The organism is Rhodococcus sp. BP-349 (assembly GCF_019835845.1).
Lineage (GTDB): Bacteria > Actinomycetota > Actinomycetes > Mycobacteriales > Mycobacteriaceae > Rhodococcoides.
Window position 1 is genome coordinate 2,107,623 of record NZ_JABUDR010000001.1, and the last position, 56,527, is coordinate 2,164,149.

56 protein-coding genes, 1 tRNA gene, 1 other RNA gene and 2 pseudogenes (1 of these 60 running past the window's edge) are annotated in these 56,527 nt (G+C 68.9%); 42 read left to right on the top strand and 18 right to left on the bottom strand.

Translation table 11 applies throughout. From position 1 onward, the window contains the following. From smpB to HQ325_RS09995, 10 genes and pseudogenes are all read left to right on the top strand, one after another. Positions 1-388: the 3' portion of an SsrA-binding protein SmpB gene (smpB, locus tag HQ325_RS09950; protein WP_027506811.1), read on the top strand. The gene continues 86 nt to the left of window position 1, outside the view; only the last 388 of its 474 coding nucleotides appear in the window; the start codon falls outside the window, past its left edge; its stop codon occupies positions 386-388. Positions 389-410: 22 nt separating this feature from the next. Beyond that, positions 411-1,280, top strand: a complete 870-nt coding sequence (locus HQ325_RS09955) for a DMT family transporter (RefSeq protein WP_222629181.1) — start codon at positions 411-413, stop codon at positions 1,278-1,280. A gap of 69 nt (positions 1,281-1,349) precedes the next feature. Then, on the top strand, positions 1,350-2,867 hold the full coding sequence (locus HQ325_RS09960; RefSeq protein WP_222628545.1) for an SDR family oxidoreductase: 1,518 nt from the start codon (positions 1,350-1,352) through the stop codon (positions 2,865-2,867). A 62-nt stretch (positions 2,868-2,929) separates the two neighbouring features. Then, positions 2,930-3,300, top strand: a transfer-messenger RNA (tmRNA) gene (gene ssrA, locus HQ325_RS09965). Between the two features lie 121 nt (positions 3,301-3,421). Next, on the top strand, positions 3,422-4,078 hold the full coding sequence (locus tag HQ325_RS09970; protein WP_222628547.1) for an alpha/beta fold hydrolase: 657 nt from the start codon (positions 3,422-3,424) through the stop codon (positions 4,076-4,078). A 59-nt stretch (positions 4,079-4,137) separates the two neighbouring features. After that, a complete protein-coding gene (locus HQ325_RS09975; protein WP_222628549.1) occupies positions 4,138-5,436 on the top strand; it encodes an NAD(P)/FAD-dependent oxidoreductase in 1,299 nt (432 codons plus the stop codon). 41 nt (positions 5,437-5,477) lie between these two features. Continuing rightward, positions 5,478-6,152, top strand: a pseudogene (locus HQ325_RS09980) (DUF1365 domain-containing protein); the annotation flags it as partial. 108 nt (positions 6,153-6,260) lie between these two features. After that, positions 6,261-7,535, top strand: a complete 1,275-nt coding sequence (locus tag HQ325_RS09985) for a cyclopropane-fatty-acyl-phospholipid synthase family protein (protein WP_222629183.1) — start codon at positions 6,261-6,263, stop codon at positions 7,533-7,535. Next, positions 7,532-8,827, top strand: coding sequence for a cyclopropane-fatty-acyl-phospholipid synthase family protein (locus tag HQ325_RS09990; protein WP_222628551.1), 1,296 nt, complete (start codon positions 7,532-7,534; stop codon positions 8,825-8,827). Before HQ325_RS09985 ends, HQ325_RS09990 begins: the two co-directional genes overlap by 4 nt. Then, on the top strand, positions 8,824-9,618 hold the full coding sequence (locus HQ325_RS09995) for a DUF1295 domain-containing protein (RefSeq protein WP_222628553.1): 795 nt from the start codon (positions 8,824-8,826) through the stop codon (positions 9,616-9,618). Before HQ325_RS09990 ends, HQ325_RS09995 begins: the two co-directional genes overlap by 4 nt. A 79-nt stretch (positions 9,619-9,697) precedes the next feature. Here HQ325_RS09995 and treY read toward each other — a convergent pair whose 3' ends face one another. From treY to HQ325_RS10015, 4 genes are all read right to left on the bottom strand, one after another. Then, positions 9,698-12,046 carry a malto-oligosyltrehalose synthase gene (gene treY / locus HQ325_RS10000; RefSeq protein WP_222628555.1) on the bottom strand — a complete coding sequence of 783 codons (2,349 nt, stop codon included), beginning with the start codon at positions 12,044-12,046 and terminating at the stop codon, positions 9,698-9,700. A 9-nt stretch (positions 12,047-12,055) separates the two neighbouring features. Next, positions 12,056-14,368, bottom strand: coding sequence for a glycogen debranching protein GlgX (gene glgX, locus HQ325_RS10005; RefSeq protein WP_222627061.1), 2,313 nt, complete (start codon positions 14,366-14,368; stop codon positions 12,056-12,058). Between the two features lie 80 nt (positions 14,369-14,448). After that, positions 14,449-15,378, bottom strand: coding sequence for an NAD(P)/FAD-dependent oxidoreductase (locus tag HQ325_RS10010; RefSeq protein ID WP_056447895.1), 930 nt, complete (start codon positions 15,376-15,378; stop codon positions 14,449-14,451). Then, on the bottom strand, positions 15,375-15,971 hold the full coding sequence (locus HQ325_RS10015; protein WP_222628558.1) for a TetR/AcrR family transcriptional regulator C-terminal domain-containing protein: 597 nt from the start codon (positions 15,969-15,971) through the stop codon (positions 15,375-15,377). Before HQ325_RS10015 ends, HQ325_RS10010 begins: the two co-directional genes overlap by 4 nt. A 66-nt stretch (positions 15,972-16,037) precedes the next feature. Between HQ325_RS10015 and HQ325_RS10020 the strand changes: the two genes are divergently transcribed. Further along, the gene (locus tag HQ325_RS10020; RefSeq protein ID WP_222628560.1) at positions 16,038-16,613 is read left to right on the top strand and encodes a DUF2567 domain-containing protein; all 576 of its coding nucleotides are present in this window, start codon (positions 16,038-16,040) and stop codon (positions 16,611-16,613) included. Positions 16,614-16,726: 113 nt separating this feature from the next. Next, positions 16,727-17,803, top strand: a complete 1,077-nt coding sequence (locus HQ325_RS22780) for a GGDEF domain-containing protein (RefSeq protein ID WP_222628562.1) — start codon at positions 16,727-16,729, stop codon at positions 17,801-17,803. On the opposite strand, the gene HQ325_RS10030 is transcribed toward HQ325_RS22780, so the two are convergent. After that, a complete protein-coding gene (locus HQ325_RS10030; protein ID WP_374107201.1) occupies positions 17,796-18,551 on the bottom strand; it encodes an NUDIX domain-containing protein in 756 nt (251 codons plus the stop codon). The two genes, HQ325_RS22780 and HQ325_RS10030, sit on opposite strands and share 8 nt — an antisense overlap. 80 nt (positions 18,552-18,631) lie before the next feature. On the opposite strand from HQ325_RS10030, the gene nadA reads away from it, so the two are divergent. From nadA to hisI, 13 genes are all read left to right on the top strand, one after another. Further along, complete coding sequence (gene nadA / locus HQ325_RS10035) at positions 18,632-19,669, top strand: quinolinate synthase NadA (protein ID WP_222628565.1); 1,038 nt, start codon at positions 18,632-18,634, stop codon at positions 19,667-19,669. Then, complete coding sequence (locus HQ325_RS10040; RefSeq protein ID WP_222628568.1) at positions 19,666-21,336, top strand: L-aspartate oxidase; 1,671 nt, start codon at positions 19,666-19,668, stop codon at positions 21,334-21,336. The genes nadA and HQ325_RS10040 overlap by 4 nt, the downstream gene beginning before the upstream one ends. Then, complete coding sequence (gene nadC / locus HQ325_RS10045; protein ID WP_222628571.1) at positions 21,333-22,202, top strand: carboxylating nicotinate-nucleotide diphosphorylase; 870 nt, start codon at positions 21,333-21,335, stop codon at positions 22,200-22,202. Before HQ325_RS10040 ends, nadC begins: the two co-directional genes overlap by 4 nt. Before the next feature lie 37 nt (positions 22,203-22,239). After that, a complete protein-coding gene (locus HQ325_RS10050) occupies positions 22,240-22,707 on the top strand; it encodes an SRPBCC family protein (protein WP_222628575.1) in 468 nt (155 codons plus the stop codon). Between the two features lie 163 nt (positions 22,708-22,870). Continuing rightward, positions 22,871-24,208, top strand: coding sequence for a histidinol dehydrogenase (hisD, locus tag HQ325_RS10055; RefSeq protein ID WP_222628578.1), 1,338 nt, complete (start codon positions 22,871-22,873; stop codon positions 24,206-24,208). Next, the gene (locus HQ325_RS10060) at positions 24,205-25,341 is read left to right on the top strand and encodes a histidinol-phosphate transaminase (protein ID WP_222628581.1); all 1,137 of its coding nucleotides are present in this window, start codon (positions 24,205-24,207) and stop codon (positions 25,339-25,341) included. Before hisD ends, HQ325_RS10060 begins: the two co-directional genes overlap by 4 nt. A gap of 33 nt (positions 25,342-25,374) precedes the next feature. Further along, positions 25,375-25,992 carry an imidazoleglycerol-phosphate dehydratase HisB gene (hisB, locus tag HQ325_RS10065; protein ID WP_222629187.1) on the top strand — a complete coding sequence of 206 codons (618 nt, stop codon included), beginning with the start codon at positions 25,375-25,377 and terminating at the stop codon, positions 25,990-25,992. A 29-nt stretch (positions 25,993-26,021) separates the two neighbouring features. Beyond that, entirely contained in the window at positions 26,022-26,690 is a 669-nt protein-coding gene (gene hisH, locus HQ325_RS10070) for an imidazole glycerol phosphate synthase subunit HisH (protein ID WP_222629189.1), read from the top strand. Next, entirely contained in the window at positions 26,687-26,926 is a 240-nt protein-coding gene (locus tag HQ325_RS10075) for a hypothetical protein (protein ID WP_222628583.1), read from the top strand. The genes hisH and HQ325_RS10075 overlap by 4 nt, the downstream gene beginning before the upstream one ends. A 52-nt stretch (positions 26,927-26,978) precedes the next feature. After that, the gene (priA, locus tag HQ325_RS10080; protein WP_204867182.1) at positions 26,979-27,731 is read left to right on the top strand and encodes a bifunctional 1-(5-phosphoribosyl)-5-((5-phosphoribosylamino)methylideneamino)imidazole-4-carboxamide isomerase/phosphoribosylanthranilate isomerase PriA; all 753 of its coding nucleotides are present in this window, start codon (positions 26,979-26,981) and stop codon (positions 27,729-27,731) included. Beyond that, on the top strand, positions 27,728-28,573 hold the full coding sequence (locus HQ325_RS10085) for an inositol monophosphatase family protein (protein WP_222628585.1): 846 nt from the start codon (positions 27,728-27,730) through the stop codon (positions 28,571-28,573). Before priA ends, HQ325_RS10085 begins: the two co-directional genes overlap by 4 nt. Next, positions 28,570-29,343 (top strand): imidazole glycerol phosphate synthase subunit HisF, encoded by a 774-nt coding sequence (hisF, locus tag HQ325_RS10090; protein ID WP_222628587.1) that lies wholly within the window; start codon positions 28,570-28,572, stop codon positions 29,341-29,343. Before HQ325_RS10085 ends, hisF begins: the two co-directional genes overlap by 4 nt. Then, positions 29,340-29,702 carry a phosphoribosyl-AMP cyclohydrolase gene (hisI, locus tag HQ325_RS10095; protein WP_222628589.1) on the top strand — a complete coding sequence of 121 codons (363 nt, stop codon included), beginning with the start codon at positions 29,340-29,342 and terminating at the stop codon, positions 29,700-29,702. Before hisF ends, hisI begins: the two co-directional genes overlap by 4 nt. On the opposite strand, the gene HQ325_RS10100 is transcribed toward hisI, so the two are convergent. Then, positions 29,651-30,220, bottom strand: coding sequence for a MarR family winged helix-turn-helix transcriptional regulator (locus HQ325_RS10100; protein WP_261777785.1), 570 nt, complete (start codon positions 30,218-30,220; stop codon positions 29,651-29,653). The genes hisI and HQ325_RS10100 overlap by 52 nt on opposite strands. Before the next feature lie 140 nt (positions 30,221-30,360). Between HQ325_RS10100 and HQ325_RS10105 the strand changes: the two genes are divergently transcribed. From HQ325_RS10105 to HQ325_RS10145, 9 genes are all read left to right on the top strand, one after another. Then, positions 30,361-31,902: an anthranilate synthase component I gene (locus tag HQ325_RS10105; protein ID WP_261777786.1), complete on the top strand. Its 1,542-nt coding sequence runs from the start codon at positions 30,361-30,363 to the stop codon at positions 31,900-31,902. Then, a complete protein-coding gene (locus HQ325_RS10110) occupies positions 31,899-32,558 on the top strand; it encodes a TIGR02234 family membrane protein (RefSeq protein ID WP_222628593.1) in 660 nt (219 codons plus the stop codon). The genes HQ325_RS10105 and HQ325_RS10110 overlap by 4 nt, the downstream gene beginning before the upstream one ends. A gap of 114 nt (positions 32,559-32,672) precedes the next feature. After that, complete coding sequence (trpC, locus tag HQ325_RS10115) at positions 32,673-33,482, top strand: indole-3-glycerol phosphate synthase TrpC (protein ID WP_222628595.1); 810 nt, start codon at positions 32,673-32,675, stop codon at positions 33,480-33,482. Positions 33,483-33,537: 55 nt separating this feature from the next. Beyond that, positions 33,538-34,797 carry a tryptophan synthase subunit beta gene (gene trpB / locus HQ325_RS10120; RefSeq protein WP_027506783.1) on the top strand — a complete coding sequence of 420 codons (1,260 nt, stop codon included), beginning with the start codon at positions 33,538-33,540 and terminating at the stop codon, positions 34,795-34,797. A 20-nt stretch (positions 34,798-34,817) separates the two neighbouring features. After that, the gene (gene trpA / locus HQ325_RS10125) at positions 34,818-35,621 is read left to right on the top strand and encodes a tryptophan synthase subunit alpha (RefSeq protein ID WP_056448083.1); all 804 of its coding nucleotides are present in this window, start codon (positions 34,818-34,820) and stop codon (positions 35,619-35,621) included. Further along, positions 35,621-36,625: a prolipoprotein diacylglyceryl transferase gene (gene lgt / locus HQ325_RS10130; protein ID WP_222629192.1), complete on the top strand. Its 1,005-nt coding sequence runs from the start codon at positions 35,621-35,623 to the stop codon at positions 36,623-36,625. The genes trpA and lgt overlap by 1 nt, the downstream gene beginning before the upstream one ends. Continuing rightward, positions 36,603-37,337 carry a TM2 domain-containing protein gene (locus HQ325_RS10135; RefSeq protein WP_222628597.1) on the top strand — a complete coding sequence of 245 codons (735 nt, stop codon included), beginning with the start codon at positions 36,603-36,605 and terminating at the stop codon, positions 37,335-37,337. Before lgt ends, HQ325_RS10135 begins: the two co-directional genes overlap by 23 nt. 99 nt (positions 37,338-37,436) lie before the next feature. Beyond that, positions 37,437-38,855: a pyruvate kinase gene (gene pyk, locus HQ325_RS10140; protein WP_222628600.1), complete on the top strand. Its 1,419-nt coding sequence runs from the start codon at positions 37,437-37,439 to the stop codon at positions 38,853-38,855. A 60-nt stretch (positions 38,856-38,915) separates the two neighbouring features. Continuing rightward, positions 38,916-39,791 carry an acyl-CoA thioesterase II gene (locus HQ325_RS10145; RefSeq protein WP_222629194.1) on the top strand — a complete coding sequence of 292 codons (876 nt, stop codon included), beginning with the start codon at positions 38,916-38,918 and terminating at the stop codon, positions 39,789-39,791. Here the strand turns inward: HQ325_RS10145 and HQ325_RS10150 are convergent. Continuing rightward, entirely contained in the window at positions 39,766-40,014 is a 249-nt protein-coding gene (locus tag HQ325_RS10150; RefSeq protein ID WP_222628603.1) for a helix-turn-helix transcriptional regulator, read from the bottom strand. The two genes, HQ325_RS10145 and HQ325_RS10150, sit on opposite strands and share 26 nt — an antisense overlap. Before the next feature lie 128 nt (positions 40,015-40,142). Between HQ325_RS10150 and HQ325_RS10155 the strand changes: the two genes are divergently transcribed. Beyond that, entirely contained in the window at positions 40,143-40,508 is a 366-nt protein-coding gene (locus tag HQ325_RS10155) for a transcriptional regulator (RefSeq protein ID WP_222628606.1), read from the top strand. 9 nt (positions 40,509-40,517) lie between these two features. Here HQ325_RS10155 and HQ325_RS10160 read toward each other — a convergent pair. From HQ325_RS10160 to HQ325_RS10170, 3 genes and pseudogenes are all read right to left on the bottom strand, one after another. Beyond that, positions 40,518-41,084: pseudogene (locus HQ325_RS10160) on the bottom strand (YoaK family protein); the annotation flags it as partial. Between the two features lie 89 nt (positions 41,085-41,173). Continuing rightward, positions 41,174-41,671, bottom strand: a complete 498-nt coding sequence (locus tag HQ325_RS10165) for a DNA-deoxyinosine glycosylase (RefSeq protein WP_222628609.1) — start codon at positions 41,669-41,671, stop codon at positions 41,174-41,176. Then, positions 41,668-42,126, bottom strand: a complete 459-nt coding sequence (locus tag HQ325_RS10170; RefSeq protein WP_308014331.1) for an anthrone oxygenase family protein — start codon at positions 42,124-42,126, stop codon at positions 41,668-41,670. Before HQ325_RS10170 ends, HQ325_RS10165 begins: the two co-directional genes overlap by 4 nt. Before the next feature lie 72 nt (positions 42,127-42,198). Here HQ325_RS10170 and HQ325_RS10175 point away from each other — a divergent pair, with 72 nt between their 5' ends. Then, on the top strand, positions 42,199-42,576 hold the full coding sequence (locus HQ325_RS10175) for a hypothetical protein (protein ID WP_222628612.1): 378 nt from the start codon (positions 42,199-42,201) through the stop codon (positions 42,574-42,576). 21 nt (positions 42,577-42,597) lie between these two features. On the opposite strand, the gene HQ325_RS10180 is transcribed toward HQ325_RS10175, so the two are convergent. Next, positions 42,598-42,674 (bottom strand) — tRNA-Leu (locus HQ325_RS10180). Positions 42,675-42,823: 149 nt separating this feature from the next. Between HQ325_RS10180 and HQ325_RS10185 the strand changes: the two genes are divergently transcribed. Beyond that, positions 42,824-43,429: a response regulator gene (locus HQ325_RS10185; protein WP_308014332.1), complete on the top strand. Its 606-nt coding sequence runs from the start codon at positions 42,824-42,826 to the stop codon at positions 43,427-43,429. A 189-nt stretch (positions 43,430-43,618) separates the two neighbouring features. After that, positions 43,619-44,956: an ABC transporter substrate-binding protein gene (locus HQ325_RS10190; RefSeq protein WP_222628614.1), complete on the top strand. Its 1,338-nt coding sequence runs from the start codon at positions 43,619-43,621 to the stop codon at positions 44,954-44,956. A gap of 135 nt (positions 44,957-45,091) precedes the next feature. Here the strand turns inward: HQ325_RS10190 and HQ325_RS10195 are convergent, their stop codons facing one another. From HQ325_RS10195 to HQ325_RS10210, 4 genes are read right to left on the bottom strand one after another with little or no spacing between them, the layout of a single operon-like run. Then, positions 45,092-45,916, bottom strand: a complete 825-nt coding sequence (locus HQ325_RS10195) for an ABC transporter ATP-binding protein (RefSeq protein WP_027506771.1) — start codon at positions 45,914-45,916, stop codon at positions 45,092-45,094. After that, positions 45,913-46,926 carry an ABC transporter ATP-binding protein gene (locus tag HQ325_RS10200; protein ID WP_222628616.1) on the bottom strand — a complete coding sequence of 338 codons (1,014 nt, stop codon included), beginning with the start codon at positions 46,924-46,926 and terminating at the stop codon, positions 45,913-45,915. Before HQ325_RS10200 ends, HQ325_RS10195 begins: the two co-directional genes overlap by 4 nt. Next, on the bottom strand, positions 46,916-47,908 hold the full coding sequence (locus HQ325_RS10205; protein ID WP_027506769.1) for a branched-chain amino acid ABC transporter permease: 993 nt from the start codon (positions 47,906-47,908) through the stop codon (positions 46,916-46,918). The genes HQ325_RS10200 and HQ325_RS10205 overlap by 11 nt, the downstream gene beginning before the upstream one ends. A gap of 2 nt (positions 47,909-47,910) precedes the next feature. Continuing rightward, positions 47,911-49,257 (bottom strand): branched-chain amino acid ABC transporter permease, encoded by a 1,347-nt coding sequence (locus HQ325_RS10210; protein WP_222628618.1) that lies wholly within the window; start codon positions 49,255-49,257, stop codon positions 47,911-47,913. Between the two features lie 251 nt (positions 49,258-49,508). On the opposite strand from HQ325_RS10210, the gene polA reads away from it, so the two are divergent. After that, complete coding sequence (polA, locus tag HQ325_RS10215) at positions 49,509-52,172, top strand: DNA polymerase I (RefSeq protein ID WP_222629200.1); 2,664 nt, start codon at positions 49,509-49,511, stop codon at positions 52,170-52,172. A 75-nt stretch (positions 52,173-52,247) separates the two neighbouring features. On the opposite strand, the gene trxA is transcribed toward polA, so the two are convergent. Both trxA and HQ325_RS10225 read right to left on the bottom strand, forming a co-directional pair. Continuing rightward, on the bottom strand, positions 52,248-52,619 hold the full coding sequence (trxA, locus tag HQ325_RS10220; RefSeq protein ID WP_222628620.1) for a thioredoxin: 372 nt from the start codon (positions 52,617-52,619) through the stop codon (positions 52,248-52,250). A gap of 116 nt (positions 52,620-52,735) precedes the next feature. After that, a complete protein-coding gene (locus tag HQ325_RS10225) occupies positions 52,736-53,734 on the bottom strand; it encodes a GlxA family transcriptional regulator (RefSeq protein ID WP_222628622.1) in 999 nt (332 codons plus the stop codon). Positions 53,735-53,816: 82 nt separating this feature from the next. Between HQ325_RS10225 and HQ325_RS22415 the strand changes: the two genes are divergently transcribed. Both HQ325_RS22415 and HQ325_RS10230 read left to right on the top strand, forming a co-directional pair. Next, positions 53,817-53,942 (top strand): hypothetical protein, encoded by a 126-nt coding sequence (locus tag HQ325_RS22415; RefSeq protein ID WP_261777789.1) that lies wholly within the window; start codon positions 53,817-53,819, stop codon positions 53,940-53,942. A 2-nt stretch (positions 53,943-53,944) separates the two neighbouring features. Continuing rightward, positions 53,945-54,838 carry a DMT family transporter gene (locus tag HQ325_RS10230; protein ID WP_308014333.1) on the top strand — a complete coding sequence of 298 codons (894 nt, stop codon included), beginning with the start codon at positions 53,945-53,947 and terminating at the stop codon, positions 54,836-54,838. Here HQ325_RS10230 and HQ325_RS10235 read toward each other — a convergent pair. Continuing rightward, positions 54,828-55,370, bottom strand: a complete 543-nt coding sequence (locus HQ325_RS10235; RefSeq protein WP_222628624.1) for a 2'-5' RNA ligase family protein — start codon at positions 55,368-55,370, stop codon at positions 54,828-54,830. The two genes, HQ325_RS10230 and HQ325_RS10235, sit on opposite strands and share 11 nt — an antisense overlap. Positions 55,371-55,390: 20 nt before the next feature. Here HQ325_RS10235 and HQ325_RS10240 point away from each other — a divergent pair, with 20 nt between their 5' ends. After that, on the top strand, positions 55,391-56,527 hold the full coding sequence (locus tag HQ325_RS10240; protein ID WP_222628626.1) for an isocitrate/isopropylmalate dehydrogenase family protein: 1,137 nt from the start codon (positions 55,391-55,393) through the stop codon (positions 56,525-56,527).

A 56,527-nucleotide genomic window follows, 5' to 3' on the forward strand; every position in this document is an offset into this window, starting at 1 on the left:
CGCCCTCGTGGGCACCGAGGTCAAGAGCCTGCGTGACGGGAAGGCGTCGCTGGCCGATGCCTTCGCCACCGTCGACGACGGCGAGGTGTGGCTGCGCGGCCTGCACATTCCCGAGTACATGGCGGGAAGCTGGACCAACCACGCGCCGCGGCGCAACCGCAAGCTCCTGCTGCACAAGCGGGAGATCGAGGTCCTCATCGGCAAGACGCGTGAGGGCAACATGACGCTGGTACCGCTCTCCATGTACTTCAACGAGGGCAAGGTGAAGGTCGAGCTGGCCCTGGCGAAGGGCAAGCAGGACTACGACAAGCGTCAGGACCTGGCGCGTCGGACGGCAGAACGCGAGGTCACCCGTGAGCTCGGTCGTCGCATAAAGGGAATGCGATGACCGTCGTCATCGGGGGAATGCGCTGACCGCGATCGTCCTCGCGCTGATCGCGGCGCTCGGGTACGGCGTCAGCGACTTCGTCGGAGGAGTCGCGTCCCGACGCGTCGCCGCACTGCGCGTGGTCATCGTCTCGTACCCGGTCTCGGTGATCATCGTGGCGGCGGTGATGCCGTTCGTCGGGGGCACGTTCACCGTGTCGTCCGTGCTGTGGGGCTCGTTGTCCGGGCTGGCGGGCGGCGTCGCCGTGTGGTGGTTCTATCTCGCACTCGCCGCCGGGCCGATGGCCGTCGTGTCGCCGATCACGGCCGTTCTGGTGGCCGGTGTACCGGTCGGCGTCGGGCTCGTCCTGGGCGAGCGACCCGGCGTCCTGGCGTACATCGGCATCGCGCTGGCGCTGGTCGCCGTGCTCCTGGTCAGCAAGGAATCACCCGACGACGCCGCGGGTGACGTGGCCGGCGGACGGACTCTGCGATTCACGCCACGGGTGGCGTGGCTGACCGTCGGTTCCGGTCTGGCGTTCGCGTTGACGTTCATCTTTCTCGATCTGGCCGGGGAGGACGACGCGGGTCTGTGGCCGTTGCTCGCCAACCGGGTCACGGCCACGGCCCTCGTGTGGGCGGTCGCCGTCGGCACCGGCATGTTCTCGTTCCCGCGCGGTGGAGTGCTGAAGCTGGCCGCCTGGATCGCCGTTCTGGACGTGGCCGCCAACGCCGCGTTGCTCTACGCGTTCCAGGGTGGGCTCCTGTCCCTCGTCAGTGTGATCGCCTCGCTCTATCCGGCCGCGACCGTGTTGCTGGCCATGGTGATGCTGGGGGAGAGGGTGGCCAAGGTGCAGATCGTGGGCATGGTCATCGCGCTGGGCGCGGTGGGGCTGATCACGGCGGGTGCCTGACCACCTGGCGGCGGTCGCGCTCCGGGTGGGCACCACACTCGGGGTGCTCCTCTGCTACGAATGGAGGGCATGAACACCCAAGCAGGCGCCCGTGTCGTGGTCACCGGAGCGACGGGCTACATCGGCGGTCGACTCGCCCCGCGACTGCAGGAGGCCGGTTACCGAGTTCGGGTCCTCGCCCGGTCGCCCCAGAAGCTCCGCGACGTCCCGTGGGCTGCGGACGTCGAGGTGGTGCAGGGCGATCTGAGTGATCGCGAGTCGCTGGACGACGCGTTCCGGGACGTCGACGTCGTCTATTACCTCGTCCACTCGATGGGGGGATCGGACCACTTCGCCGAGGCGGAACGGCAGAGCGCGGAGAACGTGGCCGACGCCGCGAAGGCCGCCGGCGTGCAGCGCATCGTGTATCTCGGCGGGCTCCACCCGGTGGACGGCGCGCTGTCCCCACACCTCGAATCGCGCGCCGAGGTGGGCCGGATCCTCATCGAGTCCGGCGTCTTCACCGTGGTGCTGCAGGCGGGTGTCGTCATCGGCTCCGGATCCGCGTCGTTCGAGATGATCCGGCACCTCACCAATCGACTGCCCGTCATGACGACCCCCAAGTGGGTGCACAACCAGATCCAGCCGATCGCCGTCCGCGACGTGCTGCACTACCTGATCGAGTCGGCGACCGCGCCGTTCGAGACGTCCCGTACCTGGGACATCGGTGGGCCGGACGTCCTGCAGTACGGCGAGATGATGAACGAGTACGCGAGTGTGGCGGGTCTGCGCAAGCGTCGCATGCTGGTGTTGCCGGTGCTGACGCCCCGACTCGCCGGTCACTGGATCGGGTTGGTCACGCCCATCCCACGCGGACTGGCCATGCCGCTCATCGAGTCACTGCAGTACGACGCCATCGCCCACGAACGGGACATCGACACGGTCGTCCCGCCGCCGGAGGGTGGTTTGACCACCTTCGCGGACTCCGTGCACCTCGCGCTGCGGCGCATCGAGGACGGTGAGGTGGAGACCACGTGGTCCAACGCGACCGATGCGGGCGCACCCTCCGATCCGCTGCCGTCGGACCCCGACTGGGCCGGTGAGGTGGTGTACGTCGACGAACGCGCACAGGACTGCAACGCACCACCGGAACTGCTCTGGGACGTCGTAGAGGGCATCGGTGGTGAGAACGGGTGGTACTCGTTCCCCGCTGCCTGGGTCATCCGCGGCTGGATGGACAAGATCGTCGGGGGCGTAGGACTCAAGCGCGGTCGTCGGGATCCGCGTCGGTTGGTCAACGGCGAGGCACTCGACTGGTGGCGCGTCGAGGAGATCGAGCGCGGGTCGCTGCTGCGTCTGCGCGCCGAGATGAAGGCGCCCGGAGGTGCCTGGCTGGAACTGCGCGTCCTTCCGCGCGACGGCGGGACCCGCTCCCGCTACGAGCAGCGCGCGATCTTCTTCCCGCGGGGGCTGGGCGGACGGCTGTACTGGTTCGCCATCATGCCGTTCCACGGTGTGATCTTCCGCGGCATGCTCGAGAACATCACGGGCAAGGCCGAACGCGCGGCCGACACCGGTGACAAACGGGATGAAACCCGCGTCGGATGACGTTAGACTGACGTGTCCACCGGGAAGACCGGTGGGACGAGACTTCGCCACAGCGGAGGAAAGGGGCTGAACGGTTTCGACTGTGTGCGTCTAGTCAGGGGAAGCGTGCCGGTGCAGGCGAGAGACCACCGCAAGCGTCATCGCAAAAATATAAGCGCCGATTCCAATCAGCGCGACTACGCACTCGCTGCCTAAGTAGCGACTGCGTGTCTGTCAGTCCGATCTTGCCCTCGGGTCGGGTACTGGCATCAGCTAGAGGGCTCACCTCGTCACTCGGTCACGGAGTGATGTGGGACATCAAACAGTGGCTGGGATCGTCATCCAGGCTTGTCTGCGAGATCTGGAGATCCGAGTAGAGGCTTAGCAGACTGCGCACGGAGAAGCCCTGGCAAACCGACACAGGACCCGGGTTCGATTCCCGGCAGCTCCACCGAACGGCCGGACACCATCAGGTGTCCGGCCGTCGTCGTGTCACCCCCTGACGTCCGGCAGTGAGGGCGCGACGTTCGCCACTGCCAGGCATCCAGCGGCCGGAGCGCCCCGAATCAAGAACCATGAGTGTTGACGACGTCGCGGCCCCGACTCTGCACGGGCTCCGGTCCGGCCCTGCCGACTCCGCGGTGCTGGTTCTGCACGGCGGCAAGGTGACCAGCCACGACCGTGCCCGCCCGTGGCAACTGTCGGCCGTGCGCATGGTTCCCTTCACTCGCATGCTCCGGCGCGCGACGGGGCCATCGGTCGCGGTGACGCAGCTGCAGTACCGGTACCGGGGCTGGAACGGCGCCGACCGCAGTCCAGTAGCGGACGCGTGGTGGGCGTGCGAGCAGATCCGCGACACGTACGGACGCGGGACGCCCATCACCGTGCTCGGTCACTCCATGGGCGGCCGTACGGCCGCGGCGATCGCGGGTCACCCCGACGTGGTGGCTCTCGTCGCGCTGGCTCCGTGGTGGCCCGACGGCAGGGAGACCGATACTCTGCGCGCCGGCCAGCGCCTGGTGGTCCTGCACGGCACGATGGACCGGTGGACCGACCCCGTCGCGTCCCGCGCCGCGACCGAACGCGCCGCCGCGCGGGGTGTCGACGCCTCGTTCGTTCCGATGGCGGGAGCGGGTCACTTCATGCTTCGATCACCGCGGACATGGTCGCGACGGGTACGGGAGTTCGTCGTCGACCAATCGCGCGAGGTGTCGTCTACGAAACCCGAGTGACACTGCGAGCGGTCCGACGCACAGCGGCCGGCCGATCGCATCACGTAGGGAGAAGACACATGGCTCACGATGCTCACACCGACCGGCGCATCGCCGTGGTCGGCGCCGGCGTCGCCGGCCTCACGGCAGCGTACGTGCTGTCGAAGACTGCTCGCGTCACGCTGTACGAGGCCGACGGCCGACTCGGCGGTCACGCGGACACCCACACCGTGTCCACCCCGCAGGGTGATCTGCCCGTGGACACCGGCTTCATCGTCCACAACGACCGGACATACCCGACACTGCAGCGCCTGTTCCGCGAATTGGACATTCCGACACAGGAATCGGACATGAGCATGTCGATCCGCTGCGACGGATGCGGACTCGAGTACTCGGGCGGACAGGGCTTCTCCGGGCTGATTCCCGGCCCCGGCAGCCTGCTCCGTGGTCGCTACCTGCGGATGCTGCTCGAGGTCACTCGCTTCCATCGCGTCGCTCGCGCGCTGCTCGCGTCCGGTGACGACGATGCGACGGTCGCCGATGTGCTTGCCCGCCATGAATTCTCGCGGTACTTCGAATCGCACTTCATGACGCCGCTCGTGTCCGCCGTGTGGTCGTGCGAGCCGTCACGGGCCTTGGACTACCCGGCCCGGTACCTCTTCTCCTTCCTCGAGCATCACGGAATGCTCGGCGTCGGCGGCTCGCCGACCTGGCGCACGGTGACCGGTGGATCCGCCCGCTACGTCGAGCGCGTCGCCGAGACGATCGCCGACATCCGTTCGGGCACACCGGTCGCCGCCATCCGACGGGGCGAGGGGTCGGTCGAGATCGAGGACGCCTCCGGGCGCACCGACACGGTCGATGCCGTCGTCGTCGCGACGCATCCCCAGCAGGCGCTGAAGATGCTCGCCGAGCCCACCTCGACGGAGCACCTGGTTCTCGGTGCCATGCCGTACTCGCCCAACGTGGCGCGGCTCCACACCGACGAGAGTGTGCTCCCTCGACTCCGACGCGCACGCGCCTCGTGGAACTACCGCATGCCGGCGTGCGATGCGGCGCCGGGCGGCGTGGTGGTCACCTATGACATGTCACGGCTGCAGCGGCTGCCCGACACCGGCTCCCGATACCTCGTGACGCTCGGCGACGAGGACGATCCCACGGCCGAGGGCACTGCCCTCGACCCGTCGGCCGTGCTCGAGACGATGCGGTACGAGCATCCCCTGTACACGTCCGAGTCGGTCGCCGCGCAGGCGCGACTCGGCGAGCTCGACACCGACCTGGTCGCCTTCGCGGGCGCGTACCACGGGTGGGGTTTCCACGAGGACGGTGCGGCGTCGGGACTACGCGCCGCCGAACGTCTCGGTGGGGTCTGGGCATGACCGCCGTCGACACCCGCGCCGCCACCGGTACTCACACCGCCATGATCTACGAGACATCGATCAGGCACGTGCGGCGGGAGCCGATCGAGAACGAGTTCACCTATCGCAGCTACTCGTGGTTCGTCGACATCGACGCGCTCCCGTCGCTGCCCGGTCCGCTCGCGCCGTTCGCACGGATCGACGCCGCCGACCACGTGGGCGATCCGTCGGCGACCCTGCGGGCCAATCTCGACGATTTCCTCCGGGCACACGCCCGGGTGCCCGTCGCAGGGCGGATCACGATGCTGACCAACGCTCGTGTTCTCGGGTACGTCTTCAACCCCCTGACGGTCTACTGGCTGCACGACGCCGCCGGTCGCGTCGAGCACGTGGTCGCCGAGGTGCACAACACCTACGGCGAACGTCACCGCTACCTGCTGGACACGGACGCTCGCGGGGCGGCGCGCACGCCCAAGGAGTTCTACGTCTCGCCGTTCAACGACGTCAGCGGGGAGTACGCCATGCGGCTCCCGGAGCCCGACGGTTCGCTCGCCCTGTCGATCACGCTGCTCCGGGACGGGCACCCCCCGTTCGTCGCGGTCATGTCCGGCACCGGACGCCCCGCGACGCCGGGCCGCGTCCTGGGCGTTCTCGCGCGAGCCCCCCTCGCCCCGCACGTGGTCACCGCGCGCATCCGGCGTCAGGGGATCGCGTTGTGGGCGCGCGGGCTCCGCACGGTTCCGCGTCCGCCGGTGCGCGGCGACGTACCCGCCGTGGTGGACCGGCACGGTCCGCTCTCCACTCCGCTCGGCTCGGCAGAACCCCCTCGATCAGAAGGCACCAGGATGACTCAGTACGCCGTGGCATCGACCGTCGACGCCGAACGTTGGCCCTCCATCGCTACGGCGCCGGTCACCGTCAAGGCTCGCCTCGCGTCGCCCGTCGCCGACGCTCTCTTCCGCAGGGCGGCAGAACATCTCGCGATCAGGGTCGAGATGCCGAACGGTGTCGTCATCGGAGGCGGCGCGAACGATCCCGCCGCTCCGGTGATGACGATCCATCGCCCGCGCGACTTCGCGGCGCGCGTGGGGGAGAGCGGGCTCATCGGATTCGGTGAGGCGTACATGGCCGGCGACTGGGACGCGCCCGATCTCACGGCGGCACTCGGCGTCTTCGCCGAACGCATGGCGACCCTCATCCCGAAGTGGCTGCAGCGCCTGCGCGGCCTCTACATCCCCAAGCAGCCGGTCTCCGAGACCAACACCACGAGCAACACGCGCTCGAACATCTCGCGCCACTACGACCTGTCGAACGAGATGTTCGAACTGTTCCTGGACGAGACGATGACCTATTCGAGCGCACTGTTCCCGTCGCTGAACCCGGCGCCCGGATGGGACGACGTCGCCGACGCGCAGCGGTCCAAGATCGATCGACTGCTCGATCGCGCCGGGGTGACCGCGGGAACACGCGTCCTGGAGATCGGCACCGGCTGGGGCGAACTCGCCATCCGCGCCGCCGAACGCGGTGCCACGGTGCGGTCGGTGACCCTGTCCACCGAGCAACTGGAACTCGCGTGCAAGCGCATCGACGCCGCCGGCCACGCCGACCGGGTCCAGGTCGACCTGCTGGACTACCGACTGGTCGACGGCGAGTACGACGCCATCGTGTCCGTCGAGATGATCGAGGCGGTGGGACACCAGTACTGGGGCGAGTACTTCCGCACCATCGACTCGTTGCTCGCTCCGGGAGGCAAGGTGGCGATCCAGGCCATCACCATGCCGCACGAGCGCATGCTGGCCACGCGCAACACGTACACCTGGGTGCACAAGTACATCTTCCCCGGCGGGTTCCTCCCGTCGATCCGGGCGATCGAGAGCATCACCGAGAAGGAGACGACGCTGCGCGTGCGCGAGCGTCTGTCCATCGGCGATCACTACGCCCGCACCCTGCGACTGTGGGACGAGCGCTTCCACGCGCACGCCGAGGAGGCCCGGATGCTGGGCTTCGACGACGTGTTCGCCCGCATGTGGCACTTCTACCTCTGCTATTCCGAGGCCGGCTTCGGCTCCGGATACATCGATGTCCAGCAGATCCTGCTCGAACGAAGGAGCGACCGATGACCGGCACCCCCACCGTGGCCGCACGGCTCGAAGACCTGATCTCCCCGTTCGTCGGCGGCGCGCTGCCGGTGCACCTGACGGCGTGGGACGGCTCGACCGCCGGCCCCACCGACGCACCGAAGGTGACGCTGTACAGCCCGAACGTGCTGCGACGGTTGCTGTGGAGCCCCGGTGAACTGGGTGCTGCTCAGGCGTATGTCACCGGTGAACTCGACGTGGAAGGCGACCTCGACGAGGCGCTGACGCACGTGTGGGACGTGGTGCGCACTCGTCGGCTGACGGCCGTCCGGCCGAGCCCGAAGGCGATCGTCGAGTTGGTCCGCACCGCGGCCTCGCTGGGTGTCGTCGGGGTGAAGCAGGCCCGTCCTCTCCCCGCCCCCGCCTCGCAGGCTGTCATCAAGGGTCGACTGCACTCGTTGGTGCGCGATCGCGCGGCGATCAGCCACCACTACGACCTCTCGAACGAGTTCTACGAGATGGTGCTCGACCCGCAGATGGCGTACTCGAGCGGCTACTGGACGTCGGACTCGCCCGACTACGGCCTCGAGGATGCGCAGCGCGACAAGCTCGACCTCGTGTGCCGGAAGATCGGCCTCGGCCGCCCCGGAATGCGGTTCCTCGACGTCGGATGCGGCTGGGGATCGTTGAGTCTGCACGCAGCGGAGCACTTCGACGCGCAGGTCGTGGGCGTCACGATCTCCCGCGAGCAGAAGGCCTTCATCGACAAGCGCATCGCGGACCGCGGCCTGCAGGACCGGGTGGAGATCCGCATCCAGGACTACCGCGAGGTGCCCGACGGCCCCTTCGAGGCCGTCGCCTCCATCGAGATGGGCGAGCACGTCGGCGAGAAGAACTATCCGATCTACGCGAAGGCGCTGTACGACAACGTGGTGCCCGGTGGTCGGGTGCTGGTGCAGCAGATGTCGCGCAAGGCGGGGGACAACCCGGGCGGCGGTGCCTTCATCGAGTCGTTCATCGCCCCCGACATGTACATGCGGCCCGTGGGTGCGACGGTCGCCATGATCGAGGAGTCGGGTCTCGAGGTCCGCGACGTGCACGCCCTGCGCGAGCACTACGTCCGCACCGTCGACGCTTGGTACGCGACCTTCGAGAGCCGCTGGGACGATCTGGTCGCACTCGTCGGGGACGAGGTGGCGCGGGTGTGGCGCCTGTACCTCGTGGGCGGCGGAATGGCGTTCCGCGACGGCCGGATGGGTGTCGACCAGATCCTGTCCGTCCGCCCCGACGACCGCGGCGTGTCCTCGATGCCGCTGGTCCGGACACACGGATGACGGACTTCTCCTGGTCCGATCTGGCCGTCGTGTCGGCGTTCTCCCTGCTGGCGGTGGTCGTTGTCCTCACCGTCACCGCGGTCGTCGGCTTCCGCATCGGTCGGCACAACGTGGTCGACGTGAGCTGGGGAGCAGGCTTCGTCGCGGTGGCGATCGCCGCGGTACTGGCCGGGTCCGGCGACGGGTGGCGGCGAGTGTTGATGCTGGTGCTCGTCGGCGCCTGGGGCACCCGTCTCGGGGTCTCGATGTTCCGCCGCTCACGGGGCAAGGGCGAGGACCCGCGGTACGAGAAGATGCTGTCGAACGCGCCGGGCAGCCCCGCTGTGTACGCGATTCGCAAGATCTATCTCACGCAGGGCGTCGCGCTGTGGTTCGTGTCGCTGCCGGTGCAGGTCGCCGCCGTGTCCGACGGATCGTTCGGCGTCGTCACTGCGGTGGGCGTCGCTCTGTGGGTCCTGGGCATCGTCTTCGAGACGGTGGGGGATCGTCAGATGGACGCCTTCAAGGCGGACGCGTCCCGCAAGGGCACCATCATGGACCGGGGCTTGTGGCGGTACACGCGCCACCCCAACTACTTTGGTGATGCCTGTGTCTGGTGGGGCATCTTCCTGGTCTCCGCGGCGCACTGGCCCGGTGTGCTGACCGTGCTCTCGCCGGTCGCCATGACGTACTTCCTCGTGTTCGCGACGGGTGCGCGGCTGCTCGAGCAGCACATGGCGGAGCGGCCCGGTTATCGCGAGTACCAGCAGCGCACCAGCTACTTCGTTCCGCTCCCGCCCCGCAAGGCCTGAGCGGGCCCGACTTCCGGTCACGCACGCAGCCCCGAGGAGGGGTGGTCTGCGCGCGTGACCGGTTCACCTCGAGATCAGGTCACCGTCGGACGAGGAGCGCGACCGGGAGCGCGGAGAGCAGTGAGGACACGGCGACCGTTCCGCTGAACGACCCACCATTCACGAGGTCGGTCCACTCACCGTCCGGCAACGCCAGCGAGGTGTCACCCCAGCCGGCCTCGCCGAGGCGCATCGACCACCGCGTGGCGACGACGACGACGTCGGCATCACCGTCGGCGGGTCCACGACCGAACGCCACGACGTGGTCGGCGGCGGCTCCGGTCGCGAACACCGGAACGTAGGACCCGCCCACGAAGCTGTCCGGACGGTCGCGGCGAAGCCGTGCGGCACACCGGGTCACGTGGAACTTGGCGGCGCCGCTCGCGTCGAGCGCCGGCGTCCCGTCGATGTCCAGCAGAGCCTTGCGGGCGTCGTAGTCCACGTTCCGGCGGTTGTCGGGGTCGACGAGAGAGTCCTCCCACAGCTCCGTGCCCTGGTAGATGTCCGGGATGCCGGGACCCGCCAGGTGGAGGAGCTTCTGTCCGAGTGAATCGCTCCACGCGTGCGGTGCGATCTGCTGGACGAAGGTCGTGAGCGAGGGCGCCACCGGTCCGTCCACGATGCCGTCGATCCACGTGTGGACGGCCGACTCGAAGTCCTCGTCCACGTCGTTCCAGCCGGTGTAGGAACCCGCCTCGCGGATGGCCTTCTCGGCGTAGGCGTGCAGTCGCTCGCGGTACTCGTCCCTGACCACGCCGTCGGTCGGCCAGGTGCCGAGGATGTTCTGCCACAGGAAGAGTCCGGTGGACCCGTTGGGCGACGGAGCCTGCTCCTCCCAGTCGCTCAGGCACGCGCGCCACAGGTCGGGCACCTGGGACAGCACGCCGATGCGCGCCCGGACGTCCTCGCCGCGCTTGGTGTCGTGTGTCGAGAGGGTCGTCATCGCGGCAGGCCACAGCTGGGCCCGCTCGGACAGGCGGAGATGGAACTCGGGCACCGACCGGCCGAAGCGGGACGGGTCACCGCCGACCTCCTGGAGCGAGACCAGCCGCGAGGTGCGATAGAACATGCAGTCCTCGACGCTCTTCGCCATCACGGCGCCCGCGACCTGCTGCAGACGTCCCGACGCCTCGCCGCGTGCTGCCACGGCGGCCGCGACGACATCGAGGGCGGGAACCAGTTCGGGACGATCCGCGGCGACGTCGCCGAGCAGGCGGGGCAGCATGCCGGCCAGCGGCGCGTAGTCGGAGCGGTACACCGGCATGCGGGCGACGATCTCGGTCACGGCCTCGCGAGCGAGATCGGCGTCGAACGTCGTGCCGGTGTCGCGGGCGATCGCCGCGACCAGGCGCCGCACCTCGGGAGCGAGTTGCGTGCTCGCCGTGTCGGCCTTGATGGTCTGCTCGGCCTCGTGCACCCAGTGTGCGTCGCCCGCGTGGCCGGTGACGTCCGACGACAGTCGCGTCAGCGGCTCCTCACCCGACGGGTCGAGGAACACCCCACCGAGGTCGGCGAGAGCGTCGTACCCGGTGGTTCCGTCGACGGGAAGGGTGACGTCGAGCGGCTCCTCGGCGGTGAGGATCTTCTCGACGACGAGCCACGAGTCGGGTCCGACGACGCCCCGCAAGCGAGCGAGATACTCGGCCGGTGCGGTGAGCCCGTCCGGATGGTCGACGCGCACACCGTCGACGAGACCGTCGCGGAACCAGCTGCCGACCTCGGCGTGCGTCGCGTCGAAGACCGCGGGGTCCTCCTGACGAAGACCGGCCAGGTCGCTGACGGAGAAGAACCGGCGGTACCCGATGCGCCCGGAGCGCCACCCGACCAGTTCGTAGGACTGCTTGTCGTGCAGTGCTTTCGCGTCGTCCGAGCCGTCGTCGGTCGCAGGGTCCACCGGGAAGCGGTTCTCGTAGTAGGCCAGCGTGGTCTCGTCTCCCGACCGGTCGACCGAGAGTTCGTTCACGTCGGCATCGTCGCCCAGCACGGGGAGCGCGATGCGCTCCGCACCGGCCCAGTCGATGTCGAACCACGACGCGTACTGCGATGCGCGTCCGTGTCTCAGCACGTCCCACCAGAACGGGTTCTCCCGCGCCGTGGCCACACCGAGGTGGTTCGGCACGATGTCGACCACGACGCCCAGGCCGTGGGACCGGCACTCGGCGACGAGGTCCTCGAGAGCGGCTCGACCGCCGAGTGCCTCGGAGACGGTGCGCGGATCGGTGACGTCGTACCCGTGGGTGGAGCCCTCGGCCGCCGTCAGGATCGGCGACAGATAGACGTGGGAGACACCGAGTTCGGCGAGATAGGGAACCAGCGACGCGGCATCGCGGAGAGTGAAGCGATCACCCCGTAGCTGGAATCGATAGGTCGAGGTGATCGAGTGGCTCATGTCGCTTCCTTACCCCGTTTTCCGTAGCACCAACAGTGACCGTGCTTGCACCTCGACAGCGGTGCCGGCGACGATGACTCGATCGTCGGCTCCGGTGGCCGAGGCAGTGTCGAGCGCGACGGTCCACTCGTCGGCGTACTTGCCGTCCAGTGTGGTGAAGTCGATCGGCTCGTGATGGGCGTTGAAGCACAGGTAGAACGTGTCGTCGACGACCCGGTTGCCCCGGTTGTCGGGCTCGGGGATGTTCTCGCCGTTGAGGAACACCGCCAGCGACTTGCCGAAGCCGCTGTCCCAGTCCTCCTCGGTCATCTCCTCGCCGGTCGGGGTGAGCCACGCGATGTCGCGCGTCTGCTCCGCCTTGCGGATCGGCCGACCCTCGAAGAAGCGTCGTCGACGGAACACCGGATGGTCGTTGCGGAGTGCGATCACGCGGGACGTGAACTCGACCAGATCGGCGTTCGTCTCCGCCAGCGACCAGTCCATCCAGGCCAGTTCGGAGTCCTGGCAGTAGACGTTGTTGTTGCCCTGCTGGGTCCGGCCCATCTCGTCGCCGTGCGCGAGCATCGGCGTGCCCTGGCTGAGCATGAGCGTGGCCAGCATGTTGCGGATCTGGCGGGCGCGCAGCGACAGCACCTCGGGGTCGTCCGTCGGCCCCTCGACACCGCAGTTCCAGGATCGGTTGTGGCTCTCGCCGTCGTTGTTGTCCTCGCCGTTGGCCTCGTTGTGCTTGTCGTTGTAGGACACCAGATCGTGCATGGTGAAGCCGTCGTGCGCGATGACGAAGTTGATGCTCGCACCGGGGCGGCGACCCGTCGCCTCGTAGAGGTCGGAGGATCCGGTGAGCCGCGACGCGAACTCGCCGAGCGTCGCCGGCTCACCGCGCCAGTAGTCGCGGACGGTGTCGCGGTACATGCCGTTCCACTCGGTCCAGAGACCGGGGAAGTTGCCGACCTGGTAGCCGCCCTCACCGACGTCCCACGGCTCGGCGATCAGCTTGACCTGGCTCACCACCGGGTCCTGCTGGACCAGGTCGAAGAACGCGCTCAGCTTGTCCACGTCGTGCAGTTCACGAGCCAGGGTCGATGCGAGGTCGAAGCGGAAGCCGTCGACGTGCATCTCGGTAACCCAGTAGCGCAGGGAGTCCATGATCAGCTGCAGGGTGTGCGGGTGACGGACGTTCAGGCTGTTACCCGTGCCCGTGTAGTCCATGTAGAAATACGGGTCGTCGTCGACCAACCGGTAGTACGCGGCGTTGTCGATGCCGCGGAACGCGATGGTCGGACCCATGTGGTTGCCCTCGGCGGTGTGGTTGTAGACCACGTCGAGGATCACCTCGATGCCGGCTTCGTGGAACGAGCGCACCATCGTCTTGAACTCCGACACGGCCGAACCGGCCATGGGGGAGGACGCGTACTCGTTGTGCGGGGCCATGAAACCGAACGAGTTGTAGCCCCAGTAGTTGCGAAGTCCCTTGTCCACCAGTGTCTGATCCTGCATGAACTGATGCACCGGCATCAGTTCGATGGCGGTGACGCCGAGCTTCTCCAGGTGGCTGATCACGGCCGGATGGCCGAGACCGGCGTACGTACCGCGCAGATCCTCCGGGATGTCCGGGTGGGTCATCGTCATGCCCTTGACGTGGGCCTCGTAGATGACGGTCTCGTTGTAGGGGCGACGCGGCGAGCGGTCGTTCTGCCAGTCGAAGAACGGATTGACGACGACCGTCGTCATCGTGTGCCCCAGCGAGTCGTGCTGGGGGAAGTGGTTCTCGGGCTCGGGCTCCGGATCAGGCTCGGGTGCAACGGTTCTGGCAGTCGCGACGTTGGCGCGGGTCGCGTCGACGGTGCGCGATGCGGTGGCCGATCCCGCGGGGCCGGCGACGTGCGCCTCGCCGGGATGCACGGCGTCGTCGCTCTCCTGCGCTGCGGGCACGGGACGTTCGGGAATGTCGATGTCGTAACTGAAGAGCGAGCGATCACCGTCGAACGATCCGACGAACGCCTTGCCGTACGGGTCGAGCAGCAGCTTGCTCGCGTCGCACCGCTGTCCCGCTCCGGGATTCCACGGGCCGTGCACGCGGTAGCCGTACCGCTGGCCGGGCTGGACCTGGGGGATGTAGGCGTGCCAGACGTACCCGTCGACCTCTTCGAGGCGGACGCGGGTCTCGTGACCGTCGGCGTCGATGAGGCAGAGATCGACGGCCTCGGCGACCTCGGAGAAGAGCGCGAAATTGGTTCCGGCGCCGTCGTAGGTGGCGCCCAGGGGATACGCGCTGCCGGGCCATACCTGGATCGATGGTTCGTGTGCATGGTCGACGGACATGCTCGGAACCCTATCCCGGCAGCGGCGAAGGACACCTGTCGGCGAGGTCCGTCGCAGGCCGGAGCGTCGGCCGCCCGGGCTCAGCCCAGTCGTGCGATCAGCGCGTGCCCGAGGTCGGTGCCCGATCGCCAGGCGCTCTCGACGCGGGGCGAGCCCTCCGGGCACCACTGATCCCCTGCGAAGCCGACCAGACGGTCTCCGTGCGAGACGATGTCGTGGCTCGCGTCGTGCTGGGAGGCGGGCTTGGCGAAGGTCCAGCGGTGGGCGTGCGTCCAGATCGGAGTGCCGATGCCCGTGAGCGCGGCGACGGCGTCGACGACGGCGGGGATCGCACCGGCGGGATCGTCGAGGTGTCGCCGGGCGCGCTGCGCGGACGTGTGGGCGACCAGGACCGCGGCTCCGTCGCCCCGGCGTGCGCCGTCGCGCGCGAGGAACTCGACGTCCGCGTCGTCGGACACGAAGGCGGCGTCGGGGAAGGGGAGTCCGGCGGCGTCGTCGTCGGTGAGCCCGAGGACCACCGCGACGACGGGGTCGTAGTCGACGGCGTCGGGCACGGTCACCAGGCGGGAGGCCTGCGGGTCGGGCATGGCCAGGACCACGTGTCCGTCGGGCAACGCCCGGGCCTCGGTGGCGTCGACAGGGATGCCGGACAGCAGGTCCTTCACCAGAGATCGCAGGCCCGCCGGCGTTCCCCACCGCGTGGGTCCCGATTTCTGTTCCGGCTCCGCCCCGGCCCGCACCACCGTGAAGGTGTCGGTCCACTCGTGCACGAGACCGCGAGAGGCCCAGTCGGACACGACGTCCCGGAACCCGTCGTCGCGGACGGTGAAGTAGCCGGCGCCCACATCGACTCGGCGTCCGTGCAACTCGGGGGACGACATCCGACCGCCGACGGCGCGGCCCCGGTCACGCAGCACGAACGGGACACCGGCGTCGCGGAGCACGCGAACGCACGCGGCACCGGCGATACCGGCTCCGAGGACGGTGACGGGAGAGGTCGAGGAGGTCACTCGTTCAGCGTACGGACGCGGCTCCGAATGCCGTCGACGAAGAGTTCGAGGCCGAAATCGAACCGAGCGGTGGCATCTCGATCGAGGTCACCGTCGTCGAGGTGTCGATCCGCGGCCAGCGCACCCGCAGACTCCATCTGCAGCCGGGACTGTTCGTCGCTCGTCGCCCCCAGCACGTAGTAGAGCAGGGCGTCCGCGGCGTGTCCGGCGTCCTCCGGGGTCAGCCCGGTGGCGCGGAGATCGTCGACGACCGTGGTCCGCACGGGGTGCGTCACCGTGCGGGCGGACAGGCTGGAGGCGACCACCTCGGCGCCGTCCCGGTGAGCCAGGAGAGCGTCTCGAAGTCCGTGAGCGCGGCCGCGCACGGCGTCCAGCACATCGGAGGTGACGGCAGCGGGCACGGTGTTCAGGCGGCTCAGGATGCGATCGGACACCGCGCCGAGCAGCGCCTGCTTGTTCGCGACGTGCCAGTACAGCGCGCCCGGCGCGACACCGAGCGAGCCTGCCAGTCGGCGCATCGTGAGGTCGGCGAGACCGTAGTCGTCGAGAATGGTCAGTGCGCCGTCGACGACGTCGTCTCTGCGCAACTGCATTCCGCACCTCTCCCGACTCGTGTCGCGGGCCCGTCGGCCACGCAGCCACAGCCTAGGCTGGCCGACGTGAGTGATGTCGACACGACGGGGTTCGCCTCGACCGCACCCGGGATCGGCGATGCGGGTCGGCCGTCGCGCGGCGCGTTCACCCGGCGGTCGATCCGGATCGTGCTCGCGACCGCGGTGGTCGGTGCCGTCCTCGGGATCCTGTGGGCTCTGCTCGCGCCCGTGGAGCACGTCGCCGCCGTCGGTGACGGCCGCGCGATCGTGTTGACCGGCGAGAGCGATCATCGATTCGACGCGCTCGCTCTGTTCCTCTGCGTCACCGCCGCGGCCGGGGTGCTGACCACGGTCGCCGTCTGGGCACGTGTGGCCGAGCGAGGACCGCGTCTGGTCGTCGACATCGTGGTGGCGTCGGCGCTGGCGTCCGCCGCGGCTGTCGGCGCCGGGCTCGCCGTGGGCGCAGTGCGGTATCCGAGTGCCGACGGCGCCCTTCGCGGCGATGTCGTCGCACTCGCCCCCGGTGTCTCGACGTGGCTGGCTCTGCTCGCGCAACCTCTGGCTGCGGCGGTCACGCTCGTTCTCGTCACGGCGCTGTCGCCGTCGGACGATCTGGGTCGGGACGAGTCCCCCGAGGAGTGATCCGTTCGGGTCTCGGACGCCGGGTTCGTCTGCTTGAATGAGCGCTCTCAGGGCGGCCCACGACGGGCCGCGGGCGGGGGCCGACCTCTTCGAACGGCGAGGGTCTCCAGGACGTGGCGAACACCATTCGGCGGTGGTTGACCAGACCCGTCGATTACGCGTGGACCGTCCACTACTTCGAGACGAACACCGCGCTCGGCTCGACCCGCGTCCTCATCGGTCTGTCCTGCCTCCTGTTCTCCGTCCTGTACGTCGTCGCCGGACTCGCCCCGCCGACCGCGCCGACGGGAGCGGCACTGACGATCGTGCTCGTGAACGCGGTGGGGACCGCCGGCGTCGGGCTCGCGTGGATCCGCGGACCGTGGCCCTCACGCCGGATGTCGACGGCCTTCGTCGTGTACGCGGACGTCGGACTCTCCGTGGTGCTTCTCTCGCTGTCCGACCCGCTCGCCGTGCTGCCCTGCACGATCCTGTTCGGCGTCGCGAGCAGTTACGTGGCGACGTTCCACACGCCGCGGGTGTTCGCCGTCCACCATTCCCTCACCGTGGTGGTCTGCGTCGGGTTGTTCGTCCGAGCGATCGGCTCGGAGTCCGTGCTCGGAGCGGCGCGCACCTCGCTCGCCGTCACCTACGGATTGCTCATCGTGATGGTTCTCTTCCTCGCACCGATCTCCATCTACCGCCTGCAGTTCCTGCAACGCGGCGACGTCACCGCCGCGTACGTCGATCCGCTGACCGGCCTGCGCAACCGGCGGGGACTCACCGTCGCGGCGGGCGAACTGCTCGGCACCCGGCACGGCCTCGTCGCGGTGGTCATCGACATCGACCGCTTCAAGTCGATCAACGACCGCTTCGGACACCACCACGGCGACCTCGTCATCCGTCGGACGGCGGACACCATCGACGAGATGTTCCCGTTTCCGTCGATCACGGCCCGCACCGGCGGCGAGGAGTTCGCCGTCGTGACCGCGCTGCCGATGAACGAGGTGCTCGATCGGGCAGGGAAGCTGCGCAGCGCCTACGCGACTCGGTCGGACCACGACTCGAGTCTGAGCATCGGGGTCGCTCGCGAGGAGCGGGTCGTCACCTCGCACGACGTGGAGGTGCTCCTCATCTGTGCCGATCGAGCGATGTATTCCGCCAAGGCGGACGGCGGCGATGCCGTGGTCGGCTACGGCACTCTCACGTAGGTGGTCGGAGCGCGGCGAACTCGTCGGTCACACGTAGCGCGCTGTCCCGGAAGCGGTACAGCGCGGCGGGACGTCCTCCGGACGGGCCAGGGGGAGCGGTGTGGCCGGTGGACTCGATGACGCCCCGCCGGGTGAGCACCCGTTGGAGATTGGTGGTGTCGACCTGGTAACCCAGTGCGGCGCAATAGATGTCGCGCAAGGTCGACAGGCTGAACTCGACGGGCGCGAGCGCGAAGGCGATGTTGGTGTACGACAGTTTGGCCGCGAGTCTCGCGCGGGCGTGCGCCACCATCGTGCCGTGATCGAACGCTGTCTCGGGGAGCGTCGCGACCGGGTGCCACGCGGTGTCGACGGGAAGTCGCGGGTCGCCGACGATGGGGACCAGGCCGAGGAACGTCGAGGCGATGCGGCGATCGCCGGGGACCCGCCCGGGATCGGAGAAGACGGACAGCTGCTCGAGGTGGCGTACCTCGCGCACGTCGACCTTCTCCGCCAGCTGACGTCGCGCGGAGTCGGTCAGGTTCTCGTCGTCCCGGAGGAGCCCGCCGGGGAGTGACCAGGTTCCGCGTGCCGGGGCGAGTGCGCGCTGCCACAGCAGCACGCACAGTTCGGCAGGCTCGCGGGGCTGCAGCTCGCGCACCTGGAAGACGACGGACAGCACTTCGTGCACCGGTCGGGTGGCCCGATCGGGGGCACTTCCGGTCGGTCCGTCGGCGGCGGTGCTACGATGAATCACGTTTTCGATCATAAGTCGAAAACCCCGTCGGGTCCATTCCGGCGGATCGGCACCGGCGCACGCGAGCGCTGGACGCACGCGAGGAGCACGACATGGCGATCACCACCACGCGATTCGGCGGACACTCCGCGGTCTTCGACGGACCGACGGGCTACACCGGCGTCGATGCCGGCCCGGAGTGGGCCGAGGAGATCCTGCGCCTGGCAGAGGCGAAGAACGCGACGATCCTGGCGCACAACTATCAGCTGCCCGCCATCCAGGACATCGCCCACCACGTCGGCGACTCGCTCGCGCTCTCGCGCATCGCCGCCGAGGCGCAGGAGGAGACCATCGTCTTCTGCGGCGTGCACTTCATGGCCGAGACGGCCAAGATCCTCGCGCCGTCCAAGACGGTCCTCATTCCCGACGAGCGGGCGGGCTGCTCTCTCGCCGACTCCATCGACGCGGCGCAGCTGCGCGAGTGGAAGGCCGAGCACCCGGACGCCGTCGTCGTGTCGTACGTGAACACCACCGCCGAGGTGAAGGGCCTGACGGACATCTGCTGCACCTCGTCCAACGCGGTCGAGGTCGTGGAGTCCATCGACCCGGACCGCGAGGTGCTCTTCCTGCCCGACCAGTTCCTCGGGGCCCACGTCCGTCGGCAGACCGGTCGGACGAACATGCACATCTGGGCGGGTGAGTGCCACGTGCACGCCGGCATCAACGGCGACGAGCTGACCGCACGGTCGCAGGCGTACCCCGATGCCGAGCTCTACGTCCACCCCGAGTGCGGCTGCGCGACGTCCGCGCTCTACCTCGCCGGCGAGGGATTCGTGCCCGAGGATCGCGTGAAGATCCTGTCCACCGGCGGCATGCTCGACGCCGCGCGCACCACGGGTGCGAAGCAGGTGCTCGTCGCCACCGAGATCGGCATGCTGCACCAGCTCCGCAAGGCGGCGCCCGGTGTCGACTTCCAGGCCGTGAACGACCGCGCGTCCTGCCCGTACATGAAGATGATCACCCCCGCGGCGCTGCTCCGGTGCCTCACGGAGGGCAAGGACGAGGTGCACGTCGACGTCGCGACCGCCGAACGCGCACGCGCGTCCGTCGAGCGGATGATCGCCATCGGCTCGCCCGGCGGCGGCGAGTGACCACTGCGGCCACTCCGGGCGCAAGTGTCGCTGCCGCTCCGGGCCGGAGTGTCGCTGCCGCTCCGGGCCGGAGTGTCGCTGCCGCTCCGGGCTGGGAGGCTTCGGCCGATCTCGTCGTGGTCGGCGGGGGAGTCGCCGGTCTCGCCGCGGCGATCGAGGCGACCCGGTCCGGGCTGAGCGTGCTGGTGTTGAGCAAGGACGCGACCGGCACGGCGACGCAGTACGCCCAGGGCGGCATGGCCGTCGCGATCGGCGACGACGTCGAGGCCCACGTGCGCGACACGATCGTCGCGGGCGCCGGTCTGTGCGACGAGGCCGCGGTGCGCTCGATCGTCGGGGCCGGCGCCGACGCGCTGAGTCTGCTCACCGGCAACGGTGCTCAGTTCGACACCGGTGCGGACGGCTCCATGGCCCGCACCCGTGAGGGCGGCCACTCGGTCGACCGCATCGTGCACGCGGGCGGCGACGCCACGGGGCGGGAGATCCAGCGCGCGCTGTCGTCCGCGGCGCCCGCGACGGTGAACGGCGCGACCGTGCTCGACGTCCTGGTCGGCGACCGCGGTGTGGCGGGCGTGCTCGTCTCGCTCTCGCCGGACGATCTCCACGCGAACCTCGGCGTGGTGCACGCACCCGCCGTGCTGATCGCCACCGGTGGCACCGGAATGCTGTACTCGGCCAGCACGAACCCGGCCGGCGCCACGGCCGACGGCCTCGCTCTCGCACTGCGGGCGGGCGCGGACGTCGCGGACGTCGAGTTCGTGCAGTTCCACCCGACCGTGCTGTTCCGCCCCGGTGGCCGCGGGCGGCTCCCGTTGGTCAGCGAGGCGGTCCGCGGTGAGGGCGCGCGCCTCGTCGACGCCGACGGCCGCTCGATCATGGCGGGCGTGCACCCGCTGGGTGATCTCGCTCCCCGGGACGTCGTGTCCCGGGCGATCGCCGCTCGGCTGGCCGAGAGCGGCGCCGATCACGTCTTTCTCGACGCGCGGTCCGTGGCCGACATGGCCCTGCGTTTTCCCACCGTCACCGCGGCCTGCCTCGCTCAGGACGTGGACCCGACGGAACAACCGATCCCGGTGGCCCCCGCAGCGCACTATGCGTGCGGCGGGGTCGTCACCGACGAGTACGGCCGCACCTGCGTCGCCGGGCTCTACGCCGCGGGCGAGGTGGCCCGCACGGGACTGCACGGAGCGAACCGTCTCGCGTCGAACTCGCTGCTCGAGGGCGTGGTGCTGGGGACCCGAGTGGCTCGCGTCGCCCGGGATCGAGTGTCCGTCCGCTCCCTGACGTCCGGTGATCCGTGTGTACGACACGGGGCGCCCCGGCTCGACAGGGACGTCCTCCAGTCCGCGATGACCCGTCACGTCGGCGTCGTCCGCGACGACACAGGTCTGCAGAAGGCGGTGGCGATCGCGGGAGCCGCTGTTCCGCGCGAGCTCGCGTCGACCCGCGACGTCGAGGACGCCGCTCTGACACTGCTGGCGTCCGCGACCGCCTCGGCAGCTCTCGCCCGCACCGAGACGCGCGGTGCGCACACCCGCTCCGATCACTCCCGGTCCGACGACGCCCAGCGCCGCAGCACCGTCTTCCGGCTGGCCGACGACGGCAGCCTCGCGATCGCGCGGAACGCCCGCAGTGCCGACCAGGTCGGTCCGATAGGAGTGTCATGACCACACCCGCCGCTGATCTCGACCCCGTCGATCGTGACGAGATCCTGCTCGTCGTGCGCCGCGCGTTGGAGGAGGATCTCCGATACGGCCCCGACGTGACGAGTCTCGCCACGGTTCCGGCGGACGCGCGCACCCGCGCCGCGGTCGTCTCGCGGGCACACGGCGTCGTCGCGGGCCTCGATACCGCTCTGGCGGTTCTCGACGAGGTCGTCGGCGACCACGTCGTGCTCTCGCGGATCGCCGACGGCACTCGGGTCGAGCCGGGTGAGGTGGTGCTGTCGGTGGAGGCGCCGACCAGAGCTCTGCTCACCGCGGAGCGGACGATGCTCAACATTCTCTGCCACCTGTCCGGCATCGCGACCGCGACCGCGGCGTGGGTCGACGCGGTGTCCGGCACGGGATGCGTCGTGCGGGACAGTCGCAAGACGTTGCCGGGGCTGCGTGCGCTGCAGAAGTACGCCGTACGTGCCGGCGGCGGGCAGAACCACCGCATGGGCCTCGGCGACGCGGCACTGATCAAGGACAACCACGTCGTGGCCGCCGGCTCGGTCGTGGCGGCGCTGCGCGCGGTGCGAGCCGCAGTACCCGACATCGCGTGCGAGGTCGAGGTGGACACCCTCGAACAGCTCGACGACGTGCTGGCGGAGGGTGTCGACCTGGTGCTGCTCGACAATTTCCCGCTGTGGCAGACGCAGATGGCGGTGCAACGCAGGGACCGGGCAGCGCCCACGACCAGGCTCGAATCGTCCGGCGGGCTCTCCCTCGACTCCGCCGCCGAGTACGCGGGCACAGGCGTGGACTTCCTCGCGGTCGGCGCGCTCACCCACTCCGTGACGGTGCTCGACCTGGGGCTCGACTTCGAGTGACGTTTCGCGCGAGCGGGATACGGGCACAGGACGGCACATGACATCTGTGAGCACTGTGGACCGCGGCGATCGCGTCATCGCCCGCCGCGTGACCGTGAACGCCCCTGCCGACGACCTCTTCGCACAGGTGGCGGATCCGCACCGGCACGGCGAGTTGGACGGTTCCGGAACGGTGAAAGACACGGTGAAGGGGCCGACGACGCTGTCGCGCGGCGCGAAGTTCTCCGTGGGCATGAAGCAGTTCGGTGTGCCCTACCGCATCACCAGCACCGTCACGGAGTTCGCCGACACCGGGGACACCAAGGTGATCGAGTGGCAGCACCCGCTCGGCCACAAGTGGCGCTGGGAGTTCGTCGCGGTGGGCCCCTCGTCCACCGAGGTGACGGAATCGTTCGTCTACGGAACGGCGAAGATCCCGAAGATGCTCGAGGTGACCAAGCAGACGGCACAGAACGCGAACGGCATCACGAAGACGCTGGAGAAGCTGGCAGCCCGCTACTCCTGAGACCATGGTGCGGGCAGGCCGGAGGCCGGTCGGTGGGACGGGCAGACCGGAGGCCGGTCGGTGGGACCAGGTAGATCGTCCCGGACGGGGCGTCGGTCGGGGCTCGAGCGATAATCGACGTGCGCCGACCGGCGCGCCCCTGCTCGACCCGAGAGGATCACCCATGACTGCCCGCACCGAGTTGCGACGCGTGGATCTACGCGGCAGCTCTCCGTCCACCGCCGAACTGCGCGCGGTTCTCCCGCGCGGTGGAGTGGACGTGAACTCGGTGCTGCATCTGGTCACCCCGGTCGTGGAGGCGGTGCGTGAGCGCGGCGCCGACGCGGCGCTCGAGTACAGCGAGACCTTCGACCGCGTGCGTCCCGACTCGGTGCGTGTTCCGGCCGCCGAACTCGCGAAGGCTCTGGACCAGCTCGATCCCGACGTACGGGCGGCGCTCGAGGTGTCCATCGAGCGTTCGCGCATCGTGCACGAGGACCAGCGGCGGTCCGAGACCGTGACCACCGTCGTCTCCGGTGGAATCGTCACCGAGAAGTGGGTCCCGGTCGAGCGGGTCGGACTGTACGTACCGGGCGGCAACGCCGTGTACCCGTCGTCCGTCGTCATGAACGTCGTTCCCGCGCAGGTCGCCGGCGTCGGTAGCCTCGTCGTCGCGTCGCCGCCGCAGGCGGACTTCGGCGGCCTCCCGCACCCCACCATCCTGGCGGCGGCAGCGTTGCTCGGCGTGGACGAGGTCTGGGCGGTCGGCGGTGCCCAGGGCGTCGCGCTGCTCACCTACGGCGGCGTGGACACCGACGGCGCGCCGCTCGAGCCCGTCGACATGATCACCGGCCCGGGCAACATCTACGTCACTGCGGCGAAGCGGCTGTGCCGTGGAGCGGTGGGCATCGACTCCGAGGCCGGGCCCACCGAGATCGCCATCCTGGCCGACGACACCGCAGACCCGGTGCACGTCGCCGCCGACCTCATCTCGCAGGCCGAACACGACGTGCTGGCGGCGAGCGTGCTCGTCACCACCTCGGTTGCCCTGGCCGACGCCGTCACACGCGAGGTCGCCGAGCGCACGCTCACCACCAAGCACTCCGAGCGCGTCGCCACGGCCCTGTCCGGCGAGCAGTCGGGCATCGTGCTGGTGGACACGCTGGCCGACGGCATCCGGACGGTCGACGCGTACGCCGCGGAACACCTCGAGATCCAGACCGAGAACGCCTCCGACGTGGCGGGACGCATCCGCAGCGCCGGTGCGGTGTTCGTCGGACCGTGGTCGCCGGTGAGCCTCGGCGACTACTGCGCCGGGTCCAACCACGTCCTGCCGACCGCAGGATGCGCCCGTCACTCGTCCGGGTTGTCGGTGCAGACCTTCCTGCGCGGCATCCACATCGTCGACTACTCGCGCGACGCTCTCGACGGCGTCGCGAAGCATGTCGTCGCCCTCGCGAACGCGGAGGATCTGCCGGCGCACGGTGATGCCGTCCGCGTGCGGTTCGAGAGCCGATCGTGACGGCCGCGCCCGGCGCCGGGACCGCACTGTCGGACCTGCCGCTGCGCGACTCGCTCGTCGGGAAGTCTCCGTACGGTGCGCCGCAGCTCAAAGTGCCGGTGCAGCTCAACACCAACGAGAACCCGCACCCACCGTCGGCTGCGCTCGTGGAGGACGTCACTCGCTCCGTGCGTGAGGCGGCAGCGTCGCTGCACCGCTATCCCGACCGGGACGCAGTCGCACTGCGCACGGATCTCGCCGCGTACGTGGCGGCCCGTACGGGGGTGCCGGTCACCGTCGACAACCTGTGGGCCGCGAACGGGTCGAACGAGATCCTGCAGCAGCTGCTGCAGGCATTCGGGGGACCGGGGCGCACGGCGCTGGGATTCGTGCCGTCGTACTCCATGCACCCCATCATCTCGGCGGGCACGCAGACCGAGTTCCTCGATCTGCACCGGCGTGACGACTTCTCGCTGGACGTCGACGCGGCCGTGGCCGCGATCGAGTCGATGACGCCGGACGTCGTGTTCGTCACCAGCCCCAACAACCCGACGGGTCACAGTCTCTCGCTCGACGACCTCCGGCGTCTCGCCTCCGCGACCACCGGGATCCTCGTCGTCGACGAGGCGTACGGCGAGTTCTCGGCGGCGCCCAGCGCGGTCGAGCTCATCGACGAGTTCCCCAGCCGGGTCGTCGTCAGCCGGACCATGAGCAAGGCGTTCGCGTTCGCGGGTGGGCGACTCGGGTACCTGGTGGCCGCTCCGGCCGTCGTGGACGCGCTGCTGCTGGTGCGGCTGCCGTACCACCTGTCGGTGCTCACCCAGGCTGCCGCGCGCGCCGCCCTGCGCCACTCCGACGACACGCTGGCCTCGGTGGCCGAGCTGGCGGCCGAGCGTGATCGCGTCGTCGCCCGGCTCGCCGTCCTGGGCTACCGAGTGGTGCCCAGCAGCGCCAACTTCGTGCTGTTCGGCCTCTTCGACGACGCGCCCGCGGTGTGGTCGCGGTATCTCGATCAGGGCGTGCTCATCCGCGACGTCGGCATCGCGGGGCATCTCCGCGTCAGCATCGGCACCGAGGCCGAGAACGATCGGTTCCTCGACGTCAGCGCCGACCTGTCCGAGGACGTCGTCCACTCGTCCGCCCCCGCCACCTGAACCCCCAGCAGAGGATCTCCAGTGAGCAGCATCATGACCCCGAACCGCATCGCGCGCATCGAGCGGACCACCAAGGAGTCGTCCATCACGGTGGAGCTGAACCTCGACGGCACCGGCATCGTCGACGTGTCCACCGGTGTCCCGTTTTTCGACCACATGCTGACCGCGCTGGGAACGCACGCAAGTTTCGACCTGACTGTGCAAGCGAAGGGCGACATCGAGATCGAGGCGCATCACACGGTCGAGGACACCGCTATCGTGCTCGGCCAGGCGCTGGGCCAGGCACTCGGCGACAAGAAGGGAATTCGCCGTTTCGGTGACGCGTTCATTCCGATGGACGAGACGCTGGCGCACGCCTCGGTCGACGTGTCCGGCCGCCCGTACTGCGTGCACACCGGGGAACCGGAGCACATGCTGCACGCCGTCATCGCAGGGTATCCGGGCGCGCCGTACTCGACGGTGATCAACCGCCACGTCTTCGAATCCATCGCGTCCAACGCGCGTATCGCCCTGCACGTCCGGGTGCTGTACGGACGCGACCAGCACCACGTCACCGAGGCCGAGTTCAAGGCCGTCGCTCGCGCCCTCCGCGCGGCCGTCGAGCCCGATCCGCGGGTCTCGGGAGTGCCGTCGACGAAGGGAAGCTTGTGAGCAGCGGGAAGGCCGGAGGCCGGCCGGAGATCGGCGGGAAGGCCGGAGGCCGGCCGGGAAGGGCAGGCAAGTCTGTCGCGTTGCTGGATTACGGTTCGGGGAATCTGCACTCGGCGCAGCGCGCGCTCGAACGTGTGGGCGCCGACGTCACGGTGACGTCCGACCACCGCGTCGCGCTGCAGGCCGACGGACTGGTCGTGCCCGGTGTCGGCGCGTTCGGCGCATGCATGGACGGTCTGCTGTCGGTGCGCGGCGACGAGCTCGTCGACAAGCGGCTCGCCGGGGGCCGCCCCGTGCTCGGCATCTGCGTCGGCATGCAGATCATGTTCGACCGCGGCGTCGAGTTCGACGTGCGCGCCACCGGCTGCGGCCAGTGGCCCGGCACCGTGGAGAAGCTGCAGGCCGAGGTGCTCCCGCACATGGGCTGGAACACGGTGCGCCCGGGCGAGGACTCGGTGCTGTTCGCGGGCATGGATCCCGACACGCGCTTCTACTTCGTGCACTCGTACGGCGTGCAGGACTGGGAGATGGCACCGAGCGAGTCGCTTGCCGCTCCGGTTCTCACGTGGGCCGATCACGGCGGCGAGTTCCTCGCGGCGGTGGAGAACGGCCCTCTCTCCGCGACACAGTTCCACCCGGAGAAGTCCGGCGACGCCGGCGCCACGCTGCTCGAGAACTGGCTCCGCACCCTCGGATGAGCGAGCCCCGCGAGTTCTCACTGGGTCGCCACACCGGGCTCGTCCTCGGTGCGGCGACCCTGATGCTCGCCGCGACCACGCTCGTCCTCTGGCTGCTGCAGCCGAGTGGTCCGGTGGGGCTGCTGGTGGTGGCCGTCGGACTCGTCGCCACAGGCGTCTGCGCGTCGCTGGTGGCGAAGGCGTCCGTTCGCCGATCCTTCGGCGAGAAGCCCGACGGGTCCGATCGGTCCGACTGACGCGCCGCCCTGCCCGGTGTCGCCGCGGATCGTGCCGGTAACCTCGTCGAACGTGAGCCTGGTACTTCTCCCCGCAGTCGATGTCGCCGATGGTCAAGCTGTTCGTCTCGTGCAGGGAGAGGCAGGCAGCGAGACCGCCTACGGCTCTCCGCGCGACGCCGCGCTGGCCTGGCAGAACGACGGCGCCGAGTGGGTGCATCTGGTGGATCTGGACGCCGCCTTCGGCCGCGGTTCGAACCGCGACCTCCTCGCGAGCGTGGTGGGGGAACTCGACGTGAAGGTCGAGCTGTCCGGTGGCATCCGCGACGACGAGAGCCTGCGGGCAGCGCTCGCGACGGGCTGCGCGCGCGTCAACCTCGGCACCGCCGCACTCGAGGATCCGGAGTGGTGCCGCCGCGCCATCGGTGAGTACGGCGATCGTGTCGCCGTGGGACTGGACGTGCGCATCGTCGACGGTGAGCACCGCCTGCGCGGTCGCGGCTGGGTGAGTGACGGCGGCGATCTGTGGGAGGTGCTGGAGCGGCTCGACCGCGACGGGTGCTCGCGGTACGTGGTCACCGACGTCACGCGGGACGGCACTCTGACCGGCCCCAATCTCGAACTGCTCGAACAGGTCTGCGCTGTCACCGACGCGCCGGTCATCGCGTCCGGCGGAGTGTCCACCGTCGCGGATCTGGTCGCCATCGCCACGCTGACCGACAAGGGCGTCGAGGGTTCCATCGTCGGCAAGGCCCTCTACGCCGGCCGCTTCACGCTGCCGGAGGCCCTCGCCGCCGTCGCGGACAGCGCACCGTCGGCGACGTGACCGCCGTGGACCTGGACGCTCTCGCGGCCACCGCGCGCACCCTGCTCGACGGCACCCACGAGCGGTTCGTCGCGGGCGCCGGCGCGCCCAGCGCCGTGGCCAAGGGGCCGGACGACTTCGCCACCGCGGTCGACCTCGAGCTCGAACGTCGGCTGGTCGAGGAACTGCAGGAGCAGACCCAGATCCCCGTGCACGGCGAGGAGTTCGGCGGGCCACCCGTCGAGTCCGGCACCGTGTGGGTGCTCGATCCGATCGACGGGACCTTCAACTACTCGTTCGGGCTGCCGACGGCGGGCACCCTGCTGTCGCTGCTCGTCGACGGCCGCCCGGTCATCGGTCTGACGTGGCTTCCGCTGATCGGCCAGCGCTTCTGGGCGGTGGAGGGCGGACCCGTGCACCGGGACGGGGAGGCGCTCCCCGCGCTGCCCACCTCCGCACTCGCTTCCTCCATCGTCGGATTCGGTGCGTTCAACATCGACAGCCGCGGCCGGTTGCCCGGCGCCTATCGGGTACAGGTGCTCTCGGACATCAGCCGCGTCTCGTCTCGGATCCGGATGCACGGGTCGACCGGACTGGACCTCGCGTACACCGCGGCGGGAACACTCGGTGCGTCGATCGTGTTCGGCCACCATGCGTGGGACAACGCCGCCGGAGCGATGCTGGTCCGCGCCGCCGGCGGGATCGTCACCGATCTGGCGGGGGAGCCGTGGACGGTGACCTCGACGTCGGTGCTCGCCGCAGCCCCCGGCGTGCACGAGGAACTGCTGCAGGTGCTGGCCGGAGTCGGCGAGCCGTCCACGTACACACCGACATCGCGCGAACGACAAGGAGTCCGGAGATGAGTGTCGCCGTACGCGTCATCCCGTGCCTGGACGTCGATGCCGGTCGCGTCGTCAAGGGTGTCAACTTCGCCGATCTGCGCGATGCCGGTGACCCGGTCGAGCTCGCCGCGAAGTACGACGCCGAAGGTGCCGACGAGCTGACCTTCCTCGACGTCACCGCGTCGTCCGGTGGGCGCGCCACGATGTTGGACGTCGTCACCCGCACCGCGGAGCAGGTGTTCATTCCCCTCACCGTCGGCGGCGGTGTCCGCACCGTCCAGGACGTGGACACGCTCCTGCGAGCGGGTGCCGACAAGGTGTCCGTCAACACGGCAGCGCTCGCGCGACCGGAGTTGTTGCGCGAGTTGAGCTCTCGATTCGGATCGCAGTGCATCGTGCTGTCGGTCGACGCCCGGACGGTGCCCGCTGGGGAGGCGCCGACGGCGTCCGGCTGGGAGGTCACCACGCACGGCGGCCGCCGCGGTACGGGCGTCGACGCCGTGGAGTGGGCGCACCGCGGGGCCGAGCTCGGAGTGGGTGAGATCCTGCTCAACTCGATGGACGCGGACGGCACGAAGGCCGGCTTCGACATCGCCATGATCACCGCTGTCCGCGCAGCCGTCCGGGTCCCTGTCATCGCGAGTGGCGGCGCCGGCGCCGTCGAGCACTTCGCGCCCGCCGTGGCCGCGGGTGCCGATGCCGTTCTCGCGGCCAGCGTCTTCCACTTCGGCGAGATGACCATCGGCGACGTCAAGGGTGCACTGCGCGCGGACGGTGTGGAGGTTCGATGAGCGCCCCGGTCCTCGACCCGGCGATCGCCGACCGTCTCAAGCGCACCGACGACGGACTGGTGTGCGCCGTCGCGCAGGAACGCGGCACCGGCGACGTGCTCATGGTCGCGTGGATGGACGACACGGCCCTGGCCATGACGCTCGCGACGCGCAAGGGCACGTACTGGTCGCGGTCGCGGCAGGAGTATTGGGTCAAGGGCGAGTCGTCCGGACACGCGCAGTACGTCCACGAGGTCCGCCTCGACTGCGACGGCGACACGATCCTGCTCACGGTCGATCAGACCGGCGGCGCGTGCCACACCGGTGATCACTCGTGTTTCGACGCCGATGTGTTGCTGAGTGGGCCCGCGACCGTCTGAGTATCGAGCGGTCGGCCACCGCCGTCGCGGGCGATGCCGGCGTCGAGGTTGGTGACCATGACCTCGGCGAGCGCCCGCATCGTCTCGACCTGCGCGTCGTCCAGCCCGTCGAAGACGAGTGACCGCACCGTGGAGACGTGGCCGGGAGCCGTGGCCACCACCTTCGCGTACCCCTCGTCCGTGAGAACGGCGTGGGAGCCGCGGCCACCGCTGATGCTCTCCCGCCGGGCCCATCCGGCGCGCTCGAGCTTGGTCATCACGTGCGACAGCCGGGACAGCGACGCGTTGGCGAAGTCCGCGAGGTCACGCAGGCGCAGCCGTCGATCCGGAGCCTCGGACAGTGTCGCCATCACGAAGTAGTCGAAGTGCGTCAGACCGGAGTCACGCTGCAACTGGGTGTCCAGCGCGGCGGGCAACCGGGTCACGAAGGCGACCAGCACGCGCCAGGCGTCCTGCTGTGCCGGTGTGAGCCAGCGCATCTCGTCCGGCAGCGTCTCGGACGGCGGTGTCGCGGTCATCGGGTGCGCGTTCCTCTCCTCGTGCCGGATCACGACCGACCAGTTCGGTTTCCGACTCGTCGAGTGTCCCACCGCCCGCGCGACCACCGCGTTCGGCACCTCCCGAACCCGGCGGGACGACACCCGGGAAGATGACACCCATGGATTCGCAGAAGGACCCGGCACCCGGAACCACCACCCGGGAGCAGTTCCGCCAACTGGCCGCCGTCCATCGCGTGGTCCCCGTCGTCCGCAAGGTCCTCGCGGACTCCGAGACTCCGCTGTCGGCATACCGCAAGCTCGCCGGTGACAGACCCGGTACGTTCCTGCTCGAATCGGCCGAGAACGGGCGCTCGTGGTCCCGGTGGTCGTTCATCGGTGCGGGCAGCCCCAGTGCACTCACGGTCGTGGACGGCGAGGCCGCCTGGATGGGGGAGACACCCGTGGGCGCCCCGTCGGGCGGGCATCCGCTCGACGCGCTCGGGGCCACCATCGAGCTGCTGCGGTCGGAGCGCTTGCCGGACCTGCCTCCGCTGACCGGCGGCATGGTGGGCTACCTCGGTTACGACGCGGTGCGCCACATCGAGCGGCTGCCCGAACTCACCGAGGACGATCTGCAGATCCCCGAGATGGTGATGCTTCTCGCGACCGATCTGGCCGCGGTGGACCACCACGAGGGCGCGATCACCCTCATCGCCAACGCGGTGAACTGGAACGGCACCGACGAGCGGGTCGACGAGGCATACGACGACGCGGTGGCGCGGCTCGACCGCATGACCGTCGCGCTGTCGTCCGCCGCGGAGTCCACCGTGTCGTCTTTCTCGCGACCCGAGCCGCAGTTCCGGCGCCAGCGCACGTCCGAGGGGTTCGGCGCCGACGTGCACCGCCTGGTCGAGGAGATCGAGGCGGGCGAGGCGTTCCAGGTGGTGCTGTCCCAGCGTTTCGAGATGGAGACCACCGCGACGCCGCTCGACGTCTATCGCATGCTCCGACGCTCCAATCCCAGCCCGTACATGTACCTGATGCACGTCCCCGGCGCGGACGGGGAGACCGCGTTCTCGATCGTCGGGTCGAGCCCCGAATCGCTGGTGACGGTCGCCGACGGTCTCGCGACGACACACCCCATCGCCGGGACTCGGTGGCGCGGCGCCACCGAGGAGGACGACTTGTTGCTGGAGAAGGATCTTCTCGTCGACGAGAAGGAGAACTCCGAGCACCTCATGCTGGTGGACCTCGGTCGCAACGACCTCGGGCGGGTCTGCGAGCCGGGCACGGTCAAGGTCACCGAGTACCGCCACGTCGAGCGCTACAGCCACGTCATGCACCTGGTGTCGACGGTGACGGGCCGTCTCGACGAGGGCAGGCACGCGCTCGACGCCGTGCGCGCGTGCTTCCCCGCGGGCACGCTGTCCGGCGCGCCCAAGGTGCGGGCGATGGAACTGATCGAGGAACTCGAGCCGACCCGCCGGGGTGTGTACGGAGGGATCGTCGGATACCTCGACTTCGACGGGGACGCCGACACGGCGATCTGCATCCGCTCCGCCCTCATCAAGAACGGCACCGCGTACGTCCAGGCGGGTGCCGGCGTGGTGGCCGACTCGGTCGCCGAGTACGAGGACACCGAGGCGCGCAACAAGGCGATGGCGGTGCTCAGCGCGGTGGCCGCAGCGGAGACGGTGACCACCGTCGGAGGCGCCGAGTGAAACGCGGGGGCGTCGGTCTCGCCGCGCTGCTCCTGGCTCTCGCGGCGCTGGCGCTGTGGGCGTCGTCGCGGATGACCTGGGTCCGGGTCGTCAGCTCGGACGGGCTGGGGGAGCAGCAGACGTCCTCGCTCGTCGGGGGTACGTGGGCCGCGGCGACCACGCCGTTGGCCATCGCGGCCATCGCTGCGGTGGCGGCCCTGTTCGCGATCCGCGGACGGTGGACGGTGCTGCTCGCGGTGCTCGTCGCGCTCGTCGGTGTCGGAGCCGCCGTCCCCGCGGTGCAGTTGATCGTCTCGGGCGTGGATCCGGAGCGCGCCGGCGCGCTGGCGGAACTACCCGGTCGTGCCGAGGTCCTCTCCGCGGAGGCGAGCCGCGCGCCCGCCGCACTCGCGCTCCTGGGCGGTCTGCTCGCGCTGGCCGCCGCCGTCGTGGTGGCGCGGACGTCTCGTTCCAAGGCCGGCCTGTCGGCGCGGTACGACAGCCCCGCGGTGCGCCGTGAGCGCGCGGAACAAGACGTTCGGTCTGTCGCTGTGGACGCGGACGAGGAACCGAGCGAGCGTGCCATCTGGGACGCGCTGGACTCCGGTGCCGACCCGACCGTGACCGACGACGCCGGCGGTGCCGACGATCGGCCCGGCGGCGGTGAGACCCGCTAGTCGGTGATGTTCCTCCGGCCTCTACTCTGAGCGCACCGGATGAGCAGCGCCACACATCCACTGCGATGTCGAGCAGACATTCACCACTCTGGCGGAAGGACGCGGGGGACACCGATGACCGTTCTCGATTCGATCCTCGACGGCGTACGGGCCGACACGCAGGCCCGTGAAGCCGTGCTGGACTTCGCCTCCGTGAAGAGGGCCGCCGCCGCCGCTCGGCCGGCGCTCGACGCCGCCGCCGCGCTCATCGAGCCGGGCATCGCCGTCATCGCAGAGGTCAAGCGCGCCAGCCCGTCCAAGGGTGCGCTGGCCGACATCCCGGACCCCGCCGTGCTCGCGAGTGCCTACGAGTCGGGCGGAGCGCGCGTCATCAGCGTGCTCACCGAGGAGCGCCGCTTCCACGGATCGCTGGACGATCTCGACGCGGTGCGTCGTGCCGTCGAGATCCCCGTGCTGCGCAAGGACTTCATCGTCGGGCCGTACCAGATCCACGAGGCTCGCGCCCACGGCGCCGATATGATCCTGCTGATCGTCGCGGCTCTGGAGCAGGACGCCCTCGCGTCCCTGCTCGACCGCACCGAGTCGCTCGGCATGACCCCGCTGGTGGAGGTGCACACGGAGGAGGAGGCGGACCGCGCCCTCGAGGCCGGCGCCAAGGTCATCGGCGTCAACGCCCGCAACCTCAAGACGCTCGAGGTCGACCCGGACACCTTCTCCCGCATCGCGCCGGGCCTGCCGTCGGACATCATCCGGGTCGCCGAGTCCGGTGTCCGCGGCACCGCCGATCTCCTGGCCTACGCCGGAGCGGGCGCCGACGCGGTTCTCGTCGGTGAGGGACTGGTCACCAGCGGCGACCCACGCTCAGCTGTGCGTGACCTGGTCGCAGCAGGAACGCACCCCTCCTGCCCGAAGCCCGCGCGCTGATTTCAGGCTCCACCCGGCTCGTCGTCCCGGTGTGTCATCGGGCAGACTCGACACCGTGACTACCAGCTATCTTCCGAACTCGAGCGACGGCATCACCGATCGCACCGATCACGACCCCGACCTCGGTGGACACTTCGGTAAGTACGGCGGCCGGTACGTGCCCGAGGCGCTCATGGGCGTCATCGAGGAAGTCACCACCGAGTACGCCAAGGCGCGCGGCGATCGAGACTTCCTCGACGAGCTCGATCGCCTGCAGCGCGACTACACCGGTCGCCCGTCGCCGATCTTCGAGGCGGCCAACCTGTCGAAGCAGGCAGGCGGAGCCCGCATCTTCCTCAAGCGCGAGGACCTGAACCACACCGGTTCGCACAAGATCAACAACGTGCTGGGCCAGGTGCTGCTCGCCAAGCGCATGGGCAAGACCCGCGTCATCGCCGAGACCGGCGCCGGTCAGCACGGCGTCGCCACGGCCACGGCCTGTGCGCTGCTCGGCCTCGAGTGCCTCGTCTACATGGGCGAGGTGGACACCGAGCGTCAGGCCCTCAACGTCGCCCGGATGAAGCTCCTCGGTTCCGACGTCGTCGCGGTGACGTCCGGCTCGCGCACCCTCAAGGACGCCATCAACGAGGCGCTGCGCGACTGGGTGACCAACGCGGACGAGACCTACTACTGCTTCGGCACCGTCGCCGGACCGCACCCGTTCCCCATGATGGTCCGCGACTTCCAGCGCATCATCGGCATGGAGGCGCGCGCGCAGATGCTGCACGATCACGGTCGTCTTCCCGACGCCATCGCCGCGTGCGTCGGTGGTGGGTCCAACGCCATCGGCATCTTCCACGCCTTCATCGACGACGCGGACGTCCGGCTGATCGGGTACGAGGCAGCCGGCGACGGCATCGAGACGGGTCGCCACGCCGCGACCATCGGTGCGGGCTCGCCCGGCGCCCTCCACGGCGCCTTCTCGTATTTGTTGCAGGACGAGGACGGGCAGACCATCGACTCGCATTCCATCTCCGCCGGGCTCGACTACCCGGGCGTCGGACCGGAGCACTCGTACCTCAACGACATCGGGCGAGCCGAGTACCGGCCGATCACCGACACGGAGGCCATGGAGGCCTTCACGCTGCTGTGCAAGACCGAGGGCATCATTCCGGCGATCGAGTCCGCGCACGCCATCGCGGGTGCCGTGAAGCTCGGTCGTGAACTCGGCGACGGCGCCATGATCCTGGTCAACCTCTCCGGTCGCGGAGACAAGGACGTCGACACCGCCGCGAAGTGGTTCGGCATCCTGGACGAGAAGGGCAACGTGACGTGAGCACCCCCACCCCCATCCCGGTGCACTCCGGTCCGTCGCGGTTGGGCCCTGTCTTCGACCACACCCGCGGTGAGCACCGCGCGGCCCTCGTCGGCTACCTGCCCGCCGGGTTCCCGACGGTGCCCGAGTCGATCGACGCCGTGCGCGCGCTCGTCGACAGCGGCTGCGACATCATCGAGGTCGGCGTCCCGTACTCCGATCCCGTCATGGACGGCCCCACCATCGCGGCCGCCGCAGGGCGCGCCCTGGCCAACGGCGCGCGCGTCCGCGACGTCTTCACCGTGGTCGAGGCCATCGCCGACGCCGGTGGCAAGGCCGTCGTCATGACGTACTGGAACCCGGTCATGAAGTACGGCGTGACCGAGTTCGCCGCGAATCTCGCGTCGGCGGGCGGCCTCGGCATGATCACGCCGGACCTGATCCCCGACGAGGCCGGCGACTGGCTCGGCGCCTCCGAGGAGCACGGGCTCGATCGCATCTTCCTCGTCGCACCGTCGTCGACGGAGGAGCGTCTCTCGCGCACCGTGCAGTCGAGCAGCGGTTTCGTCTACGCCGCGTCGACCATGGGGGTGACGGGTGCCCGCGACGCGGTGTCGTCCGCCGCGCCCGCACTGGTGTCCCGCATCCGCGTGCACTCCGACATCCCCATCGGGATCGGTCTCGGGGTGCGCTCCGGTGCGCAGGCCGCGGAGATCGCCGCGTACGCCGACGCCGTCATCGTCGGATCCGCGCTCGTCTCCGCCGTCGACCAGGGTGTCGGCGCCGTCTCCGCGCTCACCGCCGAACTCGCCGAGGGCGTGCGGTCGGCGAAGGCCGCGTCGTGATGCTCGCGGCGAACACCGCCGTGCTCGCCTACATCCCCAGTCCGCCGCAGGGCGTCTGGTACGTCGGGCCGCTCGCACTGCGGGCGTACGCCTTCTTCATCATCGTCGGCATCGTCGTCGCGATCGTGTGGGGCGACCGCCGCTGGGTCGCCCGCGGCGGCGACAAGGGGACCGTCCTCGACGTCGCCGTGTGGGCCGTGCCGTTCGGTCTCATCGGCGGCCGGGTCTACCACGTCATCACCGACGCGCCGACCTACTTCGGCGAGGGTGGCAACCCGATCGACGCCCTCAAGATCTGGCAGGGCGGTCTCGGCATCTGGGGCGCCGTCTTCCTGGGCGGTGTCGGTGCGTGGATCGCCTGCCGACGACGCGGGATCCCGCTCCCGGCCTTCGGCGACGCCGTCGCGCCGGGCATCCTCCTGGCGCAGGCCATCGGCCGCATCGGCAACTACTTCAACCAGGAGCTCTACGGGCGCGACACCACGCTGCCGTGGGGCCTCGAAGTCTACGAACGTGTGGATGCCAACGGCCGCGTCGACTCCCTGGCGGGTGTCTCCACGGGCGTGGTCGAGCGGGTCGTGCACCCGACGTTCCTCTACGAACTGCTGTGGAACGTCGTCGTCGTCGTGCTCCTGGTGCTGGTCGACCGTCGCTTCCGCCTCGGACACGGCCGCATCTTCGCCCTGTACGTCGCGGGCTACTGCGCCGGACGCTTCGTCATCGAACTGATGCGCAGCGATTTCGCCACCCTCATCGGCGGCATCCGCGTCAACTCGTTCACCTCCGGCATCGTCTTCCTGCTCGCGCTGGCGTACGTCGTCCTCGCACCCAAGGGACGTGAGGAACCGGCCGCTCTGCGCACCCGGACCGACGAGGTCGAGCAGAACGACGCGGTGACGGACGAGGCGGACGCTCCGGCGAAGGACGAGAACCGATCCACCGACGAGGTGACCACCCCGACGACGAGTGAGGACGAGGGACGTGACCGATCCGGACAAGCCTGACCTGACGAAGAAGTCGAGCGGCTCGGACCCCGTGGGGTCCGACGACGTCACCGGGAGTACCCCTGGTCCCGGGTGGAACACCAACGCCAGTTTCGGCGAGGGTCCGGGCTCCGGCGCATACCCGTCCTACCCGTCGCCCGGGACGTACCCGGAGCCGTCAGCGGGCGACACGGCCGCCTTCGGGTACCCCGTCGGCGAGTACGGCTCCTGGAATCGCGAACCCGAGTCGACGGACTGGTCGGCACGTCCGGCCGCGGACACCCCCTACGCCCAGCCCCGGTACGGGCAGCAGCCCCAGTACGGGCAGCAGCCCCAGTACGGGCAGCAGCCCCAGTACGGGCAGCAGCCCCAGTACGGGCAGCAGCCGTTCCCGGGTGGCTACGGCGTCGATCCGACGGCGCCGTTCGGTCGTGACATGGCGACGGGCGAACCGTTCGGTGACAAGTCGAAGGTGACTGCCGGCGTGCTGCAGCTGGCGCCGTTGCTCGTCGGTCTGCCGCTGGGCATCGGTCGGTTCTACATCGGCTCGACGGTTCTCGGCGTGGCGCAGCTCGTCTCGTTCATCGTGAGCGTCCTGCTGACCGTGACGATCATCGGTGCGTTGATCGGTGTCCCGCTCTACGCGGCCGTGTGGCTGTGGTGCCTCGTCGACGGCATCGTGATGCTCGCGAGCAAGGTTCGCGACGGGAACGGCCGACTTCTCAAACCCTGAACGACCTCCCGGTTAACTACTGGCCAGTAGCCCAATTGTCAGGACATAGAGGGGCGTCGTCGATAGGAATCGGGTCCGGCGGGGACTAGGCTTGCGCCCGTGACCCGACGGACGAAGATCGTATGCACCCTGGGACCGGCGACTGCCACCGACGAGAGAATCAAGGAACTCGTCGAGAGCGGAATGGATGTGGCTCGGCTGAATTTCAGCCACGGCGACTACCCCGACCACGAGGCGAACTACAAGCGGGTGCGTGCGGCCTCGAACGCCACCGGGAAGGCCGTGGGCATCCTCGCCGACCTGCAGGGTCCGAAGATCCGGCTCGGTCGGTTCAAGGAGGGCAAGACCACCTGGGCCAACGGTGAGCTGATCCGCATCACGGTCGAGGAGTGCGAGGGTTCGCACGATCGTGTCTCCACCACCTACAAGGAACTCGCGCAGGACGCCAAGGAAGGCGACCGCCTTCTCGTCGACGACGGCAAGGTCGGACTCGTCGTCACCGGTGTCGAGGGCAACGACGTCCTCTGCCGCGTAACCGAGGGCGGCCCCGTCAGCAACAACAAGGGTGTGTCCCTCCCCGGCATGGACGTGTCGGTTCCCGCCATGTCGGACAAGGACACCGAGGACCTCGAGTTCGCACTGGCTCTGGGCGTCGACTTCATCGCGCTGTCGTTCGTGCGGTCGCCGGCCGACGTGGAGCTGGTGCACGCGATCATGGATCGCGTCGGACGTCGGGTTCCGGTCATCGCCAAGATCGAGAAGCCGGAAGCGGTCGACAATCTCGAGGCCATCGTCCTCGCGTTCGACGCGGTGATGGTCGCGCGTGGTGACCTCGGTGTGGAGCTCCCGCTCGAGCAGGTGCCGCTGGTGCAGAAGCGCGCCATCCAGATCGCGCGCGCCAACGCCAAGCCGGTCATCGTCGCCACCCAGATGCTCGAGTCGATGATCGAGAACTCGCGCCCCACCCGCGCGGAGGCGTCGGACGTCGCGAACGCGGTGCTCGACGGCACCGACGCTGTGATGCTGTCCGGTGAGACCTCCGTCGGCAAGTTCGTGATGGAGACGGTGCGCACGATGGCACGCATCGTGGAGACCGTCGAGATGGAGGGTGACGCGGTTCCCGCTCTCACCCACACTCCGCGCACCAAGCGCGGCGTCATCTCCTACGCGGCTCGCGACATCGGGGAGCGGCTGGACGCACGTGCACTCGTCGCCTTCACGCAGTCCGGTGACACCGTGCGTCGCATGGCGCGTCTGCACTCGCGGTTGCCGCTGCTGGCGTTCACGTCCATCCCCGAGGTGCGCAGTCAGCTCGCACTGACCTGGGGCACCGAGACGTTCCTGGTGCCGTTCGTCGACACCACCGACGGCATGGTGCGCGAGGTCGACAAGTCGTTGCTCGAGCTCGACCGCTATCACCGCGGCGACCAGGTCGTGATCGTCGCCGGTGCGCCTCCCGGCACTGTAGGCTCCACCAACTTGATCCACGTGCACCGAATCGGAGAAGAGGACCGGTAAGTGACCGAACTGGGGGGAACGGTCGACAGACCGGAGTCGGCGCGTCGGGGGGACGCGCCGATCGCCACGGCGGGGCGCTCACGCGACCTCGATGTGTTGTTGGACATCCTCGATCTCGCGGAGGTCGACGAGAACACCTTCGTCGGTCGGCATCCTGACGAGGTCGGGAGCAGGACGTTCGGCGGACAGCTCGTCGCACAGGCGATGGTCGCGGCCGGCCGCACCGTCAGCGGCGCCCGGCCGATCCACGCTATCAACGCGCACTTCATCCGCGGCGGAGATGTGAAGCGAGACATCACGTTTCGCGTGGAGCGCCATCGCGACGGTCGCGCCTTCGCCAACCGCCAGGTGACGGCGTACCAGGGTGACGAGGAGCTGTTCCTCATGCTCGCCGCCTACCAGGACTCGCGCGGCGGCCTCGAGCACAGTGTCGCGTGGCCCGAGGTCGAGTACCCGGAATCCCTGCCGCCCCTGGGCAATCACTTCGACGGGTACGAGGACCGTCTGAAGATGTTCGTGGATGCGCTGAAGCCGATCGACATGCGGTACGCCAATGATCCGGCCTGGATCATGAAGGGCACCGGAGAACGGTTGAACCACAACAGGGTATGGATGAAATCGGACGGGCCGTTACCTGACGATCCTGCTCTGCACGTCGCCACGATGGGGTATGCGTCGGACACGACGGTGCTCGACTCGATCATCACCACCCACGGTCTTTCCTGGGGTTTCGACCGCATCGTGGCCGCGACCGTGAACCATTCCATCTGGTTCCACCGTCCGTTCCGCTTCGACGAGTGGATGCTCTACGCCACCGAGTCGCCGGTCGCCGCGGGGTCTCGCGGGCTGGCCACCGGCCGATTCTTCTCGCGCGGAGGAGAATTGGTGGCGACGGTGGTGCAGGAAGGGCTCATCCGCCATTTCCCGGCGCGATGACGCGGTCGTCGGTGACCACGAAGACGTCGTCGAAACGGTCGGTCCCGAACTCTGCGAGTACGCCCGCGATGAACTTCGTTCCGGGCGCGCACTTCCCGCTGAGAATGCGAGAGATCGTCGCGGGATCGACCCCGATGCGTTCGGCCAGTTGCCCGTCCGTCGTGATGTGAGCGAAGCGTCGTAGTCGTTCCAGCCCGTCGCGGTCCAGCTCGAGATTTGCCATCGATTCCCCCCGGTGATCGATCGTGTCGCGCTCGTTGCGCGCACGAGACGAAAGGTACACATGCACTGGCGGGCGGGCAATCGACACACTGCGCGTGAACGTGCGTCCGTGTCAGTAGTGTTCGCGCCATGGATCAGACGTCCGGGGTGGGGGAGACGTGGTGGGAGTATCTGAACCGCGTCACAGACAGAGCATCACAAGTGGAGATCGCGCGGGCTGCAGGGGTGGATCCCGCGTCGGTCTCGAGATGGAAACTGGGGAAGAACACGCCGAGTGCGGATCGCGTGATCGCGGTCGCACGGCACTTCGGCCGAAATCCGGTGGAGGCGCTCGTCGTCGCGCGCTATCTCGAGCCGCAGGAGGTCGACGCCTCGATCGAGTTGGCCGCCAGCGCCGCCGCGCTGACGGACGACGAGTTGATCACGGCCGTCCGACGTCGACTCGAGCTGGCGCGGGGCATGGTCGCATCGGGGGCGTCGATGGGCCACGACTGACCGGGGTGCTCAAGGCGTGCGCTCGTCGATGACGAAGATCGCGAGCGTCGCCGCCAACACCGCGGCCGGTATCCACGCGGCGCGGACGCCGATGGACCCGGTCGCTGCGGCTCCGGCCAGTGCGCCGAGGACGAACACGGCGATCACTGCGCTGTAGACACCGAACGCTCGTCGGCCGGCGGAGTCGCGGTCGACGATCGCGGCGAAGCCGGCCTCGGTCACGCGCATCAGATTTCCGGTCATCGCGATCGCGATGTAGTTCAGGTCGCCGATGTTTCGGAACAGGGCGATCTGCAGCGCGGCGATGAACGAGATCGGCACGGTGACCAGCGCGTTGGGCACCGTGGCGGGAACGAAGCCCACCACGGCGAGGATGGCTGCCTGCGCCGCGATGGACCACCGGATCGGCCGGTGCACTCGGCGTTCGGCCCGTCCCGTCTTGATGACGTTCGCGATGGAGACACCGACCACGAACGCGAGGATCGGCCACAGGTGTTGGGCCGCATCTCGCCAGTGCGTCCGCGACACCTCGATCGCCAGGAAGATGACGTTGCCCGTCTGCGCGTTGGCGAAGACACCGCCTCGGCTGACTTAGGTGTACGCATCGAGGAACCCGCTCGCGGCGGTGACGAGGAGCGCGAAGCGCAGACTCGACGCCGTCGCGGTCATCGGTCACCCCTCGCGACGATGCGCCAGGCGTCGGTCTTCTCCGCCAGGCTCAGGGCGGCGTGGGCGGGGCTGGTGGACGGCAGACGGAACGACTCGACGGGACGGGAGAGCGCCACGTGGCGAGCGAACAGCCGCGCCGCCGCAGCGCCGTTGAACACGATGCGGTCGAGGGTGGGGTGGGCCGTGAGCAGCGCGTCGATGTCGTTCGGCACCACGGTGTCTGTCTCGATGGCCGAGTCGAGGCTGCCCTCGCGGGTACACAGTTCGAGGACGTCCCACACCGCGACGCCCGCCGCCGTCAGGGCGGACACACGCTCCGTGTACTCCGCATCCGTGGGGAGGTGGAACAGTCGGGTCATGATGGGCCAGAACGCATTCCGCGGGTGGGCGTAGTACTGCCCGGCCGTCAGCGACGCGACCCCCGGCATGGAACCGAGGACCAGCGTGTGCGGCGAGTCGCCGACGAGCGGGGCGAAGCCGTGCACGACAGTCATACCGTGACTCCGGCAACGACGAAGAGCACGGATGCACCCAGTCCCGCGATCACGCGGACGTGGTTCCACCGCGTCCATCGGGTGAGGTACTCGGGCCACTCGGCCTCCGAGGCAGCGAGTCGATCGTTGAGAGGCACGTTCACGGCTACGGTCACGCCGAGACAGCCCACGACGTAGAGCACCGCCGCCGCTGCCACGAGAGCTGTGGGTGTGCCAGGCTCGAGGAACGCGGTGACGGCGGCGACGACCGATGCCGCCGCGGTACCGAACAGCAGCACCATGAAGACGGGAGCGACGATGACCACGTTCACGCGCGTCATCACCGCCGTGGCGGCGGACGCGGGCTGTGCACCCAGCGCCGGCATCACGGCGATGGAGAAGGCCAGCAGGACGCCGGCCACCGCAGCGGAACCGACACCCGCCGCGACGACGGCGGCGGAGAGCAGAACGGACACGACGGGGCCTTTCGATGATGCGGCGGTTCTGTCGTCCCATCAGATCACGGTGCCCATCGCCGGGGTCGCCCGATGATCGTGACGAGCGCCTTCTTCGCCGACTACGCGCGCCAGTCGGACCAGAAGCTCGACGTGCTCGGCGGCATCTGGGACTGGTGTGTGCTCCCGTCTCTCGCGCAGCCCGTCGAGGCCTACCTGGTGGTCCTGCTGCAACGCGGCCCCGACGACGTGTCGGGTGACCGGATACGGGTGGAGATCACGGACGGCGAGGACGAGCCGCTCCACGTGGTCGAACTGCCCGTCGCCGGCCACCTCGAGGGGGAGCAGCAGGCCGTGGCGTTCCCGTTCTCCTTCGCGTGCCGGCGGGTGGGGCGCCACGTGCTGCGCCTGACGACGGGGGCGGCCGACCCGGGATTCGCGCTCTCGCTGGACGTTCGGTCGATGGCCTGAGCGGCTACGGGGGAGAAGTGCTGGTGCCCTCGGTGAGACTCGAACTCACACTGCACGGGTTTTGAATCCGTTTCCTCTGCCAATTGGGATACGAGGGCTGACCACGCGCGGGGCGAATGGTGCGGTCACCGAGTGTAGAAGACCGGTGCCGGGTGCGGTGCACCGGTACCCTGACGACGGCCCGGGCGCAGCGTCGAGAACGACGCCGCCGCGGGAGAGAACGTGCATCGAGGGAGGGCGAGTCAGCGTGAACACACCGGCACCGTCGCAGCCACGTCGTGTGGTGGTCGCGGAGGACGAGTCACTCATCCGGCTGGACCTCGTGGAGATGTTGCGCGAGGAGGGGTACGACGTCGTCGGCGAGGCCGCGGACGGTCAGGAGGCGGTGGACCTCGTCCGCGCCCTGGTTCCGGATCTGGTCATCATGGATGTGAAGATGCCGCGTCGAGACGGTATCGACGCGGCCTCCGAGATCGCTGCGGCGCGGTTGGCTCCGGTCGTGATCCTGACGGCGTTCAGCCAGCGAGAGCTCGTCGAGAGGGCCCGTGACGCGGGCGCCATGGCGTATCTGGTGAAGCCCTTCACGAAGGCGGACCTCGTGCCCGCCGTGGAACTGGCCGCCAGTCGGTTCACCGAGATCTCTGCGCTGGAGACAGAGATAGCCGACCTCACCGACCGCCTCGACACGCGCAAACTCATCGAGCGCGCCAAGGGCCTGTTGATGACGTCTCAATCGCTCTCCGAGCCGGCGGCCTTCACATGGATCCAGCGGGCCGCGATGGACCGCCGCACCACGATGAAAGCGGTCGCCTCCGTCGTCATCGAGACGCTCGGGGACGCGCCCGCCGAGTGACACCGAGTGCCGCGTTCCCGCCTCGAAGACTGTGCCAGGCTACGGCTGCGTTAAAACTGGCTGCGTACACGTCACAGTAAGGTCACAGGGCTTGTTCCACGGGTCGCGAACCGTCGGGTAGCGATAGGTTCTCCTTCACGAGCGTCACGGTATCGGGTGCGTGACGCACATATTTCTAGGAGACGACAGATGGCAAGACGAACCATCGTTCGGACGGCTGCGGTGGTGAGCGTCGCTTCGCTCGCCCTGTTCGGCTGTTCCTCGAGCGACGATTCGAGTTCCGGTAGCGAATCCAGCGCTGCCGGCGGCTCTTCCGCAGCTGCGGAGGCCAGCGTGGACACCGACTGCACACCTGAGCAGGCAACTGCCGGCGCGACGCCGGTGACCACTCCACTCAAGCTCGGCACACTGCTTCCCGAGACCGGAAGCCTCGCCTTCCTCGGCCCGCCCGAGGTCGCCGGCGTGCAGCTTGCTGTCAACGACATCAACGGCGCCGGTGGCGTACTCGATCAGCCGATGGAGCTCATCCCCGGTGACTCGGGCGACACCACCACCGACACCGCGAACAGCACCGTCGACCGTGAACTCGCGGCCGGCGTCAGTGTCATCCTGGGTGCGGCGTCGTCCTCGGTGTCCCTCAAGGTCATCGACAAGATCGCCAGCGCCGGCGTCGTGCAGATCTCGCCGGCCAACACCTCCGACCAGTTCGTCTGCTACGCGGACAAGGGCCAGTACTTCCGCACGGCACCGACCGATGTACTTCAGGCGCAGGCGCTCTCGCAGCTCATCGCCGAGGACGGCGGCCAGCGCGTCTCCATCCTCGCGCTGAACGACCCGTACGGCACGGGCCTGGCGAGCAACACGGTCACCAACCTCGAGGACGCCGGCATCGCGTCCGACCAGATCCAGAAGATCATCTACGACCCCAACGCGCAGTCGTTCAACGCCGAGGTCGACCAGGTGAAGAACTTCGCTCCGGACGCCGTCGCCATCATCGGCTTCGAGGAGTCGGCGAAGATCATCACCCGCATGCACGAGATCGGCATCGGACCGTCCGACGGCACCGCCGTCTACGGCGTCGACGGCAACATGGGCAACGCACTCGGCGAGTCGGTCGGACCCGGCCTGCTCGACACCATGCGTGGCACCACGCCGCTCACCGATGTGGGCGCCGGCTTCCAGGACCGTCTCAAGGCCGTCAACCCGGCCCTGGTCGACTTCAACTACGCCGGTGAGTCCTACGACGCCGTCGTGATCTCCGCCCTGGCCGCGGAGCAGGCGAAGTCCACCGCGGGTGTCGACATCGCGGCGAACATCAACTCCGTCACCAAGGACGGAACGAAGTGCACCACGTTCCAGGAGTGCCTGCCCCTGGTGAAGGCCGGAACCGACATCGACTACGACGGTGTCACCGGTGAGCTCGCGTTCACCGATGGCGGCGAGCCGTCCGTCGGCTCGTACGGCAAGCTGGTCTTCGGACCGGACAACAAGCTCACCACCGAGGACTACATCGTCGTCGGCGGCTGATCTGCAGTAGCCCGGAACGGGCCCGACTCCACTGGAGTCGGGCCCGTTCTGCTGTCGTGCTCGGGTGAGGGGCCGGAGACAGCGAGAAGGGCGCCCCGAGCGAACTCGGAGCGCCCCTGTCGGTGTGCGCGGGTGCTACTTCTTCTCTTTGCTCCCGGCCAGCGTGCCGAGGTACAGCTCGATGACCTTGGGGTCGTTCATCAGGTTCGTGCCGGTGTCGGTGTACGCGTTCTTGCCCTGATCGAGCACGTAGCCGCGGTCACAGATCTGCAGGCACCGGCGAGCGTTCTGCTCCACCATGATGATGGAGACGCCCGCCGCGTTGATCTTCTTGCAGCGGATGAAGACCTCGTCCTGGAACATCGGAGACAGTCCGGCCGACGGCTCGTCGAGTAGCAGCACGGACGGTTCCATCATCAACGCGCGGCCCATGGCGACCATCTGCCGCTCGCCACCGGACAGTGCGCCCGCCTTGATCTTGCGACGCTCCGACAGCAGGGGGAACAGCTCGCTCACGAAGTCGAACCGCTCCTGGAACTTCTTCGGCCGCAGGTAGATCCCCATCTCGAGGTTCTCCTCGATGGTGAGCGAGGGGAACACGTTCTGGGTCTGCGGCACATAGCCGACGCCCTTCGTCACCAGCACGTGCGCCTCGGCGGAGGTGATGGTGTCGCCGCGCAGCGTGACGGACCCACTGCGGATGGGGATGAGACCGAAGAGGGCCTTGAGCAACGTCGACTTACCGGCACCGTTGGGGCCGATAATGCCGACGATCTCGCCGTCGTTCAGATAGAAGTTGCAGTCCTTCAGGATGTTCACGCCGGGGATGTATCCGGCCACCAGGTCGTCGGCACGCACCAGCGCGTCGGTGGCCAGGCGACGGTGTTCGTCCGGTGTCGCCGCGAATTCTGCTGCGGTGAGCCCGGTTCCCCCGGATGTGGTCGCTCCGGATTCGGTCATGTCGTGGTCCTCTTGTCCATCCCGATCTCGGGTTCGGCCTCGGAGAGATCTCCGCCCGACTCGAGCGTCTCGACCTCGGCCTGCTCGAGCGCCTCGGCCAGTTCTGCGGTGGCGCCGACGGGATTTCCGTCGGCGTCGAACTCGAGCGCCTGATCGTGGTGACTTCCGAGGTAAGCGTCGACGACGGCCTCGTTGTCCGCCAGCTGCGCGGGTGCGGACTCGGCGATGACGCTGCCCTGAGCCATGACCACGACCCAGTCACTGATGTCGCGGATCACGTCCATGTCGTGCTCGACGAAGACGACGGTCATGCCGTCGTCGCGCAGCGACTTGATGTGGCCCAGAAGGCTCTGTGTCAGTGCGGGATTGACGCCGGCCATGGGCTCGTCGAGCATGACGACGGCCGGATCGGTCATGAGCGCTCGCGCCATCTCGAGCAGCTTGCGCTGTCCACCGGAGAGGGATCCCGCGAGGTCCTCGGACTTCGCGTCGAGCTTGAATCGCGCGAGCAGGTCCCGTGCACGCTCGGTCACCTCCCGCTCCTGCGCCTTCCACGTCCACGGCATGAGCGTGTTGAAGATCCGCTCACCCTTCTGTCCCGTGGCACCGAGCCGGACGTTGTCCAGCACGGTCAGTTTCGACAGTGCCTTCGTCAGCTGGAACGTGCGCACCACACCGTGGCGCGCCACCTGGTGCGGCGTCATCCTGCCCAGCGACTTGCCGTCCATCGACCAGGACCCGGTGTCCGGCTGGTCGAACCCGGTGAGCAGGTTGAACAGGGTGGTCTTGCCGGCGCCGTTCGGGCCGATCAGGCCGGTGATGCAGCCGCGCTGGATCTCGAGGTGCGCCACGTCGACGGCCTTGAGGCCACCGAAGGTCCGGGACACACCGTCGACCACCATGGTCGGGTCGGGCTTGGCGACGCCGGGGGTGTTGGCGACGTCGGCGAACAACGCCGCGCGCACCTCGGCGCTGAGCGGCTTGCGTGCCGCGATGGTGTTACTTGGCATCGAGCTGTACCTCCCGCTTGTTGCCCAGCAGTCCCTGCGGGCGGAAGATCATCAGCACCGCGATGAGGATGCCGAGGAGGACGAATCGTGTGGCGCCGACCTGCTGTTCGGTCATCGGAATGAGCGGGTCGTCGCCGGCGGCGGCCTGACGCAACAGCACGTCGGGGATCGACAGGAAGAACCAGAAGAGCATGGCTCCGACGACCGGACCGAAGACCGTGGCCGCACCGCCGAGGATCAGCGCGCCGAAGGCGAAGAAGGTCTGCGCCGTCGAGTAGAAGTCGGGGTTGATCGACTTGGTCTGCAGAGCGTTGAACACGCCGCCCATACCGCCGATGACGCCACCGAGGACGAGTGCCTGCATCTTGTAGACGAAGACGTTCTTGCCCAGCGAACGGGCAGCGTCCTCGTCCTCGCGCACGGCCTTGAGGACGCGTCCCCACGGGCTGTGCGTCAGCAGGTAGACCAGTCCACACAGGATCAGTACCAGCGACCAGCCGACCACCATGGCCCACAGGTCGTCGCCGTAGAACTTCACGCCGACGAACGAGTACTGCTTGCCCGAGTCGAACGGGCTGAGGTTGGTGAACGGATCGGCGAAACCGAAGAGGCCGTTGGTGGATCCGGTGACACCGTTCGACGCCGTCGACCGGAAGACCAGCCGCAGGATCTCCGACGCCGCGATGGTGACGATGGCGAGATAGTCCGCTCGCAGGCGCAGAGTGGGGATACCGAGCACGAGTGCGAGGAGACCGGCCGCGGCGAGTCCGACGAGAATGCCGAGCCACAGCGGCTGTTCGTACGTGATGGTCATGATGCCGACGCCGTAGCCGCCCAGCAGGGCGAAGCCGATCTGACCGAAGTTGAGCAGTCCTGCGTAGCCGAAGTGCAGGTTCAGTCCGATGGCGAGAAGGGCGTAGAAGATCGCGGAGGGCCCGACGAGCTGGGCCAGCGATACCTGGATTGCTCCGATGATGTCCATGGTCAGCCGATCCTTTGCCGCGAGCCCAGGATGCCTTGCGGCCGGACGATGAGGATGACGATCAAGACGAGCAATCCTCCGATGTATTTGAGGTCGGGGTTGATCACGAGTGTCGACCACTGCACCAGCAGACCGACGATGACGCAGCCGAGCAGGGCGCCGTACGCCGTGCCGAGGCCACCGAGGGTGATGCCGGCGAACATGAGCAGCAGGAGCTTGAAGCCCATCTCCCACTGGACGCGCCCGCCGAGCTCGGAGAGCCCGAACAGCACGCCGCCCAGAGCGGCGAGACCGCCACCCATGCACCAGACGAAGGTCACGACGCGCTCGACGTTGATGCCGGACGACGCGGCGAGATCGCGGTTGTCGGCGACGGCGCGCATGGCCTTGCCGATACGGGTCTTCTGCAGCATGAGCGCGACGAGCACGAGCACCACGACGCTGATGACGATGCAGGCGAGGTTGACGTCGGTGATGGCGAACGGCCCCCACTCCCGCTGCACCTGCGCCTGGTAGTCCTTGTACGGCTCGGCGCGGTCGGAGAAGAAGATGAGGATGAGGTACCGCAGTGCGATGGCGAGACCGATCGAGACGACGAGCTGCCCGATGAGGCCGGTCTTACGTCTGCGCAGTGGTCTCCAGAGTCCGGCGTTGTTCGCCCAGCCGACCGCCACACCGACGATCACCGCCAGGACGGTCGCGGGGATCAACTGGATCCCGAGCTTCTGGTTGAAGACCCAGGCGGCCACGGCGCCGAGGGTCACCAGCTCACCGTGGGCGAAGTTGGTCAGCCCGGTGGTGCCGAAGATGAGGCTCAGGCCGATTGCGGCGAGCGCGATGACGAGTCCGAACCGGAGACCGTCGATGGTGGTGCGCAGGAACTGCTCGTAGAACGGGACGACCGTGGCGCTGCGTTCCTCACCGAAACTGAAGATGACGGTGTTGGCGCGACCTGCCTCCACGGTGCGATCGACGTCGCCCTGTACGGAGACACCGTCGGGCAGCGTCTCGGGGTCGACGCGGAAGGTGTAGTTGCCGGGCGAGACCGGAAGTGTCCATCGCCCACCGGTTTCCGACGTGGTGCGAGCCACCTCGGACTCACCGGAGTCGAGGGCCACCACGTCGACGCCGACGAGGCGTTCGCCGGCGTTGTTCAGGCTTCCGCTGACGTTGACCGCGTCGGCGGGTGGTGCGGAGTCGGACTCGGAGCCGCTCGCGGGTGGTGAGCTCGAGCTCGGAGTGGGGGACGGAGTGGGTTCCTGGGCCAGGGCCGTTCCACCGAAGGTGGCTGCGGCGATGAGGCCGAGGAGTACGACGACGAGCGCGCGGACGAGGGCGGCGGTGGCCATCGTTCGTCCGGGCCGTCGAGGACTCGAGGGGGGCACGGGGGTCCTCTCGGACGGTCGACTAACGCCGAGGAATCTCGGCTCTGCTTGCAATTGTCGGACTCTATCGGGCTCCGGGTATCGAGAACGGCCGCTTCGATTTCTTCGATGTTTCAGTCTTGTTTCGAAGCGGCCGACCGCCGACCACGCTCGTGTCGGTCGGCGTCCCTAGACTGACCCGCGTGAGTCCAGTAACCGAGTCCTCGCCCCTCCTGATGCTGATCGACGGTCACTCGGTGGCGTACCGCGCCTTCTACGCTCTGCCTGCCGAGAACTTCAAGACCACCAGCGGGCAGACCACCAACGCGGTGTACGGGTTCACCTCCATGCTCATCAACCTGCTGCGGGACGAGGCGCCCACGCACGTCGGCGCGGCCTTCGACGTCTCGCGACAGACCTTCCGGGCGGACAAGTTCCCGGAGTACAAGGCCAATCGCATCAAGACGCCCGACGAGTTCGCGGGCCAGATCGACATCACGAAGGACGTCCTCGGAGCGCTGGGCATCCCGGTGATGGCGGAGCCGGGGTTCGAGGCGGACGACATCATCGCCACCCTCACCACGCAGGCGGTCGCGGCGGGGTATCGGGTGTTGGTGGTCACCGGCGACCGGGACTCGCTGCAATTGGTCAACGACCAGGTGACCGTCCTCTACCCGCGCAAGGGCGTCTCGGACCTGACGCGATTCACGCCGGCTGAGGTCGAGAGCAAGTACGGACTCACCCCGGCCCAGTACCCGGACTTCGCGGCCCTGCGCGGCGACCCCAGCGACAACCTTCCCGGCATCCCGGGGGTGGGGGAGAAGACCGCCACCAAGTGGATCCGGGAGTACGGCAGCCTCGAGGACCTCGTCGACAAGGTCGACACCGTGCGCGGCAAGGTCGGCGACGCGCTGCGCGCCAATCTCTCCAGCGTCGTCCTCAATCGCCAGCTCACCGAGATGGTGCGCGACGTCCCTCTGCCGTACACACCGGATCAGCTTCAGCTGGCGCCGTGGGACCGCGAGCGGGTGCACGCGCTGTTCGACGATCTCGAGTTCCGCGTGCTCCGCGATCGGCTCTTCGCCACCCTCTCGTCGACCGAGCCGGAGGCGGAGGAGGGCTTCGAGGTGCGGGGCCGCGCGCTCGAACCGGGCGAGCTCGCCGAGTGGCTCGAGACGCACACGCAGGACGGTGTCCGCACCGGGCTCTCCGTCGTGGGGACGCGGTCCCCGTTCGACGGTGACGCGTCGGCCGTCGCATTCGCGTCGGCGGACGGGGAGGGTGCCTACGTCGAGACCATCGGGCTCACCGCCGAGGACGAGCAGGCGCTCGCGACGTGGTTCGCGAACGAATCGCGGCCCAAGGCGCTCCACGAGGCCAAGTGGGCGTTGCATGCGCTGCGCGGTCGCGGATGGCCCGTCGCGGGGCTGACCAGCGACACCGCACTCGCGGCCTACCTGGTCCGACCGGGACAGCGGAGCTTCGCGCTCGACGACCTGTCGCTGCGGTACCTCAAGCGCGAACTGCGCATCGAGGACGCCGGCGACGCCCAGCTGTCCCTCCTCGACAGCGAGGACGAGACGCAGGCGGCGGTGGCCGAGGGGGAGATCCTACGAGCGCAGGCGGTGCTCGATCTCGCGGACGCGCTCGACCGAGAGCTCGACGAGATCGAGTCCGCGCCGCTGCTGTCCGACATGGAGCTGCCGCTGCTCGGCGTGCTCGCCACCGTCGAGAACACCGGTATCGCGATCGACCTCGATCATCTGCACGATCTGCAGAGCCAGTTCGCCGGGGAGGTGAGCGTCGCCGCCGAGGCGGCCTACGCGGTGATCGGCAAGCAGATCAACCTCGGTTCGCCCAAGCAGTTGCAGGTGGTCCTGTTCGACGAGCTCGACATGCCCAAGACCAAGCGCACCAAGACCGGCTACACCACCGACGCCGAGGCGTTGCAGACGATGTTCGAGAAGACCGAGCATCCCTTCCTGCGGCACCTTCTCGATCACCGGGACGCCACGCGGCTCAAGGTGACGGTCGACGGTCTGCTGAAGTCGGTCAGCGACGACGGGCGCATCCACACCACGTTCAATCAGACCATCGCCGCGACGGGTCGGCTCTCCTCCACCGAGCCCAACCTGCAGAACATTCCGGTCAAGACGTCCGCGGGGCGACGCATCCGGGAGGGATTCGTCGTCGGCGAGGGCTACGACTCGCTGATGACGGCGGACTACAGCCAGATCGAGATGCGGATCATGGCGCACGTCTCCAAGGACGAGGGGCTCATCGAGGCTTTCAACACCGGCGAGGACCTGCACAGCTTCGTCGGGTCGCGCGCCTTCGGGGTCCCCATCGACGAGGTGACGCCGGAATTGCGCCGCCGGGTCAAGGCGATGTCGTACGGACTGGCGTACGGGCTCAGCGCCTACGGCCTCTCGCAGCAGCTCAAGATCTCCACCGAGGAGGCCAAAGAGCAGATGGAGGCGTACTTCTCCCGCTTCGGCGGGGTGCGCGACTACCTGCACGAGGTCGTGGAGGCGGCGCGCAAGGTCGGCTACACCTCGACTCTCTACGGGCGTCGCCGCTACCTGCCGGACCTCACGAGCGACAATCGCCAGCGCCGCGAGGTCGCCGAGCGTGCGGCCCTCAACGCCCCCATCCAGGGCACCGCGGCCGACATCATCAAGGTCGCGATGATCGACGTCCAGCTCGGGTTGGTCGAGGCCGGGCTCACCTCGCGGATGCTCCTCCAGGTGCACGACGAACTGGTGCTCGAGGTCGTCGAGTCCGAACGCGCCGAGGTCGAGGCGCTGGTCCGCGACAAGATGGCGCACGCCATCGCGCTGTCGGTGCCGCTCGACGTCTCCGTCGGAACGGGTCGCACCTGGGACGACGCCGCACACTGAGCCGACCGCACGACGGCGGGCGACGGAGATATTCCGTCGCCCGCCGTCGTGAGTGCAGGTGTCAGCCCGCGGTGGTCATTCGGTTGCGGTCTGCTGCTCCGCGATCTGCTTGCGGACGTCGTCCATGTCCAGGCCCTTGATCTGGCCGACCAGATCCTCGAGCGCGGCCTGCGGGAGTGCGCCCGGCTGCGCGAAGACGAGGACACCCTCGCGGAAGGCCATGAGTGTGGGGATCGAGCGGATGTTCGCGGCGGCGGCGAGCCCCTGCTCCGCCTCGGTGTCGACCTTGCCGAACACGACGTCGGGGTGCTGCTCCGACGACTTCTCGAACGTCGGGGCGAACTGCTTGCACGGTCCGCACCAGTCGGCCCAGAAGTCGACCAGAACGACGTCGTTGCCGGTGACGGTCTCGTCGAAGTTCTGCTGGGTGAGGGTCTGCGTTGCCACGAGGATCCTTTCGTCGTGTGTGCCGACCCACCTCGTGTGGGCTCCGGCATGTGTTCTGTCCACCGTCAACAGGTGGACCCGCGCCGTCATTCCCGCGCTGGATCGGATCGGGTCGATCAGACCGGGGCGGGCGCCGCTCGGAAGGTGCGCCGGTAGGACTGCGGTGTGGTGCGGCGGAGCCGCAGGAAGTGCTGGCGCAACACCGCCGCGGAACCGAATCCCACGGTGCCCGCGACGGCGTCCACCGACAGGTCACTGGACTCGAGAAGTCGCTGCGCCTCGAGGACGCGCTGATCGCTGATCCAGCGTGCCGGGGTGGTGCCCGTCTCCGCCTGGAACCGGCGAGCGAAGGTGCGGGCCGACATCGAGACGCGTGCTGCCAGGACGTCCACGGTGAGGTCCTCGCGGAGGTTCTCGGCGATCCAGTCGATGAGCGGGGCGAGGGTGTCCGAGTCGCAGGTGGGAACGGGTACCGCGACGTACTGGGCCTGCCCGCCGTCACGGTGCGGCGGCACCACCATGCGTCGTGCGATGCCGTTGGCCACCGCGGCACCCTGCGTGGACCGCACGATGTGCAGGCACAGGTCGATCCCGGCAGCGGTGCCCGCGCTGGTGTAGACGTTGTCGTCCTCGACGTAGAGCACGTTCGAGTCGATCGTGGCGTCGGGGAAGCGCTCGGCCAGGCGCGCTGCGTGTCGCCAGTGGGTGGTGCACCGACGTCCGTCCAGCAGTCCCGCCTCGCCGAGCACGAAGGCGCCGGTGCACAGGCTCGCGACACGCGCGCCTCTCGCCACGGCAGCGCGCAACTTGTCGGCCAGCGGCTCGAGGTCGTAGCCGTCGCCGGTGCCGCAGGCGAACGTGCCGTCCGGCGCCGTCGCGGTGCCACCCGCGGACATGATGATCAGATCCGCGTCGTCGAGTCGATCGAGGTCGTAGGGCACGTCGATGGAGTAGCCGAACCGAGTGCGGATCGGGTCGGGGACGGCCGCGATCAACGAGAAGTCGTAGACCGGCAGTCCGTCGTCCGACCGGTCGAATCCGAAGACCTCGCACGCGACGCCCAGTTCGAACGCCTCGGTCAAGGGCATGAGCGGAACGACCACCTTCGTCAGCATGTGCCTAGTATGGCAGGAAAACGACGAAATATGTCATTACTGCCACTGTTCCCGGAATCCGCTGCGGCGGAGTATTTCTCGCATGACCTTCCTCCTCGTTCTCGCGACACTCCTGCTCCTCCTCACGGTCCTCGCCGCCCTCGCACTGGCGGATCGGACACCCGACACCCATGCCGAGGTGACCCGCCACGGCGACTACCGTTTCTGATCGTGCTCGTACTGCAGTTTCTGGCCGCCGCGGCGGTGTGGGGCGCGAGCTTCCTGTTCATGAAGGTGGGCCTCGAGGGTCTGAGCTTCGTCCAGGTGGTGCTCGCGCGACTCGTCCTCGGTGCGGCCACGCTGCTGATCCTGTTGCGCCCCATGCATGTTCGACTCCCGCGGCGAGGAGTCGTATGGCTCCACTCGGTGTTCCTCGCGGTGGTGCAGTGCATCCTCCCGTGGTTGCTGTTCGCGTGGGCGGAGCAGGAGATCGACTCGGCCACGGCCTCCATAGTCAACGCGACGACGCCGCTCATGACGACGGTGCTGGCCTTCGCGGTTCTTCCTGCCGAACGGCCGACTCTGCTGCGCGCCGCGGGCCTCCTGATCGGCTTCGCCGGCATCGTCGTGGTGTTCGCGCCGTGGGAGAGCGGGCTGAGCGGCAGCCCGCGTGCGCAGCTGGCCTGCCTCGGCGCCACCGCGTCCTACGGTGTCGCGCTGGTGTACCTGCGCCGGTTCGTCATCCCACTGGGTGTGCCGTCGTTGGCGGTGGCGACGATGCAGGTCGGTGTCGCCGCGGTGATGATGCTGGTCGCGGCACCCGTCGTGGCGAGCGACGCGGTGCGTCTCGACGTGCCCGTCGTCGCGTCCATGCTCGCGCTCGGCTGTGCCGGCACCGGGCTGGCATTTCTGTGGAACACGAATGTCGTGACGGGATGGGGACCGTCCGCCGCGTCGACCGTGACGTACCTCAGTCCCGTCGTCGGCATCGCGCTCGGCGCCCTGGTGCTCGACGAGTCGGTCACCGCGAACGCGGTGCTGGGTACCGCGCTCATCATCGTCGGGGTGGTGGTCACGACGAGGCGACGAGGCGCCCCGGTGGCCGCGCCTCCGGTCACCCGATGAGCCAGTCGGCTCTCGCGTCGCCGTCCCAACGGCGGACGGCCGACACCTCGGCGTCGACGTCGTGAAGATCGGTCACGAGATGCGATGCCGCGGAACCGATGTCCTCGGGACGCGCGCGCATCGCCAGGGTCACGTGCGGAGTCCAGTGCCCGGGGTGGAGGTGCGGTGGGATGCCGGGGGAGTCGGCGAGCACCTCGTGCACACGCGCGTGCAGATCCAGGAGAGCCGCGGTCGGCACGACGGACCGGGCCAGGACCGCCCGCGATCCGCCGAAGACCACCAACCCGCCGAGGCGTACCGACTCGGGGAACCGCCACGACCCGGCGTCGCGTCCGTCGGCGATCAGAGCGGCGAGCCGGTGCTCGGCGACGTCGTCGATCCTCGACGCGACCGCGATGGTGACGTGCGGACGGTTGGACGCCCCCGCATGCCGAGCCTGGCTCGGCAGGCCCAGCTCGGCGAGGTAGTTCCACTCGCGCCGGATCGCATCGTCACTGCGCTCGTCCAGGAGGAGTTCCACCGACTGCACCATGATGAGTAATGATGGCGGCCATGACGAGTGCAGCGCATCCCGGGGCCTCACACCCCCACGACTCCGGTGCCGGTTCGCGCCGCGCACCGCACCGCATCGGTGTCCTGCACGGCGACGGAATCGGCATCGAGATCGTTCCCGGGACCGTGCAGATCGTCGATGCGGCCGTGCAGGCGCTGGGTGCGACGCCCGTCGAGTGGGTGGAGCTGCCCTTCGGTCGTACGGCACTCGACGAGTTCGGCGACGCGGTACCGCCGCGCACGCTGAGCGCGTTGGCCGAGCTGGACGCCTGGGTCCTCGGCCCGCACGACAGCGCGTCCTACCCCGAGGAGACGCGGGGGCAGCTGACGCCGGGTGGTCGCATCCGCAAGGAGTTCGATCTGTACGCGAACATCCGGCCGGCGCGCGCGTTGCCGGGCGTACGGGCGACGAGTCCGCAGATGGACCTGGTCGTCGTCCGGGAGAACACCGAGGGCTTCTACGCCGACCGCAACATGGCGATCGGGTCCGGAGAGTTCATGCCCACCCCGGACGTCGCTCTGGCCGTCGGCGTCTTCACTCGTCGAGCGTGCGAACGCATCGCCGAGCAGGCATTCACCCTCGCGGAGACCCGTCGGCGGCACGTGACCGTGGTGCACAAGACGAACGTGCTGCGGCTGACCACGGGACTGTTCAAGGATGTGTGCATGGAGGTGGCCGAGCGGCACCCCGACGTCGAGGTGGACCACGAACACATCGACGCCCTCACGGCGAAGCTCGTCCGGTCGGGGGAGACCTTCGACGTCCTGGTGGCCGAGAACATGTTCGGAGACATCCTGTCCGACCTCACCGGCGAGTTGGCCGGATCGCTCGGGACGGCACCGTCGATCAACGCCTCGGACACCAAGGTGATGGCCCAGGCCGCCCATGGCGCGGCCCCCGACATCGCGGGCCGCAACCGCGCCAACCCGACGGCGCTGCTGCTGTCGGTGGCCGCGATGCTCGAACACCTCGCGGCGGGACCCGGGCCCGCCGATCACGCACGGGTGGGTGAGCGGATCCGCGCGGCGGTCGAGGCGACCATCGCCTCGGGAGTCGGTACCGCGGACATCGGGGGACTCGCGTCCACGAGCGAGTTCCTCGAGACGGTCGACGCCCACGTGGTGCGCGGACTCTGA

Excerpts from the sequence above, each read along its gene's own strand:
- HQ325_RS09960 (WP_222628545.1), top strand. The coding sequence starts at position 1,350 with ATGAACACCCAAGCAGGCGCCCGTGTCGTGGTCACCGGAGCGACGGGC.
- HQ325_RS09970 (WP_222628547.1), top strand. The coding sequence starts at position 3,422 with ATGAGTGTTGACGACGTCGCGGCCCCGACTCTGCACGGGCTCCGGTCC.
- HQ325_RS09975 (WP_222628549.1), top strand. The coding sequence starts at position 4,138 with ATGGCTCACGATGCTCACACCGACCGGCGCATCGCCGTGGTCGGCGCC.
- HQ325_RS09985 (WP_222629183.1), top strand. The coding sequence starts at position 6,261 with ATGACTCAGTACGCCGTGGCATCGACCGTCGACGCCGAACGTTGGCCC.
- HQ325_RS09990 (WP_222628551.1), top strand. The coding sequence starts at position 7,532 with ATGACCGGCACCCCCACCGTGGCCGCACGGCTCGAAGACCTGATCTCC.
- HQ325_RS09995 (WP_222628553.1), top strand. The coding sequence starts at position 8,824 with ATGACGGACTTCTCCTGGTCCGATCTGGCCGTCGTGTCGGCGTTCTCC.
- treY (WP_222628555.1), bottom strand. The coding sequence starts at position 12,046 with ATGAGCCACTCGATCACCTCGACCTATCGATTCCAGCTACGGGGTGAT.
- glgX (WP_222627061.1), bottom strand. The coding sequence starts at position 14,368 with ATGTCCGTCGACCATGCACACGAACCATCGATCCAGGTATGGCCCGGC.
- HQ325_RS10015 (WP_222628558.1), bottom strand. The coding sequence starts at position 15,971 with ATGCAGTTGCGCAGAGACGACGTCGTCGACGGCGCACTGACCATTCTC.
- HQ325_RS10030 (WP_374107201.1), bottom strand. The coding sequence starts at position 18,551 with ATGATCGAAAACGTGATTCATCGTAGCACCGCCGCCGACGGACCGACC.
- nadA (WP_222628565.1), top strand. The coding sequence starts at position 18,632 with ATGGCGATCACCACCACGCGATTCGGCGGACACTCCGCGGTCTTCGAC.
- nadC (WP_222628571.1), top strand. The coding sequence starts at position 21,333 with ATGACCACACCCGCCGCTGATCTCGACCCCGTCGATCGTGACGAGATC.
- HQ325_RS10050 (WP_222628575.1), top strand. The coding sequence starts at position 22,240 with ATGACATCTGTGAGCACTGTGGACCGCGGCGATCGCGTCATCGCCCGC.
- hisD (WP_222628578.1), top strand. The coding sequence starts at position 22,871 with ATGACTGCCCGCACCGAGTTGCGACGCGTGGATCTACGCGGCAGCTCT.
- hisB (WP_222629187.1), top strand. The coding sequence starts at position 25,375 with ATGACCCCGAACCGCATCGCGCGCATCGAGCGGACCACCAAGGAGTCG.
- HQ325_RS10075 (WP_222628583.1), top strand. The coding sequence starts at position 26,687 with ATGAGCGAGCCCCGCGAGTTCTCACTGGGTCGCCACACCGGGCTCGTC.
- hisF (WP_222628587.1), top strand. The coding sequence starts at position 28,570 with ATGAGTGTCGCCGTACGCGTCATCCCGTGCCTGGACGTCGATGCCGGT.
- hisI (WP_222628589.1), top strand. The coding sequence starts at position 29,340 with ATGAGCGCCCCGGTCCTCGACCCGGCGATCGCCGACCGTCTCAAGCGC.
- HQ325_RS10100 (WP_261777785.1), bottom strand. The coding sequence starts at position 30,220 with ATGACCGCGACACCGCCGTCCGAGACGCTGCCGGACGAGATGCGCTGG.
- HQ325_RS10105 (WP_261777786.1), top strand. The coding sequence starts at position 30,361 with ATGGATTCGCAGAAGGACCCGGCACCCGGAACCACCACCCGGGAGCAG.
- trpC (WP_222628595.1), top strand. The coding sequence starts at position 32,673 with ATGACCGTTCTCGATTCGATCCTCGACGGCGTACGGGCCGACACGCAG.
- lgt (WP_222629192.1), top strand. The coding sequence starts at position 35,621 with ATGCTCGCGGCGAACACCGCCGTGCTCGCCTACATCCCCAGTCCGCCG.
- HQ325_RS10150 (WP_222628603.1), bottom strand. The coding sequence starts at position 40,014 with ATGGCAAATCTCGAGCTGGACCGCGACGGGCTGGAACGACTACGACGC.
- HQ325_RS10155 (WP_222628606.1), top strand. The coding sequence starts at position 40,143 with ATGGATCAGACGTCCGGGGTGGGGGAGACGTGGTGGGAGTATCTGAAC.
- HQ325_RS10165 (WP_222628609.1), bottom strand. The coding sequence starts at position 41,671 with ATGACTGTCGTGCACGGCTTCGCCCCGCTCGTCGGCGACTCGCCGCAC.
- HQ325_RS10175 (WP_222628612.1), top strand. The coding sequence starts at position 42,199 with ATGATCGTGACGAGCGCCTTCTTCGCCGACTACGCGCGCCAGTCGGAC.
- HQ325_RS10190 (WP_222628614.1), top strand. The coding sequence starts at position 43,619 with ATGGCAAGACGAACCATCGTTCGGACGGCTGCGGTGGTGAGCGTCGCT.
- HQ325_RS10195 (WP_027506771.1), bottom strand. The coding sequence starts at position 45,916 with ATGACCGAATCCGGAGCGACCACATCCGGGGGAACCGGGCTCACCGCA.
- HQ325_RS10200 (WP_222628616.1), bottom strand. The coding sequence starts at position 46,926 with ATGCCAAGTAACACCATCGCGGCACGCAAGCCGCTCAGCGCCGAGGTG.
- HQ325_RS10205 (WP_027506769.1), bottom strand. The coding sequence starts at position 47,908 with ATGGACATCATCGGAGCAATCCAGGTATCGCTGGCCCAGCTCGTCGGG.
- HQ325_RS10210 (WP_222628618.1), bottom strand. The coding sequence starts at position 49,257 with ATGGCCACCGCCGCCCTCGTCCGCGCGCTCGTCGTCGTACTCCTCGGC.
- polA (WP_222629200.1), top strand. The coding sequence starts at position 49,509 with ATGCTGATCGACGGTCACTCGGTGGCGTACCGCGCCTTCTACGCTCTG.
- HQ325_RS10225 (WP_222628622.1), bottom strand. The coding sequence starts at position 53,734 with ATGCTGACGAAGGTGGTCGTTCCGCTCATGCCCTTGACCGAGGCGTTC.
- HQ325_RS22415 (WP_261777789.1), top strand. The coding sequence starts at position 53,817 with ATGACCTTCCTCCTCGTTCTCGCGACACTCCTGCTCCTCCTCACGGTC.
- HQ325_RS10235 (WP_222628624.1), bottom strand. The coding sequence starts at position 55,370 with ATGGTGCAGTCGGTGGAACTCCTCCTGGACGAGCGCAGTGACGATGCG.
- HQ325_RS10240 (WP_222628626.1), top strand. The coding sequence starts at position 55,391 with ATGACGAGTGCAGCGCATCCCGGGGCCTCACACCCCCACGACTCCGGT.